The sequence below is a fragment of the Pseudomonas putida genome, assembly GCF_028682175.1.
In the GTDB taxonomy this organism is placed as follows: Bacteria; Pseudomonadota; Gammaproteobacteria; order Pseudomonadales; family Pseudomonadaceae; genus Aquipseudomonas; species Aquipseudomonas putida_AD.
On record NZ_JANHKS010000042.1, the window covers coordinates 1 to 45,759 of the forward strand.

At 61.1% G+C, this 45,759-nt stretch carries 40 protein-coding genes; 16 read left to right on the top strand and 24 right to left on the bottom strand.

The window, feature by feature from the left end; all coding sequences use genetic code 11:
- Positions 1–82 precede the first annotated feature (82 nt).
- Both NPS29_RS22600 and NPS29_RS22605 read right to left on the bottom strand, forming a co-directional pair.
- Positions 83–1,033: a homoserine kinase gene (locus NPS29_RS22600; protein ID WP_274135242.1), complete on the bottom strand. Its 951-nt coding sequence runs from the start codon at positions 1,031–1,033 to the stop codon at positions 83–85.
- 33 nt (positions 1,034–1,066) lie between these two features.
- Positions 1,067–1,357 carry a DUF2782 domain-containing protein gene (locus NPS29_RS22605; protein ID WP_274135243.1) on the bottom strand — a complete coding sequence of 97 codons (291 nt, stop codon included), beginning with the start codon at positions 1,355–1,357 and terminating at the stop codon, positions 1,067–1,069.
- 72 nt (positions 1,358–1,429) lie between these two features.
- Between NPS29_RS22605 and polA the strand changes: the two genes are divergently transcribed.
- Positions 1,430–4,195, top strand: a complete 2,766-nt coding sequence (gene polA / locus NPS29_RS22610) for a DNA polymerase I (protein ID WP_274135244.1) — start codon at positions 1,430–1,432, stop codon at positions 4,193–4,195.
- 369 nt (positions 4,196–4,564) lie between these two features.
- Here the strand turns inward: polA and yihA are convergent, their stop codons facing one another.
- The gene (gene yihA / locus NPS29_RS22615; protein WP_093466666.1) at positions 4,565–5,200 is read right to left on the bottom strand and encodes a ribosome biogenesis GTP-binding protein YihA/YsxC; all 636 of its coding nucleotides are present in this window, start codon (positions 5,198–5,200) and stop codon (positions 4,565–4,567) included.
- A gap of 176 nt (positions 5,201–5,376) precedes the next feature.
- Here yihA and NPS29_RS22620 point away from each other — a divergent pair, with 176 nt between their 5' ends.
- The 6 genes from NPS29_RS22620 (at position 5,377) to NPS29_RS22645 (ending at position 12,381) form a co-directional block, all read left to right on the top strand.
- Positions 5,377–5,994 carry a c-type cytochrome gene (locus NPS29_RS22620; RefSeq protein WP_274135245.1) on the top strand — a complete coding sequence of 206 codons (618 nt, stop codon included), beginning with the start codon at positions 5,377–5,379 and terminating at the stop codon, positions 5,992–5,994.
- Positions 5,995–6,196: 202 nt separating this feature from the next.
- Entirely contained in the window at positions 6,197–6,832 is a 636-nt protein-coding gene (locus tag NPS29_RS22625; RefSeq protein WP_274135246.1) for a thiol:disulfide interchange protein DsbA/DsbL, read from the top strand.
- Positions 6,833–6,841: 9 nt separating this feature from the next.
- Positions 6,842–7,720 carry an endonuclease/exonuclease/phosphatase family protein gene (locus NPS29_RS22630; protein ID WP_274135302.1) on the top strand — a complete coding sequence of 293 codons (879 nt, stop codon included), beginning with the start codon at positions 6,842–6,844 and terminating at the stop codon, positions 7,718–7,720.
- Positions 7,717–9,801: a GGDEF domain-containing protein gene (locus NPS29_RS22635; RefSeq protein WP_274135248.1), complete on the top strand. Its 2,085-nt coding sequence runs from the start codon at positions 7,717–7,719 to the stop codon at positions 9,799–9,801. Before NPS29_RS22630 ends, NPS29_RS22635 begins: the two co-directional genes overlap by 4 nt.
- 102 nt (positions 9,802–9,903) lie before the next feature.
- On the top strand, positions 9,904–10,680 hold the full coding sequence (locus NPS29_RS22640) for an N-acetylmuramoyl-L-alanine amidase (protein WP_274135250.1): 777 nt from the start codon (positions 9,904–9,906) through the stop codon (positions 10,678–10,680).
- 81 nt (positions 10,681–10,761) lie between these two features.
- The gene (locus NPS29_RS22645) at positions 10,762–12,381 is read left to right on the top strand and encodes an EAL domain-containing protein (RefSeq protein ID WP_274135252.1); all 1,620 of its coding nucleotides are present in this window, start codon (positions 10,762–10,764) and stop codon (positions 12,379–12,381) included.
- A gap of 103 nt (positions 12,382–12,484) precedes the next feature.
- Here NPS29_RS22645 and NPS29_RS22650 read toward each other — a convergent pair whose 3' ends face one another.
- Positions 12,485–14,272, bottom strand: a complete 1,788-nt coding sequence (locus NPS29_RS22650; RefSeq protein ID WP_274135254.1) for a KinB sensor domain-containing domain — start codon at positions 14,270–14,272, stop codon at positions 12,485–12,487.
- Positions 14,273–14,282: 10 nt separating this feature from the next.
- Positions 14,283–15,629 carry a sigma-54-dependent response regulator transcription factor AlgB gene (algB, locus tag NPS29_RS22655; protein WP_274135255.1) on the bottom strand — a complete coding sequence of 449 codons (1,347 nt, stop codon included), beginning with the start codon at positions 15,627–15,629 and terminating at the stop codon, positions 14,283–14,285.
- Positions 15,630–15,881: 252 nt separating this feature from the next.
- Here algB and NPS29_RS22660 point away from each other — a divergent pair, with 252 nt between their 5' ends.
- From NPS29_RS22660 to NPS29_RS22685, 6 genes are all read left to right on the top strand, one after another.
- Positions 15,882–16,736 (top strand): BON domain-containing protein, encoded by an 855-nt coding sequence (locus NPS29_RS22660; protein ID WP_274135256.1) that lies wholly within the window; start codon positions 15,882–15,884, stop codon positions 16,734–16,736.
- Between the two features lie 351 nt (positions 16,737–17,087).
- The gene (locus NPS29_RS22665) at positions 17,088–17,372 is read left to right on the top strand and encodes a hypothetical protein (protein WP_274135258.1); all 285 of its coding nucleotides are present in this window, start codon (positions 17,088–17,090) and stop codon (positions 17,370–17,372) included.
- A gap of 88 nt (positions 17,373–17,460) precedes the next feature.
- A complete protein-coding gene (locus NPS29_RS22670) occupies positions 17,461–17,625 on the top strand; it encodes a DUF1328 domain-containing protein (protein ID WP_025257796.1) in 165 nt (54 codons plus the stop codon).
- 2 nt (positions 17,626–17,627) lie between these two features.
- Positions 17,628–18,095, top strand: a complete 468-nt coding sequence (locus tag NPS29_RS22675; protein ID WP_274135261.1) for an inhibitor of vertebrate lysozyme family protein — start codon at positions 17,628–17,630, stop codon at positions 18,093–18,095.
- Positions 18,096–18,763: 668 nt separating this feature from the next.
- The gene (gene gltP / locus NPS29_RS22680; RefSeq protein WP_274135263.1) at positions 18,764–20,095 is read left to right on the top strand and encodes a glutamate/aspartate:proton symporter GltP; all 1,332 of its coding nucleotides are present in this window, start codon (positions 18,764–18,766) and stop codon (positions 20,093–20,095) included.
- Positions 20,096–20,332: 237 nt separating this feature from the next.
- Positions 20,333–21,571 carry a nucleoside recognition domain-containing protein gene (locus tag NPS29_RS22685; protein ID WP_274135264.1) on the top strand — a complete coding sequence of 413 codons (1,239 nt, stop codon included), beginning with the start codon at positions 20,333–20,335 and terminating at the stop codon, positions 21,569–21,571.
- On the opposite strand, the gene NPS29_RS22690 is transcribed toward NPS29_RS22685, so the two are convergent.
- The 9 genes from NPS29_RS22690 to NPS29_RS22730 form a co-directional block, all read right to left on the bottom strand.
- Entirely contained in the window at positions 21,544–22,182 is a 639-nt protein-coding gene (locus tag NPS29_RS22690) for an ABC-type transport auxiliary lipoprotein family protein (protein WP_274135265.1), read from the bottom strand. The two genes, NPS29_RS22685 and NPS29_RS22690, sit on opposite strands and share 28 nt — an antisense overlap.
- Positions 22,179–23,117, bottom strand: a complete 939-nt coding sequence (locus NPS29_RS22695; protein WP_274135304.1) for an MlaD family protein — start codon at positions 23,115–23,117, stop codon at positions 22,179–22,181. Before NPS29_RS22695 ends, NPS29_RS22690 begins: the two co-directional genes overlap by 4 nt.
- Positions 23,117–23,908 (bottom strand): ABC transporter ATP-binding protein, encoded by a 792-nt coding sequence (locus NPS29_RS22700; protein WP_400784121.1) that lies wholly within the window; start codon positions 23,906–23,908, stop codon positions 23,117–23,119. The genes NPS29_RS22695 and NPS29_RS22700 overlap by 1 nt, the downstream gene beginning before the upstream one ends.
- A gap of 11 nt (positions 23,909–23,919) precedes the next feature.
- Entirely contained in the window at positions 23,920–25,089 is a 1,170-nt protein-coding gene (locus tag NPS29_RS22705) for an ABC transporter permease (RefSeq protein ID WP_274135267.1), read from the bottom strand.
- Positions 25,090–25,099: 10 nt separating this feature from the next.
- Entirely contained in the window at positions 25,100–26,275 is a 1,176-nt protein-coding gene (locus NPS29_RS22710) for a DUF5924 family protein (protein ID WP_274135268.1), read from the bottom strand.
- Positions 26,276–26,638: 363 nt separating this feature from the next.
- A complete protein-coding gene (locus NPS29_RS22715; protein WP_274135269.1) occupies positions 26,639–28,021 on the bottom strand; it encodes a M16 family metallopeptidase in 1,383 nt (460 codons plus the stop codon).
- Between the two features lie 58 nt (positions 28,022–28,079).
- Complete coding sequence (locus tag NPS29_RS22720) at positions 28,080–29,732, bottom strand: Na/Pi cotransporter family protein (RefSeq protein ID WP_274135271.1); 1,653 nt, start codon at positions 29,730–29,732, stop codon at positions 28,080–28,082.
- 260 nt (positions 29,733–29,992) lie between these two features.
- Positions 29,993–30,760, bottom strand: coding sequence for a TerC family protein (locus NPS29_RS22725; protein WP_274135273.1), 768 nt, complete (start codon positions 30,758–30,760; stop codon positions 29,993–29,995).
- 67 nt (positions 30,761–30,827) lie between these two features.
- The gene (locus NPS29_RS22730) at positions 30,828–32,135 is read right to left on the bottom strand and encodes a CitMHS family transporter (protein ID WP_274135275.1); all 1,308 of its coding nucleotides are present in this window, start codon (positions 32,133–32,135) and stop codon (positions 30,828–30,830) included.
- 329 nt (positions 32,136–32,464) lie between these two features.
- Between NPS29_RS22730 and NPS29_RS22735 the strand changes: the two genes are divergently transcribed.
- Positions 32,465–32,866 carry a GFA family protein gene (locus tag NPS29_RS22735; protein WP_274135277.1) on the top strand — a complete coding sequence of 134 codons (402 nt, stop codon included), beginning with the start codon at positions 32,465–32,467 and terminating at the stop codon, positions 32,864–32,866.
- A gap of 151 nt (positions 32,867–33,017) precedes the next feature.
- On the opposite strand, the gene NPS29_RS22740 is transcribed toward NPS29_RS22735, so the two are convergent.
- From NPS29_RS22740 to NPS29_RS22785, 10 genes are all read right to left on the bottom strand, one after another.
- Positions 33,018–34,979, bottom strand: coding sequence for a DUF4105 domain-containing protein (locus NPS29_RS22740; protein WP_274135279.1), 1,962 nt, complete (start codon positions 34,977–34,979; stop codon positions 33,018–33,020).
- On the bottom strand, positions 34,976–35,296 hold the full coding sequence (locus NPS29_RS22745) for a DUF2388 domain-containing protein (RefSeq protein WP_274135281.1): 321 nt from the start codon (positions 35,294–35,296) through the stop codon (positions 34,976–34,978). The genes NPS29_RS22740 and NPS29_RS22745 overlap by 4 nt, the downstream gene beginning before the upstream one ends.
- A gap of 36 nt (positions 35,297–35,332) precedes the next feature.
- Positions 35,333–35,638 (bottom strand): DUF2388 domain-containing protein, encoded by a 306-nt coding sequence (locus tag NPS29_RS22750; protein WP_274135283.1) that lies wholly within the window; start codon positions 35,636–35,638, stop codon positions 35,333–35,335.
- A 105-nt stretch (positions 35,639–35,743) separates the two neighbouring features.
- Complete coding sequence (locus NPS29_RS22755; RefSeq protein WP_274135286.1) at positions 35,744–36,061, bottom strand: DUF2388 domain-containing protein; 318 nt, start codon at positions 36,059–36,061, stop codon at positions 35,744–35,746.
- Between the two features lie 465 nt (positions 36,062–36,526).
- Entirely contained in the window at positions 36,527–36,742 is a 216-nt protein-coding gene (locus NPS29_RS22760; protein WP_274135287.1) for a DUF1127 domain-containing protein, read from the bottom strand.
- A 320-nt stretch (positions 36,743–37,062) separates the two neighbouring features.
- On the bottom strand, positions 37,063–38,556 hold the full coding sequence (locus tag NPS29_RS22765) for an acetyl-CoA hydrolase/transferase family protein (RefSeq protein WP_274135288.1): 1,494 nt from the start codon (positions 38,554–38,556) through the stop codon (positions 37,063–37,065).
- A 190-nt stretch (positions 38,557–38,746) separates the two neighbouring features.
- Positions 38,747–40,192 (bottom strand): NAD(P)(+) transhydrogenase (Re/Si-specific) subunit beta, encoded by a 1,446-nt coding sequence (locus NPS29_RS22770; protein WP_274135290.1) that lies wholly within the window; start codon positions 40,190–40,192, stop codon positions 38,747–38,749.
- Positions 40,189–40,515 (bottom strand): NAD(P) transhydrogenase subunit alpha, encoded by a 327-nt coding sequence (locus NPS29_RS22775; RefSeq protein WP_062386518.1) that lies wholly within the window; start codon positions 40,513–40,515, stop codon positions 40,189–40,191. The genes NPS29_RS22770 and NPS29_RS22775 overlap by 4 nt, the downstream gene beginning before the upstream one ends.
- Positions 40,516–40,526: 11 nt before the next feature.
- Entirely contained in the window at positions 40,527–41,648 is a 1,122-nt protein-coding gene (locus NPS29_RS22780; RefSeq protein ID WP_274135294.1) for a Re/Si-specific NAD(P)(+) transhydrogenase subunit alpha, read from the bottom strand.
- A gap of 438 nt (positions 41,649–42,086) precedes the next feature.
- Positions 42,087–42,983 carry a LysR family transcriptional regulator gene (locus NPS29_RS22785; protein ID WP_274135296.1) on the bottom strand — a complete coding sequence of 299 codons (897 nt, stop codon included), beginning with the start codon at positions 42,981–42,983 and terminating at the stop codon, positions 42,087–42,089.
- Between the two features lie 175 nt (positions 42,984–43,158).
- Between NPS29_RS22785 and NPS29_RS22790 the strand changes: the two genes are divergently transcribed.
- A complete protein-coding gene (locus tag NPS29_RS22790) occupies positions 43,159–44,340 on the top strand; it encodes an acyl-CoA dehydrogenase (protein WP_274135298.1) in 1,182 nt (393 codons plus the stop codon).
- Positions 44,341–44,350: 10 nt separating this feature from the next.
- Positions 44,351–45,571 (top strand): CaiB/BaiF CoA transferase family protein, encoded by a 1,221-nt coding sequence (locus NPS29_RS22795; RefSeq protein ID WP_274135300.1) that lies wholly within the window; start codon positions 44,351–44,353, stop codon positions 45,569–45,571.
- Positions 45,572–45,759 lie beyond the last annotated feature (188 nt).

The following is a 45,759-nucleotide window of genomic DNA, read 5'->3' on the forward strand; positions in this document are numbered from 1 at the left end:
GGCTTGCCGGCGGGGGCGTCCTTGAGATCGCTCCCGCCGGCAAGCCGTGCTGCTACGTGATCGGTGTCATCTGGGGAATCCGTTACAACGCAAATGGCAAAGGAATGTGCACATCCTGGCGCTGTTCCAGGCGCTTGCCGAATTCTGCAGGGTCGTGGATCAGCACGTCCTGGCCGGCAAAGCTTTCTGCGGCGATCAGGCGCGACAGCCAGAACCTTACGCAACCCACGCGCAGCATCGTTGCCCACAACTGTGCTTCGGTTGCAGTGAACGGACGTAGGGCTGCATAGGCGCCCAGCAGTGCACGGGCCCGGGGCGCGTCGATGGCGCCGTCTTCGAACGAACACCAGTCATTCACCGCGATGGCCACGTCATACAGCATCGGCGCGGAGCAGGCGTTGTAGAAGTCGATCACGCCGGTCAGGTGCGTGCCTTCGAACAGCGTGTTGTCGCGGAACAGGTCGGCGTGCACGTTGGCCCGAGGCAAGGCCATGATCCTGGCCTGTTCACGCTCGATTTCGTCCACCGATTTCTTCAGCAGCGCACCTTCGGTTTCACCCAGGTGCGAAATGAAATTGCGGCCTTCTTCCAGCATCCAGTCCAGGCCCCGGTCGGTCTTGCGCTCGATGGGGTTGTCGCGGGTTGCCAGGTGCATGTGCGCCAGCAGCTCGCCGATCTGCATGCAGTGCTGGGTGTTGGGCTCGGTCGGGTGCTTGCCCGACAGCCGCGGTTGCAGCAGCGCAGGCTTGCCCTTGAGCTCGCGCAGCGCCTGGCCGTCGGTGGTGCGCAAGGCGTAGGGCACTGGCAGGTCGGCATCGTGCAGGACGTCCAGCAGTTCGATGAAGAACGGCATTTCCTGCACGGGGCCGCGCTCGACCAACGTCAGGACGTACTCGCCCTGCTCCATGCTGATGAAGAAGTTGGTGTTTTCACTTCCGGCGGCAATGCCCTGAAAATCACGCAGTTGGCCAAGCCCGTACGGGGCGAGAAAAACTTCCAGCTCGGGCCGAGCCAGGGGAGTAAAAACGGACATATGAACACTGCCAGCAAAAGGTGAATGTAAGGCCTACCAGCTGAATAATACCCATTGGGGGATCAGCATGTCCGGCTGATCAGCCCGAATGAATTGCCCGCTGGTGCCGTCAGCCCGCACCAGATAATACGGCTTTCCGTATTTTGGCGTGATTTTGACCGCATAAACGAAGCCGTTCGCCTTGTATTCCTGCACGAAATTGTCACCGTCCTTGCGGATCGTGACGTCAGGTTCGGCGGACGGCGCCTCGTCTTCGGCAGCCAGTGCCATCAGTGGGCAAGCAACCATCAAACTGACCAGCAACAGGCGATTTAGCGTGCGCATGATAACCTTGCTCCTTTGTCGTCAACGGTCCTCGCATTCTAGCGCCGACCCCGCCGAAAAGGTTGATCCTGCATGAGTCTTGCGCCCCTCGTCCTGGTGGACGGTTCTTCTTACCTGTATCGCGCTTTCCACGCGCTGCCGCCGCTCACCACGTCCAAAGGCCTGCCCACCGGTGCGGTCAAGGGCGTGCTGAACATGCTCAAGAGCCTGCGCAAACAGTATCCGGATAGCCCGTTTGCCGTCGTTTTCGACGCCAAAGGCGGCACGTTCCGTGATGAAATGTTTGCCGAGTACAAGGCCAATCGTCCCAGCATGCCCGATGACATGCGGGTGCAGATCGACTTCCTGCACAACTGCGTGAAAGGCCTGGGTTATCCGCTGCTGTGCGTCGAAGGCGTCGAGGCCGACGACGTGATCGGCACCCTGGCGCGCAGCAGTGCCGCAGCCGATCGCCCGGTGATCATCTCCACGGGCGACAAGGACATGGCCCAACTGGTCGACGGGCACATTACGCTGGTCAACACCATGACCGGTAGCGTGATGGACGTGGCCGGCGTGAAAGAGAAATTCGGTGTCGGTCCTGAGCACATCATCGACTATCTCGCGCTGATGGGCGACAAAGTCGACAATATCCCCGGCGTTCCAGGCGTGGGCGAAAAAACCGCCGCGGGCTTGCTGCTGGGTATCAATGGTGGCTTGAAGGAACTGTACGAGAACCTCGACAAGGTCCCGACCCTGGCCATTCGCGGGGCCAAGACCCTGCCTGCCAAGCTCGAAGAGCACAAGGAAATGGCGTTCCTGTCCTATAAGCTGGCGACCATCAAGGTCGATGTGCCGCTGGACATCGAGCTGGACGCCCTGCATTGCGGCGAGCCTGATCGGGAAGCCTTGCTGGCCCTGTACACCGAGCTTGAATTCAAGAGCTGGATCACCGACCTGCAACGCGAAGCCAAACAGGAAGGCGCCGAGATCGCGCCGGTGCAGGAGGCAGCGCCAGTCATCGAGGCCAAGTACGAGCTGATCCTGGAGCAGACCCAGTTCGACGCCTGGCTGAAGAAGCTTGAGGCCGCCAAGCTGTTCGCCTTTGTGGTGCAAAGCAATGGCACCGACGCCCAGCGCGCGCAGATCGTTGGCCTGTCATTCGCGATCAAGACCCACGAAGCCTGCTACATCCCGCTGACCCACTCCTACATGGGCGTGCCGCAGCAACTGGATCGCGACGCGGTGCTCAAGTCGGTCAAGCCGATGCTCGAAGACGCGAGCAAGATCAAGGTCGGTCAGCACGCCAAGTTCGCGATCAACCTGCTGGCCAACTGTGCCATCGATGGCGACCACGCCCAGGGCATCAGCGTGCAGGGCGTGAAGTTCGACACCATGCTCGAGTCCTATGTACTGGACTCCACGGCCACCCGCCACGACCGTGACAGCCTGGTCGCCAAGTATCTGGATCACACACCGGTAAACTTCCAGGACATCGCTGGCAAGGGCGCCAAGCAACTGACTTTCGATCAGATCGCCCTCGAACAGGCCGGCACCTACGCCGCCGAAGAGGTCGATCTGACCCTGCGCCTGCACGAAATCCTGCAGGAAAAACTCGGGAAAACCCCAAGACTGGCACCGGTGCTCAATGACATCGAAATGCCGCTGATGCCGGTACTGGCGCGTATCGAGCGCCAGGGCGCGCTGGTCGATGCCAAGCTGCTGGGCATCCAGAGCGTCGAGCTGGGCAACAAGATGACCGAGCTTGAGCGCGAGGCGTTTGCCATCGCCGGTGAGGAGTTCAATCTGGGCTCGCCCAAGCAGCTGGGGGTGATTCTCTACGAAAAACTCGGCATGCCGATCATCAGCAAGACCGCAACCGGCCAGCCTTCCACGGCTGAAGCGGTACTGGCGGAACTGGCCGAGCAGGAGTTTCCGCTGCCCAAGGTGCTGATGCAGTACCGCTCGATGAGCAAGCTGAAAAGCACCTACACCGACCGCCTGCCGGAGCAGATCAACCCGCGCACCGGGCGGATTCACACCTCCTACCATCAGGCCGTCGCCGTGACCGGGCGCCTGTCGTCCAGCGACCCGAACCTGCAGAACATCCCGATCCGCACCTCCGAGGGCCGCCGGATTCGCCAGGCGTTCGTCGCGCCTGCGGGCTACAAGCTGCTGGCGGCGGACTACTCGCAGATCGAGTTGCGGATCATGGCCCATCTGGCCAAGGACGAAGGCCTGCTGCACGCTTTCCGCAACGACCTGGATGTGCACCGTGCGACCGCCGCCGAAGTCTTCGGCGTTGAACTGGAAAACGTTACTGGCGACATGCGCCGCAGCGCCAAAGCCATCAACTTCGGCCTGATCTACGGCATGAGCGCGTTTGGCCTGGCCAAACAGATCGGCGTTGATCGCAAGCAGTCGCAGGCCTACGTCGACACCTACTTCGCCCGCTACCCCGGCGTGCTGCAATACATGGAACGCACCCGCGCCCAGGCCGCCGAGCAGGGTTTCGTTGAAACCATCTTCGGCCGTCGCCTGTACCTGCCGGACATCAATGCCAAGAACCAGGCCCTGCGCAAAGGCGCCGAACGCATGGCGATCAACGCGCCGATGCAAGGCACGGCGGCTGACATCATCAAGCGTGCGATGGTCGCGGTGAACAGCTGGCTGGATGCTTCAGGGCTCGACGCCCGCGTGATCCTGCAAGTGCACGACGAACTGGTGCTGGAAGTGCGTGAGGACCTGGTCGAGCAGATCAGCCAGGAAATCCGCGTGCACATGAGCGGCGCCGCCGAACTGGACGTGCCGCTGCTGGTGGAAGTGGGCGTGGGCAATAACTGGGATGAGGCGCACTAATCGTTTGTTGTTCGCACGGCTTTTGTGGGTGGACCACATGCTAGGAGTCTTGCGCATCATCTGTGGGAGTGGGCTTGCCCACGAAGAGGTCGGGTCAGGCGCGGAAGATTTTGGGGCAGTGCCTGAGTATTCGCGGGCAAGCCCGCTCCCACAGGTGATCAATTGCGACCTTGCCAACATTAAATTTCCGCGGATTTTGAACTTCCGCGAACATTACCCGGTCAGAGCTTGCGAGTGGCTGACGTAGCCGCTCATGCTCCTATGTTGTGTTAAGTGTTGGCAGATATCCGGACCACTCCCGAGCGGTCTGGACTTGGACCCCGAACTTCCCCTCCCCATATGAAGTCCGGGGTTTTTTTTGCCTGCGATTCAGGCCGCAGGCGCTTTGTCTTCCAGCTCCATCCAGTCGGCCAGCACGGTGTAGGCCTCTTCCAGGCCCATGCGCTTGGGTGCCGAGAACAGCTGGATGGTGACGGTGTCGCCCCAACCTTTGCGAATTTCGGACTGGACCTTGAGCAGCGTGTTCTTGGCCGCGCCGAAGGTCAGTTTGTCGGCTTTGGTCAGCAGGATGTGCATCGGCATGCCGCTGGCGATGGCCCAGTCGAGCATCAGCAGGTCGAAGTCGGTCATCGGATGGCGAATGTCCATCATCAGAATCAGCCCCTTCAGGCTCTCCCGGCTGCCCAGGTACGCCTCAAGGTGACGCTGCCAGTGCTGCTTGAGCGGGATTGGCACTTTCGCGTAGCCGTAGCCTGGCAAGTCGACCAGACGGCGATCGTCGTCCAGACTGAAGAAGTTCAGCAGCTGGGTGCGGCCCGGGGTTTTCGAGGTACGCGCCAGGCTTGCGTGGGTCAGGGTGTTCAGCGCGCTGGATTTACCGGCATTGGAACGCCCGGCGAAGGCGACTTCGAAGCCTTCGTCATCGGGGCACTGATCGACTTTGGCGGCGCTGAGCATGAACTTGGCTTGTTGGCACAAACCGAGGATCGGGTTCTTGAGTTGCATGGGATATCCGGTGAGGGCGTTGGCGCGGTTTGGCGCCAGCGGGGTGTCTTTTTCCGTTTGATGGGCGCAAGTATATAATGCCGCAGATTTTGTGTGTGCTTTGTGCGTCAGCAGGATAGAAGTTCGCGCAAGTCGGGCTAACCTTACACCAACAATAAAATCCATTGGATTAGCCGATGAACAAACTACTGGTGAGTCTGCTGTTGACCCTGGGTATTTCTGGCGCCGCGCAAGCTGCTGACATCCCGGTGGGCGATCCCGCCGCTGGCCAGCCGAAAACCGCTGTGTGCGGTGCCTGCCACGGGCCGGACGGCAACAGTATGGCGCCCAATTTTCCGAAACTGGCAGGGCAAGGCCAGCGTTACCTGCTCAAGCAGCTGCACGAGATCAAGGACGGCAAGCGTGTGGTGCTGGAGATGACCGGCCTGCTCAATAACCTGAGCGACCAGGACCTGGCCGACATCGCGGCCTATTTCGCCAGCCAGCGCGGCAGTGTCGGCGCCGCCGATGCAAACCTTGTCGCCAGGGGCGAGGCTTTATTCCGGGGCGGCAAGCTGGATCAGGGCATGCCGGCCTGCACGGGCTGCCATTCGCCCAATGGCGCCGGCAACGCTGCCGCAGGCTTTCCGCACCTGGGCGGGCAGCACGCCGACTATGTGAAGAAACAGCTCACGGCGTTCCGCGAAGGGGAGCGCACCAACGATGGCGACACCATGGTCATGCGCACCATTGCGTCCAAGCTCAGCAACAAGGATATCGACGCGCTGTCGGCCTATATACAGGGTCTGCATTAACGCCGGATTAACGCGAAGCCCCTGATCTAGAGGCTTTTGGCGCGGTTTCACACTTCTTCACGATTCCCGTGCAGGCGGGCTAAAAAGGGTAGCGAACGGCTGCCCTTTTTTGTGCGCGCAGGCGTTACACTTGCGAACTCGTATCACCTCCTCCGGTCCAACTGCCGGTATCGAGGTGGCCTTTCATGCCCAGGAGTTAAGCATGCGTAATCTGATTCTCAGCGCCGCTCTGGTGTTCACCAGCCTGTTCGGTCTGACCGCTCAAGCTGCAGAGCCTATCGAAGCGGGCAAGCAATATGTCCAGCTGAGCAGCGCCGTCCCTGTTTCCGAACCAGGCAAGATCGAAGTCGTCGAGATGTTCTGGTACGGCTGCCCGCACTGCTACGCCTTCGAGCCAACCATCAATCCATGGATTGAAAAACTGCCGGCCGACGTGCACTTCGTGCGCATCCCTGCCATGTTCGGCGGCCCATGGGATGCCCACGGCCAGCTGTTCATCACCCTGGACACCATGGGTGTAGAGAAGAAAGTCCACACCGCCGTATTCGACGCCATCCAGAAAGGCGGCAAGCGTCTGACCGACCCTAATGACATGGCCGAATTCGTCGCCACCCAGGGCGTCGACAAGACCAAGTTCCTGGAAACCTTCAACTCGTTCGCTGTGAAGGGCAAGATCGCCCAGTACAAGGAACTGGCCAAGAAGTACGAGATTTCCGGCGTTCCGACCATGATCGTCAACGGCAAGTACCGTTTCGACCTGGCCTCGGCCGGTGGTCCGGAGCAGACGCTGGACGTGGCCGATCAGCTGATCGCCAAAGAACGTGCAGCAGCCAAGTAAGCGCCCGTGATCACGCGCTGGGGTACTGAACGCGCCGTTGCCCGGCATTCGGCGAAGGTCAACGAGCGTCACCTGGAGCAGACCGGATTGCCGTCCGATGGCCGGCTGCGTCTGCTCAGCTTCAACATTCAGGTGGGCATCAGTACCGAGCGCTACCGGCACTACCTGACCCGTGGCTGGCAGCACCTGCTGCCCCACAATGGTCGTGCCGGAAATCTGCAGAAGATCGGCAACCTGCTTGCCGACTACGATCTGGTCGCCCTGCAGGAAGCCGATGGCGGCAGCCTGCGATCAGGCTACGTCAATCAGGTCGAGCACCTGGCCCAGCTCGGGTCATTCCCGTACTGGCATCAACAGCTCAATCGCAACCTGGGGCGCTTCGCCCAGCACAGCAATGGCGTGCTGAGCCGCTTGCGCCCCCATGACATCGAAGACCATCCCTTGCCAGGCCCTGCCGGGCGCGGCGCGATCCTGGTTCGCTTCGGCGAAGGCGAAGACGCGCTGGTGGTGGTGGTCATGCACCTGGCGCTGGGTGCACGCACCCGTACTCGTCAGTTGGCCTACATTCGCGAGCTTATCGGCGGTTATCGGCACCAGGTGCTGATGGGCGACATGAACACCCATGCCGCCGACCTGCTGGAAACCTCGCCCCTGCGCGACCTGGGCCTGTTGGCGCCACAGATCGAAGCCACCTTCCCCAGTTGGCGCCCGCAGCGCTGCCTGGACCACATCCTCTTGAGCCCGACCCTGACACTTGAGAAAGTGCAGGTACTGGCTCAGCCCATCTCCGATCATCTGCCCGTCGCGGTGGAGATTCGCTTGCCGGCCTCATTAATTGGGGACTCCCTGCCGATAACAAGCCCATCTCCTCGCGGATCCTCGGAATGAGCGACGAAGCTGAACGCTGGAAAGAAAAATACCTCAAGAGCATCGAGCAGCAAGACAAGCTCGAAAAGCGCTGGAATGCCCGCCTCGACCTGTTGCGTCGCGGCTTGGTGCGCAGCAGCCTTGCGGCGGAAGGTGCCGACAAGGCGGTAGACCAGTGCATGAAAGAAATGCGCGAAGTCGTGCGCAAGGACGACATGGACGCAGGCCTGGCCGCGCTGATTCCGCGCCTTGAAAAAGCCGTACTCGATTCCGAGCAGCGTCGCGAACAGCGTGTCGAGCAGATGGCCACGGCCCTGACCTCGCTGGTGACACAACTGCAAAGCCTGCCCCTGCCCCGGGAAGTCGCCAAACCCCTCAAGCGCTTCGCCAAGAACCTGGAAGATCGCGTCACCCAGGCCCGTGAGCTGCCGCTGCTGCTCAGCGAGCTGAGCGGCCTGCAGGGCCAGGCGTTTTCTCAGCTTGAGCATCCGGAGGAAGTGGCGCGGCCAGGATTCCTGCAGCGGCTGTTTGGTAGCCGGGATGCTTCGGACGGGGCAGAGCCGGCCCCCGCCGAAACCCCAGTTGCGGCACTCGTCGCCCCGGCTGTGGAGGCGCCTGCGGCTGCGCAACCTGCGCACGCGCCTGAATCACCCGCTCCAGTCGCCGAGCCCAGGTCGTCGGAGCCTGAGACAGTGCTGGCTGAATCGCCTCAGGTCGAGGCGCCTGAGCCCGCGCCCCCTCAAGAAGTTGAGGCCGCCACTGCCGAGCCTGCTGTGATTGACGACGCGGCGCCTCCGGATTCGGATGAGACACTTGCCGAGACTGCGCCCGTCGAAGCCACCGATGAGCCCGCGTCGATCAGCGAAGAGCAGGCCATCGAACAGGCCGAAGCTGCGATAGACGATCAGGACAATGAAGCCCCGCCAGCGAGCGAGGAGCCCGCAGAGGCCGAGAATGCAGACGTCGAAGACGTTGAAGACGTTGAAGAAGCTGTAGTCGACGAAGCCGAGATCGAAGAAGACGGCCCCTTCGCGCTGCCGTCATCCCCCGAGCCCAGCTACAGCTCGGTCGCGGTACACATCGAACAGACACTGCTGGGCCTGCTCAACGACCTGACCCTGCCCGAACACCACCGTCCGCAAGCGCAAGCCATGCGTGAACGATTGGAACATGGGCTGAACTGGTACGAACTGCTGCCGATTCTCGACGATCTTGCGGTGCTGATGCTGGCGATCACCAACAGCGAACAGCACGAGTTCGAGCGCTATCTCAAGCAGTTGAACGAGCGGCTGGCCTCCTTCCAGAGCAACTTGCAGGCGGCCACCGAGGATCACGCAGGCCAGCAATCCGCATCCCGGGACATGACCGACCAGCTGCGTGAACACGTAGGCGGGTTGCAGAGCAGCGTGCAGGAAGCGTCGGACCTCACCAGCCTCAAGAGTGTGCTGGAACGCCGGCTCGAAGGCTTGCTCGGCGCCATGGACGAGCACCAGAAGGAGCGCGACGAGCGCGAGCAGGAAGTGGCCTCGCGGCTTCAATCCCTGGCCGGGCGCGTGGCGACCATGGAACAGGAAGCCTTGGGTTTCCGGGCGAACCTCGAAGAACAGCGGCAAAAAGCCTTGATCGACACCCTGACCGGGCTGCCCAACCGGGCGGCGTGGAACGAGCGGCTGGATCACGAGATCGAGCAACTGGACAAGCACAAATCCAGCCTGCTGCTGGGCATTCTCGACCTGGATCACTTCAAGCGCATAAACGACGGCTACGGCCACCTGGCCGGGGACAAGGTGCTGAAGATCGTCGCCAGCCAGTGGGCAAAACGCCTTCGCACTGAAGACTTCATTGCCCGTTTCGGGGGTGAAGAATTCGTGGTCCTGTTGCCCCATACCCAGATGGCAGAAGGCCTGGCACTGCTTGAGCGCCTGCGCGAGGCCATCGAACAATGCCCGTTCCACTTCAAGGGGGAGCCGGTCACGATCACCGTGTCCATGGGCGTCACCCTCTTCCGGCCCGGCGAGCGCAGCGACGTGGTGCTCAAGCGCGCGGATCAGGCGTTGTACAAAGCCAAGAACGAAGGGCGAAATCGCATCGAAAAAGGCTGAGTTCCCACAACATCGGTTGGCAGATGCCGACGCGCAATCTTGGGCGGCGGGTCGGCATTACGTTACACTGTTGCATTATCTGCCCATGTGTTGTGCCTTTTTATGAAGTCTTTCGCCGCGTTCTGCCTGCTCCTGTTGCTCACCGCCTGTTCGAGCGGTCCCAGGCTGGACACCAGCCATCCTTCCGTCAACTTCGACAGCCGCGTGCAGTTCGTGGTGGTGCATTACACCTCGGCGTCGCTTGACCGTTCGCTGGAGCTGCTGACCCACGGCGAGGTCAGTGCGCATTACCTGATCGGCGACGGCCCGGCCACGACCTACAAGCTGGTGGATGAAACCCAGCGCGCCTGGCACGCCGGCGAAAGCGAGTGGGACGGCCGCACCTGGCTCAACTCCAGCAGCATTGGCATCGAGATCGTCAATCCGGGTTACCGCGACACGCCTGCCGGCCGGCTCTGGTATCCCTACAGCGAGGCGCAGATCCAGGCGCTGATCGTACTGCTCAAGGACATCGTCAAGCGCCACCACATCGAGCCTCGCCACGTGATTGGTCACAGCGACATCGCGCCACTGCGCAAGCTCGATCCGGGACCGCTGTTCCCGTGGAAGCGTCTGGCCGAAGAAGGGCTGGGGATCTGGCCGGATGAGGCACAGGTTGCGCAGCGTCAGGCGCAGATGATGGGCGTGGTCCCGAGCGCCGCCTGGTTCCAGCAACAACTGGCTTTGCTGGGTTACCCGACGCCACAGACGGGCGAATGGGACATCGCCAGCCGTCATGTGCTGGCAGCGTTCCAGATGCACTATCGGCCGCAGAAATTCGACGGCGAAGCTGATCTGCAAAGTGCAGCTATTCTTCAAGTGCTGAACCTGAAGCATTAAATTACCCGTAACGTCGGTTTCTGACGGGCTATTTGCGCGCTTGTTGCTATACCTCATTGGTATTCATCTGGATATCAGCCGATGTTCACGGCGTCAACGCAGCTGCGCTCAGCTCTTTATCGCCCTTCGCTCCTGGCATTGCTGGCCGCGTTGCTGAGTGCTGCTGTCTTGTTGGCGGGCAGTTTCGGGCTGGCGATGCATCAGGCGCGTCAGGAAGAAAGTGCCCAGATGAACGCCCAGGGCGAGCGCTTTCTGGTGCGTCTGGACCAGTTGTTCGGACAGTTGCGGGCCGGCCTCGATCAGCTTGAAGCGCAGCCCTTGCGCGGCTGCGGGCCGGCGATGATCGAGCAGTTGCGCCAGGTGAACTCGCGCTATCGCTTCATCTATGAAGTGGCCTACGTCGACGACACCCAGTTCTGCTCCAGCTGGACCCGCCAGAGCATGATCGGCAAGCCCCGGGCGCCGGACATCCGCGGGCCGACCTACGACTACTGGCTGAACACGTCCACCCAACCTGACGACAACCTCGCTTCCCTGATGCTGGGGCGCGGGGAATTTCGCGTATCGACCTCTCGCGGGCACCTGACCGATGTTGTGGACTTGCCCCCCGGCGGCAGCCTGGTGGTGGTGCTCGATCAAGGCACCAAGGCCGTTCCGGTGCTGGGCCCCGCGCAGACCTGGCCGCCGACGCCTGACTGGTCCCCGACGTCCACGGACACCCTGAGCACCACCCAGGACAAACTGGTGTACCGGATGCCGACGCAGAACCCGGACTACCAACTGGTGCTGATTACGCCGCGCAGTGGCCTGCAGGAGAAGGTTACCGGTGCCTGGTGGCTGCTGGTGCCGGCAAGCATGCTGGTGTCGCTCTGCATCGGGATCCTGGTATTGCAGTTGGTCAGGCAGCGGCTTTCGCTGGGTGGCGAGCTGCACGGGGCGCTGCGTCGTGGCGAGCTGAAGGTGCTGTATCAACCCATTTTCGACCTCAACACCCGGCTGTGCGTGGGGGCTGAGGCCCTGGTGCGCTGGCGACGACCCGATGGCACCCTGACCAGCCCGGACCTGTTCATACCGCTTGCGGAAAACACCGGGCAGATCCGTCAGATCACCGATTTCGTCCTGCAACAGTTGCTGGAGCAACTGGGCCAGTTACTGCGCGCCAACCCGCACCTGTACGTTTCGGTGAACCTGGCGGCGTGCGATGTGATGGCGCCGCGCATAGGCCGGGTGACGGCCAAGCTGCTGGCGCTGCACCGTGTGGCACCCCGGCAGATTGCCTTCGAGGTCACCGAGCGTGGCCTGGTTGACGTGGTGGTCGCCCGCAATCACTTGCAGGCCCTGCGCGATCGCGGGCATCAGGTGCTGATCGATGACTTTGGCACCGGGTATTGCAGCCTCGCCTATCTGCAGACCCTGCCGGTGGATTGCCTGAAGATCGACAAGGCCTTCATCGACGCCCTGGGCCACGATGCCGCCAGCAGCGGGGTGGCGCCGCACATCATTCGCATGGCTCACGCCCTGGAACTGCGGGTCATTGCAGAAGGCATCGAGTTCGAATCCCAGGCTTTGCTGCTCAAGAGCGAAGGGGTGATCTACGGCCAGGGCTGGCTGTTCGCAAGGCCACTGACCGCCGCCAAATTCACCGAGCTTGTCACCGGCGGACGGCGCAATGCCGGACGCCGGGCTGATGATGTGGCGTAGACGGATGCGCACGACAGCCCCGTAGCAGCACGGCTTGCCGGCGGGGACCTTCCCAAGATCGCCCCGCTGGCAAGCCATGCTGCTACGCCCTGCGGGCCGGCTTCTACAACGGCAACGCCATGTAGAACTGCGTACCCTGCCCCGGCCGTGAATACACACCCATGCGTCCGCCGTGCAACTGCACGATTTCCTTGCACAGCGCCAGGCCCAGCCCCGCCCCGCCTTTCTTGCGGCCCACCTGTACGAAGGGCTCGAAGATCCGCGCCTGCTGACCGTACGGGATACCTTCGCCGTTGTCGTCGACGCTGATAATCAGGCGCTCGCCATGACGCCGCGCTTGCAGGCGGATCAGGCCTGACTGCGGTGTGTGACGCAGGGCGTTATCCAGCAGGTTGTCCAGCACGCGATCCAGCTGGGCCTTGTCGGCTTGCAGGCGTGGCAGCGGCTCCTGCATTTCCAGCAGCACCATCACGTCCTGTTCATGGGCCGATTCGGCGAAGCGTTGACGGGCCGCGTTCAGCAGTTCGCTGACGTCACACGGCTCGAGCGCAAGCTTTTGCAGCCCGTTCTGGTAGCGGGAGAAATTCAGCAGATCGTTGATCAGCTGCATCAGCCGCTGCATTTCCTCGTTGACGGTCTTGAACAGGTCCGTCTCCCGGGAATCCGGCGCGAACTTCACGCGCTCCTGCAACAGCCCGAAGGCCATGTGCATGCCGGTGACCGGCGTGCGCAGTTCGTGGGAGGCACGCAAGACGAACTCACTGCGCACGCGCTCGAAAGCCCGTTGCTCGGTGACATCGTGCAGCACCATCACGGCCCCGAGGATATGGCCTTCAGTGTGGCTCACCGGGGTCATGCTGTAGGTCAGCAGCCGGGTTTCGCCGTCTATCTCGATGGAAAGGTCTTCCGGCGCACGTTCAAGGGAGCCGCCGCGCAGCACCAGCGACAGTTGCTGGTCCATCTCCGGTCGCGCAAGCGCCTCGCCCAGCCCCTGCCCCAGCTTGCTCTCCTCCCAGCCCAGTTGCCGTTGGGCTACGGGGTTCAAGTGCTCAAGGCGCCCCTGGCGGTCGATCATCAGCAAGCCGTCGTCGATGCTGTCCAGCACCGCTTGCAACCGTTGCTGGCCTGCCAGCAGTTCATCGACATTGGTGACCTGATGCTGGCGCAGCGCCTCGGCCATGATGCCAAAGCGTCGCGTCAGTTGGTTCATCTCCGAGGCCGAGGAGATTGGCAGGGTCACGTCAAAGTTGCCCTGCCCGATATGGTCCGCGGCCTTGGCCAGCGCTTCGATCGGCGCCCCGAAACGCCGGGCGATGCCGTGGGCGGTGATAAAGCCGATGGCCAGAACCGCCAGGCCGACCAGGCCCAGCAGGCCAGCGACCCACAGCGCCTTTATCCTCGATGCCTTTTCAGCTTCGCTGATGTTATCCAGCGCCTGGCGATGAGCCTCGACCAGATCGTTGCGCACCGCGTTGAAGGTGTTGGTCACCGCCGGGTCGTCGCTGATCGCGTTGGCCGGATCGCTGGTTTGCTTGAGCGCAGCCAGGAACAGCTCGAAATCCTGGCGAGCTTTCTCGAATCCGCTGTGGGTGGCGGTTTGCAGGTCGTGATCGATGCCTTGGCCGAGCAGTTCCTGAAAGTCTTGCTGATCCTTCTGCAAGGCCGTGCGGTCGGTGGTGTCCTTGAGCAGGATGACCAGTTGATCGCCCAGGTTCTGACGCAGCTTGAGGCCGATATCCAGGGTGATGAAGTTGTGATGGATGAGCGATTCCTGGGACTTGGCCATCTGCATGACGCTGACCAGTCCCAGAATCAACCCCAGCAAGGCGACGGTGATGAGCGCCGAGATGCTGAGGAACAGCCGCGTGCGCAGTGTCATCGCGAACTTCATGAGCGATCCGTCACAAGTTGTACTGCTTGCGTTTGCGGTACAGCGTCGAGGCGTCGATGCCCAGGGTGCGTGCCGCCTGATCGAGGGTGTCGCTGGTCGCCAGCACCGCGCCGATGTGGGCTTTCTCCAGTTCGTCCAGGCTCAACGCCGCGCCAACCCGTGGTGCGTTGTTGGTCGGCAGGTCGCCCATGCCCAGGTGGCTGATTTCGACTTTCTCCTGCGGACAGATAATGCTCGCCCGTTCGATGACGTTACGCAGCTCGCGGATGTTGCCTGGCCAGCGGTAATTGAGCAGTGCGCTGCGCGCCTCCTCGCTGAAGCCACGGGCCGGGCGTCCGTAATCCTTGACGAAGCGCGCCAGGAACCGGTCCGCCAGGGTCAGGATGTCTTCGCTGCGCTCGCGCAGGGGCGGCAGGTGCAGGGTAATCACGTTCAGGCGGTACAGCAGGTCCTCGCGGAAGCGCCCTTCGCGGACCATGTCTTCCAGGTTGAGGTTGGTCGCCGCCAGGATGCGCACATCGGCGCGGCGTGTCACCGGGTCACCAACGCGCTCGTATTCCTTGTCCTGAATGAAGCGCAGCAGTTTCGGCTGCAGGGTCAGTGGGAAATCGCCGATCTCATCGAGGAACAATGTACCGCCGTCTGCCTGATTGACCCGGCCGAGCGTGCTTTCGCTGGCACCGGTAAACGCGCCACGGCTGTGACCGAACAGCTCGCTCTCCATCAACTCCGCCGTCAGCGACGGGCAGTTGATGGTGACGCAGGCCTTTTTCGCGCGCTTGCTCCAGCCGTGGATCGCGCGGGCCAGTTCACCCTTACCGGTGCCGGACTCGCCGAGAATCAGAATGTTGGCGTCGGTGCCCGCCACCTGGCGCGCGGTTTCAAGGATCGCCATCATCGACGGGCTGTGGGAATCCAGGCCGTCCTTGGGTTTGCGCACTTCCCCTTCCAGCGCTTCCAGGCGTGCCGAAAGCTGGCGGACCTCCAGTTGCTTGGCGGTTGCCAGGCGCAACTGGTCAGGGCTGCAAGGCTTGACCAGGTAATCGGCCGCGCCAGCCTGAATGGCGTCCACGGCAGTGTCTACCGCCGAATGCGCGGTGACTATCACCACGCGCATCCACGGCGCCTGAATGCGCATCTGCGCCAAAACCACCAGACCGTCGTCTTCCCCAAGACGCAGATCCAGAAAACACACGTCGAACACCTGCCGCTGCAACAAGGCTTCAGCCTGGGCTGCGCTGTTGGCGGTGGCAACGCTGTAACCCTCATCTTCCAGGCAATAGCGGAAGGTGCGAAGGATGGCGGATTCATCATCCACTAGCAGAATACGGCCCTGATTCTCAGTGGCTTCTTCCATTTTTCCTACGCTCCTAAATGAATTGTCTTGGTTAGTCCCGGAAAGATCGGGCAAGTTGCATGGTTCATTCTGATTGATTCCGTGCGCGGCATGGTAGCGATCTGCCGAAAAAACCGAGAACACCATGATTTGTCGCACCTGACACCCGTCAGGCCTCGCAATACAGGGCGTGACAGGAAAGCCGGACAGAACATCTGGGCGAATGCAAAGTCTTTCCATGAGTACCTTTTTGGAAATGTCTGGAGATTTGCCATGCACCCGCTGAAGAAGATCGCCCTTGCCATCACCACCGCCAGCCTGTTGGGAATGACCCCTGTCGTTGCCCAGGCGGCCCAGGGCGATCTGCCTACACAGTTGCAGCAAGCGCGTCAGGAAGGGTCGATCTGGACTGCGTTTGCCCTGAACCGGCACCTGAGCCCCTTCAACATCAGCGTGCAGGTCGAGCAGGGCACCGCCACGCTCAAGGGCAAGGTGGAGAATCAGGTGGACAAGGATCTGGCCACGCAGATCGCCAGCGACGTCCAGGGCATCAATAAGGTCGAGAACTTGCTGGAGATCGACCCGCAGGTTGCCTCCGAACCCGGCACCAAGGCCAACATGGCCCAGCGTTTCGATGACGCGACGCTGACCGCGACCATCAAGTCCAAGCTGCTGTGGAACAGCGTGACCGAGGGGCTGAACATCGAGGTCAGCGCCAATCAGGGCGTGGTGACGCTCAAAGGCCAGGCCAAGGACGCCGACGCCAAGCAGCTTGCCGGTAGCCTTGCGAGCAACACCGACGGGGTGACCGAGGTGAACAACCTTATCAGCGTGAGCGCCCGTGACACCCAGGCCATCAAGGAGCAGAACGAGGCCGCTGCCAACAGCGTGAAGGAAGAGCTCAGTGATACATGGATCACCAGCAAGGTGAAATCCAGCCTTATCTATAGCCGCACACTCGACGGACTGAACATCAAGGTGCAGACCAAGGACGGGGTGGTCAGCCTCGATGGCGTGGTGGCCAATTATGCCGAGAAGGAACTGGCGGTGGAGATCGCCCGCAATATCAGAGGGGTCAAGGGCGTGGATGCCGACACGTTGCGGGTGGTGGCACGTAGCGCCGGCTGATCAACCCTTGTAGGAGCGCGCTTGGTCTGGGCCGCATTCGGACGACCAGCGGTGTGTCAGACCAATATGTTTTTCAGATACACCGCCGTCGTCCGAATGCGGCCCAGACCAAGCGCGCTCCTACAGGCGGCGTCACCTGCCGCCATGCAGTTCCGCTCGATCCCGGTCGTGCATTGCGCACGATGCCAAATGTTCAATCGTGCAGCCTGCTTGTAAGAGTCGTCCCTCAAAAATATTTAACTTGTTGATTTATAACGTTTTTATGGCGTTCAAAAAGCTGGCACAACCGCTGCAATACTTCAGGTAACAAGTCTGCACCGTCGGACAACAAGATCACCTGGAGCCAACCGAATGAACACTCAACGCCTCGCCCAACTGCGCATTTCTCCTCTGCACTTGCAGCAGGGTCTGTTTGCCAGCCTGGCGTTGATGGTCACGCTGATCGTCGTTCAGCAGTTCGCTCACTGGAACCAGCATCAAGACACCGCTCAGATCCAGCCTGTCTACATTCACAGCGCGCCCTTCGCCAAGGCCAGCGCCCTGACAGCACGGGATGTGGCCCTGAGCCTGCAATCGGTTGAAGACGCGGCGGCCGTCAACGATGAGTCGCCTCGTCAACAGAGTTGGGTCTTCTGAGCTTCGTGTTCAAAGACGTGACCTTCACCCAGGGTCGTATTTGACACCTCGGTGCAGCTAGAAATTAAAAACAGTAAGGAGAATCACCATGTTGAGCTGGGCAATCACATTTCTGATCATCGCCATCGTCGCAGCGGTTCTGGGCTTCGGTGGTATCGCAGGCACTGCAACGGGTATCGCCAAGATTCTCTTTATTGTGTTCCTGGTGATGTTCGTCGTGTCGTTCTTCTTCGGTCGTCGCGGACGAGGCTGACCATGGCTGGCAAGCATTTCCATGCATTGACTCTGGCGCTTCTCGCAAGCGCCAGCGCCATGGCCATGGCGGCCAATGACGGGCAGACCCGGGTCAACGAGCTGCTGAGCTCGGACCCTGCGTACCGCCAGACCTGGTCAGGTGTAGTGAAGAAGGAAGAACGCCTGCCGGACTGGGTGATCAACCTGTCCGGTACGTCGGATCAAATGAACGCCGTAACGGAAGATGGTGACAAGTATCTGGTAGGGCCGCTTTGCGAAACCCAGGACACTTGTATCAACAAGCGTCTGATCGTGGCTTTCAGCATGGATAAGTCCCATGCCTACGCCATGTTGGTCGAGGTCCCGGCAGGTTTGCCGGCAGACAAGTCGCCAACTCGCCACGCCGATTACCGTTTCCTTGGCAAGCCCGATGAAGGCATGCAGGGCCTTTTGAAGGAGCAGCTCAAGAGAGATCCAAACTGGTACTGATTCGAATGACGGAAGACACAACTGCATTTGGTCTTCCCGACAGCCGCGCAACCCGAGGAGGGTCTGCGCGTGACCAAGGGGTCGGGACGTTCTGACCAAGGGAGTGGTCGCAGCGTCTCAGGTGCACAGGGAGTGCTCCCATTCGTGGGCCGGGTCAGGAAGCCGCCAAGCAAGTCCATTGTCAGAGCCGCTCGCGAGGCGATCCGATCATGGACTTGCGACGCGCAATCGATCTTCCCCTCCGTTTTTTCCCTCCCTGCGACCGTATATCGAGAAATATCATCCCCTTTCTTGCGGATTGGCCACCCATGACCAATTTGTCACTTGCTTGCCTCTTCACGCATCTCATCGCGCTACAGGCGACGTTTTAGCCACTTCTCAGCAGATTCCTGTACAGGTCCTATGCTCCGTTTCAGGGCGTTTTTTGCTAAGTATTTGATTTTCCTCATGCCGATTCGGCATGAGGTAGTCATTTACGGCATTAGACGATGGCCTCTTGCGTGGGAATAGTTGCGCCTTTTTTCCGCTTGCCGAGAGCTTGGATGCTCAATTGCGGTGACCTTCTCTGAACAGTTTCAAGGGCATTCGCGCCACCCAGTCGCTTCACAAGAGCGGCTCCAAAGCGTCGATGGAAGCTGTTCTCGCCAACTACAACAAAGGTTATTGAAATGAAGAAGGCAAAACTGAGCCTCGCCTGGCAGATCCTCATCGGTCTGGTCCTGGGTATCTCGCTCGGAGCGCTGCTCAACCACTTCAGCGCTGAAAAGGCGTGGTGGATCAGCAACATCTTGCAGCCCGCCGGCGATATCTTCATCCGTCTGATCAAGATGATCGTGATCCCGATCGTGATTTCCTCCCTGGTGGTGGGTATCGCGGGCGTCGGTGATGCGAAGAAACTGGGCCGCATTGGCCTGAAGACGATCATCTACTTCGAAATTGTCACCACCATTGCCATTGTTGTCGGCCTGCTGCTGGCCAACGTGTTTCACCCGGGCACCGGCATCGACATGAGCACGCTGGGCACCGTGGACATCTCGCAATACGAGAAAACCACGGCTGAAGTGCAGCACGATCACGCCTTGATCGCGACCATCCTCAACCTGATCCCGTCGAACATCTTCGCCGCCGTTGCCCGTGGCGACATGCTGCCGATCATCTTCTTCTCGGTGTTCTTCGGCCTGGGTCTGTCCAGCCTCAACGCCGAAGTGCGCGAGCCGCTGGTGAAGGTGTTCCAGGGCGTTTCGGAAACCATGTTCAAGGTCACTCACATGATCATGAACTACGCGCCGATCGGGGTATTCGCGCTGATCGCCGTGACCGTCGCCAACTTCGGTTTCGCCTCCCTGCTGCCGCTGGCCAAACTGGTGATCCTGGTTTACGTGGCCATCGCGTTCTTCGCCTTCGTGGTGCTGGGCCTGATCGCCCGCCTGTTCGGCTTCTCGGTCATCAAGCTGATGCGCATCTTCAAGGATGAGCTGGTGCTGGCCTACTCCACCGCAAGCTCCGAAACCGTGCTGCCGCGCGTGATCGAAAAGATGGAAGCCTACGGCGCGCCGAAGGCTATCAGCAGCTTCGTGGTCCCGACCGGCTATTCGTTCAACCTCGACGGTTCGACCCTGTATCAGAGCATCGCGGCATTGTTCATTGCCCAGCTGTACGGCATCGACTTGTCCGTCGGCACCCAGATCATGCTGGTGCTGACCTTGATGGTCACCTCTAAAGGTATCGCCGGCGTACCGGGCGTGTCCTTCGTGGTACTGCTGGCGACCCTGGGCAGCGTTGGCATTCCGCTGGAAGGCCTGGCGTTCATCGCCGGTGTCGACCGCATCATGGACATGGCGCGCACCGCGCTGAACGTGATCGGCAACGCGCTGGCGGTGCTGGTCATCGCACGTTGGGAAGGCATGTACGACGACGCCAAGGGCGAGCGCTACTGGAACTCGCTGCCGAACCTGCGCAGCAAGCAATCGATGCCGGTTGGCCAGTCGACCACCGACTGACCGCTCCCGCGTTGAACACAAACCCCGGCCTGTCCGGGGTTTGTTGTTTTCTCGGGAAAGAACCTGTTCCCTGTAGGAGTGAGCTTGCTCGCGATTGCTGTGTGTCAGCCCCCAGATGAGTCACAGACACACCACAATCGCGAGCAAGCTCACTCCTACAGGACTGGATACAGCCTGAGGGTTTGTTGTTTGCGCCCCCGCCGCTATCATTCCCGCATCTAGCGAGGGGATTTACTGATGCTCAATGGCCTGTGGCTTGGCTTTTTCGTGGTGGCGGCGGTTTCCGCACTGGCTCAATGGCTGATTGGTGGCAACGCCGGCATCTTTGCCGCGATGGTCGAGAGCATCTTCGCCATGGCCAAGCTGTCGGTCGAGGTCATGGTCCTGCTGTTCGGCACCCTGACCCTGTGGCTGGGCTTTCTCAACATCGCCGAGAAGGCCGGGATCGTCGACTGGCTCGGCAAGATCCTTGCCCCGCTGTTCCATCGCCTGATGCCCGAAGTGCCTCGCGGACACCCTGCACTGGGCCTCATCACCCTGAACTTCGCCGCCAATGCCCTGGGCCTGGACAACGCCGCCACGCCCATTGGCCTGAAGGCCATGCGTTCGCTGCAAGAGCTCAACCCCAGCCAGACCGTGGCCAGCAACGCGCAGATTCTGTTTCTGGTGCTCAACGCCTCGTCGCTGACGCTGCTGCCGGTGACCATCTTCATGTACCGCGCCCAGCAAGGCGCCGTGGACCCGACCATGGTGTTCCTGCCGATCCTGCTGGCCACCAGCGCCTCGACCCTGGTGGGCCTGCTCTCGGTAGCGTTCATGCAGCGCCTGCGCCTGTGGGACCCGGTGGTGCTGGCCTATCTGATTCCCGGCGCGCTGCTGTTGGGCGGCTTCATGGCGATCCTGGCCGGGCTGTCGGCGACCGCACTGGCGAGCCTGTCGTCGGTACTGGGCAACGTGACGCTGTTCGGCATCATCATGATCTTTCTGGTGGTGGGCGCGCTGCGCAAGGTCAAGGTGTACGAAACCTTCGTCGAAGGCGCCAAGGAAGGCTTCGACGTGGCCAAGAACCTGCTGCCGTATCTGGTGGCGATGCTCTGCGCCGTCGGTGTGCTGCGGGCGTCGGGGGCGCTGGATCTACTGCTTGAAGGCATCCGCCACGGCATTCAGTGGATGGGTCTGGACACCCGTTTCGTCGATGCCCTGCCCACCGCGCTGGTCAAGCCGTTCTCGGGCAGTGCCGCCAGGGCCATGTTGATCGAAACCATGAAGACCCAAGGCGTGGACAGCTTTCCCGCGCTGGTGGCCGCGACGATTCAGGGCAGCACCGAAACCACCTTCTATGTGCTGGCGGTGTACTTCGGCGCGGTCGGCATCCAGCGCGCACGTCACGCCGTGGGCTGCGCGCTGCTGGCGGAGCTGGCGGGCGTGGTGGCGGCGATCTTCGTCTGCTACTGGTTCTTCGCGTCGGCCGTGTAACGCCGCTGGCCCTGCTCCAGCGTCCACTGCAACACCTGGGCGGTCAGCGTGTCGCTGGCCTGCCCGAAGCCTGCCACCACCGCTGATACCTGTTTGTCGGCTACCGGCTGACGCACTTCGAAACGGTGGCTGGCGACGATGCGCTGGTGATCGTCGGCCAGGCGCGCGTCCAGGCGAATCACCACCTCGATGGCCTGGCCGCGGTACTCGCTCTGGAACGCCTGCAATTCCCCACCCAGTTCGAAGTCGGCCTGCAGGTTGCTGTCATCGGTGCTGATCGACTGCACCCGGCCATCGCGGTAAAAGGCGTCAGTCAGGCGGTTACGCAACAGCACCGGCGCCGGATCGCCCCAGCGTGCGCCCTTGTAGCTGCTGATGACATCGCCCTGAGGGATCACCGCGATGCGTGGGCTGTCCAGGGTTTCGCTGGATTTCGGCTTGGCCACCCGCAGCGACCAGGGCGTCGGCGCTGCGGCTTTGCTGCTGGTCTGGGCCGTGGGCAGGCGATAGACGTCGGAGGGCTCCTGTTTAGGCAGGATCGAACAAGCCCCCAGTGACACCAGCGCGCTCACCAGCAACAGTCGAGTGAAGGGAATACCGGCAAGCCTCATGGCTCGAACTCCTTGTTCTTGTCGCTACCGAGCAGGTAGCCGCTGGGGTTGGCGTTGAGGCTGCGAGAGATGGTTTTGAGTGAATTGAGGGTTTCACGCAGTTCGCGAATCGCCGGGCCCAGTTCGCCAAGCCCCTGCAATCCGCCATCCACCGAACCCTTGTTGGCCTTGATCAGTTGGTTGATGGTGTCGGTGCTCTGTTGCAGCGACAGCATGGCGGCCTGACCGGTTGCAATCGCCTGCTTGCCATCGACCGTGAACAGCAGGTTCGCGTTGCGCATGGCGGTGGACGTCTGGTCCAGCGTGGTGCTCGCCTGCTTGCTCAATGCCAGCAGCTGCTTGAGGGTCTGGCGGATGTCGTCGCGCTCGTCGGCGATCACCGACGTGGTCTTTTCCAGATGCTCCAGGGTGTTGCTCAGTGCCTCGACATTTTTCGACGACAGCAACTCGTTGGCGTTATGCAGGAACACGTTGACCCCGGTTATCAGGTCGTTGCTGTCGTTGAGCAGGCGCGAGATCGGCGAGGGCGAAGCGATGATGACCGGCAGGTTGCCGTCCTCGCCCTTGAGCTGTTCGCTCTGTGGCGTGCCGCCGCTGAGCTGGATGATCGAGGTCCCGGTAATGCCGTTCAACGCCAGCTTGGCGAAGGTATCGCGCTTGATCGGGGTTTCGCCGGTCACGCGGATCTGTGCCAGCACGCGGCGCGGGTCCTGAGGGTCCAGGCGCAGTTGCACCACGTCACCGACCTTGATGCCGCTGTACTGCACGGGGCTGCCACGGGACAGGCCAGTCACGGCTTCGTTGAACACCACCTGGTAATCCTTGAATGCCGTGTCGACGCTGGACTTGGCCAGCCACAGCCCGAACAGCAGTGCGGCGACCACCACGATCACCGTGAACAGGCCTATCAGAATGTGATGGGCGCGGGTTTCCATCATGAGACCTCGTGTGGGTGGGTGGCCGCTGCATAGGCCGAACGGCCGCGCGGGCCATGGAAGTATTCGTGAATCCAGGCGTCGTTGGTCGCCGCAACCTTGTCGATGCTATCGGCCACCAGTACGCGCTTTTGAGCCAGCACCGCGACGCGGTCAGTGATGGTGTAGAGGGTGTCCAGGTCGTGGGTGACCATGAACACGCTCAGACCCAGGGCGTCGCGCAGGGTCAGGATCAACTGGTCGAAAGCGCCGGCGCCGATGGGGTCCAGACCCGCCGTGGGCTCGTCGAGAAACAGGATGTCCGGGTCCAGCGCCAGCGCCCGGGCCAGGGCAGCACGCTTGATCATGCCGCCAGAGAGCGAAGCCGGATATTTGTGGGCGGCTGACAGCGGCAGGCCCGAAAGCGCCATCTTGATCCCGGCCAGGTGCTCGGCTTCTTCGCGGCTCAATCCCGCGTGCTCGATCAGCGGCAGGGCGACGTTTTCGGTGATGGTCAGCGACGAGAACAGCGCGCCTTTCTGAAACAGCACGCCGAAACGTCGCTCGACCTGGGAGCGGGCCTTGTCCGGCAGGTTCAGCAGATCCTGTCCCAACACCCGCACGTTGCCTTCCGCCGGCCGCTGCAGGCCGACGATGCTGCGCAGCAACACGGATTTACCGCTGCCCGAGCCACCGACCACTGCGAGGATTTCCCCGCGATACAGGTCCAGATCAAGGTTTTCATGGACCACCTGCGGGCCGAAGCGATTGCACAGGCCGCGCACTTGAATCACCGCTTCACTGGGTTGCACACAACGTCGGGTCACCAGCCAAGCTCCATGAAAAACATCGCGGCCAGTGCGTCCAGCACGATGACCACGAAAATCGACTGCACCACGCTCGATGTCGTATGAGCGCCCACGGATTCGGCACTGCCTTCCACCTTGAAGCCTTCCAGACAACCAATGGCGGCGATGAAAAAGGCGAAGATCGGCGCTTTGACGATGCCCACCAGAAAATGCTGAACGCCTATGTCGGCCTGCATCAGCGAGAGAAACATGGCCGGGGAAATCCCCAGCGACAAGGCGCAGACCACGCCGCCACCGACGATGCCGCAGATCATCGCCAGAAACGTCAGCATCGGCAGTGAGATCAGCAGTGCCAGCACGCGAGGCAGCACCAGCATCTCTGTAGGACTGAGCCCCAGGGTTTGTAAGGCATCGAGTTCTTCGTTGGCCTTCATCGAGCCGATCTGCGCGGTGAAGGCGCTGGCGGTGCGGCCGGCCAGCAGGATCGCGGTCAGCAGCACGGCAAATTCGCGCAGGAACGAGAAGCCGATCAGGTCGACCGTGAAGATCGTCGCGCCAAATGCCTTGAGCACCGTGGCGCCGAGAAACGCCACCACGGCGCCGACCATGAACGTCAGCAGCGCAACGATAGGCGCGGCGTCCAGGCCGATCTGCTCGATGTGGGCGATGACCGAGGTGGTGCGCCAGCGTTTGGGGCGAAACAGGGTGGTGACGAAGGTTTGCAGGATCAGCCCGACGAAGCCGAGCAATTGCAGGGTGTCTTTCCAGATCACCTCCACCGCCGAGCCGATGCGCGCCAGCAGCTGGGTGCCGACCGCGACTTCCGGGTCTTTCTGCGGCTGGCAGTAGTCGCACAGGGCGCTCTGGATCGTCTGCATCAGGGCACGGCTGGATTCGGGCAGGTTGGGCGCCTGAACGGCCAGCAGCCGCAGCCGTTGGACCCCGAGCAATTCGACCAGCAACGACGCCCCGGCGGTGTCCAGCGCACCCAGGCCGCTCATGTCCACCTGGGTATCGGCGCTGAAGCCTGCATTCAGGGCGTCGGTCTGGCGCTTGAGCTGGTGGTAATGGGCAAGCGTCCAGTCTCCGGCGATCCAGAGCTGTGCAGGCTGGGCCGAAGTGTCCAGCGAGACGGTTCCCGTGACCTTCGGCGTGTTGACAGCAAGGTGGGTGATTGAGGTCATAGCGACGAGCTTAGTTGGTTTTGGCCGGGTCGGGCGTGTTGTCCGCAGGCGCTTTGTCATCAGGTTTTTCAGCGTCCGGGTCATCCGGGCTCAAGGTGTCTGCGCCGGGCTTCAGGCCCGCTGGCGTGATCTTTTTCCGGGTCACGGCGGGCTGGTCCCTGTCAGTGACTTCGAAACGCAAGACGCCGATCATCTGGCCGTCTTCAGTCAACACTCGCACCTGCCATTTGCCGAGCACATCCGGTGGAAAATTCTGTTTGTGCGTCCAGGCCCGATAGCCTTCCTTACGTCCACCTCGGATGTCTAGAGCAATTCGATCAACCTCTTCGCCATTGTGTCTCCAAACGTGATAAATCCGCTCATCCAGACCACGGGGCGCGTTGATCGAGGTGTAGGCGTACAGCCCGCCGCTGCGCAACTGCTTGACGCCGACTTCCTGGATGCTCTCGCCGGGGGTGCGGTTCTGGTTGTCGAATTGCGTGCTGACCGCCACTTCCGTCAGCCAGAGCGTGGCCGGCGGCACCCAGGAACGCAGCAGCCAGCCGGCGCCGCCGATGGCCAGCGTCATCGCGACCAGGCCCACGCCGCGTTTCCAGGTGTTGATCGGGAAACTAGACGCCAGGCTTGGGAATGACAGCAGCACGGCAGCGATCAGCGCCAGCTTGTAGCTCTCGGCGGTGGTCAGGTGCAGGATGATCGGCATCGCCGTGAGCAAGGCGGCGAACAGGGTCAGGGTGTGCAGGGCCAGAAACAGCCAGCGGCGCGGTGCCAGCCATTTGTAGTAGAGCGGGTCGATGATGGAGATCAACGCCGCGATGGCCAGCAGGCCGGTAAATGCCAGTTGGCCGCTGTTCCAGGTGGTGGTAATGGAGAAGAACGGCAGTACGAAGAACAGGCTTTCCTGATGGATCATCTGCGTGGCATAGCGCAGAAGCGGCTGCGGGATTTCGCGTTTGAAGATTTTTGCGATCAGCCTTACAGCACTGTTCTCAACCATCAGCCACACCCAACTGATGAGCAGGATGGCCGCAATCCAGCTGCCGGGGCGGGACTGGCGGTCCACCATGATGAAACTGGCAATCCCCGAGCCAAACCCGAACAACGCAATCAGCCCCGGATAGCGTTTCATGAACTCCAGAACGCGCTGTACCAGTGAGTTCTGTATGAGGGCGTTGAGGTCGGGCATTGCGGTCATCACTTTGGCGTTAGGAAAATCCTGAGCAGGATACCAACATCCCCATTACCGCCGATCAATATTCATGGCGGCCCCGAAATCGCCAACACCGTAGCAGTCCGGCTTGCCGGCGTGGCGTCCTCAAGATCGCTCCCGCGGGCAAGCCCGGCTGCTACGCAGATCGGGGTGTTCGCAGAGTCTGGGTCTAACACCGATCCCGTAGCAGTCCGGCTTGCCGGCGTGGCGTCCTCAAGATCGCTCCCGCGGGCAAGCCCGGCTGCTACGCAGATCGGGGTGTTCGCAGAGTCTGGGTCTAACACCGATCCCGTAGCAGCACGGCTTGCCGGCGGGAGCGGCCTCAAGGTCACCACAGGGTCAGATGTGCCGCTTTCTATACGCTCGCCAGCGCCAGACGATCAGCAGCACCACCAACGCCAGCAACCCCAGCCCGATCTCGTACGCCTCGTCATAACTGACCAGCGGCTTTTCAATCCGCAGATACCCCGGCTGCGCCAGCATCTGACGCATGGCGCGGTTGGCCAGGTCCAGGCTTACGGCGCGGGTTCGCTTGGCCGGGTCCTCAAAGCGTCCGTCTTCGTAATCATTGAGCGCACCCCAGTAATAGTCCGCCAGCGCGCTGTTGCCCTGCACCGCCCATGCCTGTCTGGCAATCGAGGCCTGTTGCAGGCGGGCGAAGGTCGCAGGATCCATGCCTTCCTTGCGCAACCGCTCCAGCATCCCGCGAACAGCACTCACTGCAGGATCCACATCGTCACGATCAAGGTCCGCGTTCAGGCTGAGAAAACCGGTGTCGCCATAGGCTTCGCGTTCCGCCGAGGGCCCGTAGGACAACCCCTTGTCCAGGCGCAGATCGCTGTACAGCGCCCAGTCCAGATAGGCTTTGACCAGATCCCAGGTTTCATCATGTTGCTCGCCCATGTCCGGTTCAGGGAACAACAAGTGCAGCTTGGCACCATCGCCTAGCGCCCCGCGAATCAGGGTGCGTTCCGGCTCGGCCTTGTCGGTGACGGTGGCCAGTGGCGGATGTTCGCTGGGGTCCACCGCGTTGAGCTGGCCGTAGGTGCGTTCCAGATAGGCCGGCAGCAGCTTGTCCAGTTCGCCAACGATGATCAGGGTCATGTTGTTGGCCGCGTACCAGTTGTCGTGGAAGTGCTCGATCTGTTCCAGCGTCAGATGATCGACCTGCGGACGTTCAGCGCACTTGAGGCCCAGTTCCACCGCCAATTGGCTGCCTGCGCTGTTGCCCAAGTCGCGCTTGTCCAGCCAGCGTTGCAGGTGCGAATAGTGGCCGCCGTCTTCACGCTCGACAATGCGCTTGGCGGTATCCAGGTTGGTCTGGTTGATCTGGGTGTGGGTCAGCACATCGAGCAGCAGGTCCAGCACCTTGCGCTGGTTCTGCGCGGGCGCCTCGATCACGAAAGTGGTATCGGTGTTGCTGGTGAACGCATTCCACTCCCCGCCCAACGCCTGCATCTGCTGCTCAAGGCCGCCCTCGCCGGAGTCGTCGATGCCGCTGAACAGCAGATGTTCGAGCAGGTGCGGCAGCTCTTTGTCCTGGCAGGGAAAATCGTCAAAGCCGACGCCCACCACCAGGCGAATGGAAACGTGCCCTTTTTCAGCCGGCTTGAGCAGCAACTGCAAACCGTTGGGCAATACATAGCCTTCCACCCGAAAGCGGTCGATGGCCATGGAGGAAAGGGATGTCACAAACAGGCAAACGAACAGCAGGCAACGCATAAAAACGGGCTTCCTTGCGGGCCGGTATGTGTAACAGACTTCAGACCGGCCCTGGCGTTCACCTCGATTGTTCAGGCTCGCTTTCGCTGGACAAGGCCCCGGTGTCGCTGGTTTCAAGTACGGCATAGGCGCTGCTGCAGAACATGGAATTCAGACGTTTCATGTCGGCGATCAGCTCGAGGTGAAGCGAACTGGTCTCGATACTCTGCACGATTTTACGTTGCAGTCTGCTGACATGGGCATGGGCCAGACGCCGTTCCTGTGCCCGGAAACGACGTTTTTCCCGAAGCAGCTGGCGCGCGCTTTCGGGGTCGCCGCTGAGAAACACCGACAGACCCAGGCGCAGGTTGGCGATCAGTTGTTCGTGCAGCCCGGAAAGCTCCTCAAGGCCCACTTCTGAGAAGGAGCGGCGCTGGGCGGTCTTCTGCTGCTGGACCTTACGCAGCATACGCTCGATCAGGCCGCTGGCCAGTTCCAGATTGATCGACAGCTCGAAGATTTCGGCCCAGCGGCGGTTGTCCTGATCGCTCAGGTCTTCGCGAGGCATTTGCGCCAGGTACAGCTTGATCGCGTTGTAGAGCACTTCGATGTCGTCGTTCAGCCGCCGCACTTCCTGGGTCACGGCTGTCTGGTTGCCACGCAGCACCTCCTGCATGGCGCTGAGCATGCTCTCGATCAGATCGCCGATACGCAGGGTCTCGCGCACCGCGTTGGCCAGCGCCAGGCTCGGCGTGGCCAGCGCCGAGAGGTCCAGATGACGAGGCTTGGTCTGGCCGTTGGCCTCGGCCGGCTGCGGCAGGATCGACGCACACAGGCGGCCCATCGGCGCAACGGTCGGGAGCATCAGCAGGCAGCGCAGCGAGTTGTAGATCACGTGGAAGCTGATGACCAGGCTGGCCGGGCTCAGCTCCAGCGAGTCCATCCAGTGCACCAGCGGTGTCAGCACCGGGATGATCAGCAACAGGCCGATGAGTTTGTACAGCAGGCTGCCCAGCGCCACCTGGCGCCCGGCGACGTTTTGCATGCTGGTGCTCATGAACGCCAGCAGGCCGCTGCCGATGTTGGCGCCGATGACCAGGCCGATGGCGACCGGCAGGCTGATGATTTCCGCACCGGCCAGGGTGGCCGTCAACAGCACCGCCGCCAGGCTCGAATAGGAGATCAGCGCGAACATGGCGCCGACCAGGGCGTCGAGCAGGATGTCGCCGGTCAGCGAGGCGAACAGCACCTTGACGCCTGCGGCCTGGGTGATGGGCGCCGCTGCGGTGACGATCAGCTGCAGCGCCAGAATGATCAGGCCCAGGCCGATCCCGACGCGGCCCAGTTGGCCGATGCGGGTCTGTTTGCGCGAAAGGAAGAAAATCACCCCGAGAAAGATCAGCAGCGGCGAGAGCCACGACAGGTCGAACGTGAGAATTCGGGACATGACCGCAGTACCGACGTCGGCACCGAGCATGATCGCCAGCGCGGGCGTGAGCCCCATCAGCCCCTGGCCGACGAACGAGGTCACCAGCATGGCAGTGGCGTTGCTGCTCTGCACCAGTGCGGTGACGAGAATGCCGGCGATGAACGCCAGCGGTCGCTTGGACATGTTCTGGCTGAGCACCAGGCGCAACTGCGTGCCATAGACGCGCAGAATGCCCGTGCGAACGATGTGCGTGCCCCAGATCAACAGCGCGACGGCGGAAAGCAAATCGAGCAGGGTCAGCATACAAAAAGCCCCCTGTAGTGTGCCCAATGGGCAAGGATTGAAAGTACAGCGTGTAGCGAGCGACAGCGCTTGAGTCTTATCGTGATAAGCATGCTCAACTAAAGCTTTAGTCGGCCCGAGGCCTTATTGCCAGCATGGCACAGACGATTATTCAGTGAAACAAAACTGTAACAAATCAGCCATTTGAAGCGCGATACCCGCGCATGAAAAACGGGGCATTTTTCAATGCCCCGTTCCATTCAGCTACAACGCATCGGTTGTTATTGACCCGGAACGTCCTTGCGAAGTTTCACAGGGTCCTTCAAAGCCCGCTTCTTGGCCATGGCTGTGCGCATCTTGATGTTGATCGCTTCCACCGCCAGCGAGAACGCCATGGCGAAGTACACGTAGCCTTTTGGCACATGCACATCGAAGGATTCGGCGATCAGTACCGTACCGACGACGATCAGGAACGAAAGCGCGAGCATCTTCAGGGATGGGTGCTTGTCGATGAAGTCACTGATGACGCCCGAGCACAGCATCATGACCAGCACGGCGACGATGATCGCCGCGACCATCACCGGTACGTGGGAAACCATGCCCACGGCGGTAATGACCGAGTCCAGCGAGAACACGATGTCGATGATCGCGATCTGCACGATGGTGTACAGGAACTGGCCGCCCTTGCCTTTGGGCTCCTCCAGTTGCTCTTCCTCGCCTTCCAGGCCGTGGTAGATCTCCTGGGAGCTTTTCCACAGCAGGAACAGGCCACCGAAGAACAGGATCAGGTCGCGCCCGGAGATGCCCTGCCCCAGTACCACGAACAGGTCGTCGGTCAGGCGCATGACCCAGGTGATCGACAGCAACAGCAGGATGCGCGTGACCATCGCCAGCGCCAGGCCGAAGATGCGCGTGCGCGGCTGCATGGCCTTGGGCATGCGGCTGACCAGGATCGAGATCATGATGATGTTATCGATACCCAGAACGATTTCCAGCGCGGTCAGGGTCAAGAAAGCAACCCAGATCTCAGGGTTGGTCAGCCATTCCATTACGTTTTCCTTTGAGCTTGTTGAGCCTAGGCCGTCGCGTGTGCGCAAGCCCGGCTGTCATTGTGATTTATAGACTGCTGAATGCAGGGAAGATGCCCATCATCAGCGCGGCGATCAGTATGCAGACGCAGACCAGCACCGCCCATTTCAGGGTGAAGCGCTGGTGATCGCCAAATTCGATGCCGGCCAGCGCGACCAGCAGATAGGTCGATGGCACCAGCGGGCTCAGCAGGTGGACGGGCTGGCCGACGATCGAGGCACGTGCCATTTCCACCGGGCTGATGCCGTAATGCGCAGCGGCCTCGGACAGCACCGGCAGCACACCATAGTAGAACGCATCATTGGACATGAAAAATGTGAACGGCATGCTGACCACCGCCGTGATGACCGCCAGATAAGGCCCCATCGCGTCAGGAATCACAGCCAGCAGGCTCTTGGACATGGCGTCGACCATGCCGGTACCGGACAGAATGCCGGTGAAGATACCGGCGGCGAAGATCAGGCCGACCACGGCCAGCACGCTACCGGCGTGGGCCGCGATGCGATCCTTCTGCGCCTGCAGGCAGGGGTAGTTGACGATCATGGCGATACTGAACGCGATCATGAACAGCACAGGCAGCGGCAGCACGCCCATGATCAGCGCGATCATCAACACCAGGGTCAGCGCGCCGTTGAACCAGATCAGCTTGGGGCGACGGGCTTCAGGAAACTGCGAGACGCTGATTTCGCTGTGATCGACTTCATCGCCCGGCAGGTGCAATTCACCGAGGCGAGCACGTTCGCGTTTGCCGTAGAAGTAGGCGATGACCAGGATGGCGATTACGCCGGCCAGCATTGCAGGAATCATCGGTACGAAGATGTCGGACGGATCCACATGCAGCGCGCTCGCCGCACGGGCGGTCGGGCCGCCCCATGGCGTCATGTTCATCACGCCGCCCGCCAGGATGATAAGGCCAGCCATGATTCGCGGGCTCATGCCCAGGCGGCTGTACAGCGGCAGCATGGCGGCCACGCAGATCATGTAGGTGGTGGCGCCGTCGCCGTCCAGCGAGACGACCAGTGCCAGCACGGCGGTGCCGACCGATACCTTGACCGGGTCGCCCTTGACCAGCTTGAGGATCTTGCGCACGGCCGGGTCGAACAGGCCGGAGTCGATCATCAGGGCAAAATACAGAATCGCGAACATCAGCATCACGCCGGTGGGCGCAAGTTTGCTGATGCCGGCGAGCATCATCGGGCCGATGTCGGTGGCGAACCCGCCGAACAGGGCAAATACGATAGGTACGATAATCAGGGCGATGAGCGCCGACAGGCGTTTGCTCATGATCAGGTACATGAAGGCGACGACCATGGCGAAGCCGAGGAAGGTCAACATAGAAATACTCCAGGCGTTACGCGACGAAAGAACGTTTGATACGAAGCAATCAGCTCAGGACGAGCGGCGCGAGGAGTGAGGGTGCGAACGGGAGGTGCAGCGCAGGGGTAGCAAGAGCAAGCATCAGAATCACCGAAATTGTTGTTGTTGATGGGCCGGAGAACGTCGAGCGTTCGTCCTGGCTGACCGGTCTGTCGCCGGAGGTGAGGCGATCCTAAAGGGCCAAGCTTTCAGCCAGCTTTCGCCGGGGTTTCGCTCGTCGCCGTCGGAAAAATGCAGCAAATCGGGCTTTTGGCAGTCAGAGGGAAGACACGTAAGGGAGAGCGGCCATGACAAACAGTCATACTGGCGGGTGCCATTGCGGCCGCCTGCGTTATCATTTCGATGCGCCATTGCGCGACATCGCCCACTGTCATTGCTCGATCTGCAGGCGTACTTCCGGGGGCATCGTGGTCACCTGGATCACCGTGCCGCTCGACGCCTTCAAGTGGCTGGGGGCAAGCCCTGCGGCCTACGATTCAGGTCCCACCTGCGTGCGGTTTTTCTGCAGCAACTGTGGGGCACAGATGGCGTTGTTCAGCCAGCACAGTCCCGACACCATGGACGTGACCATCGGCACCCTCGACCATCCAGAGAACGCCCCGGCCGAGCGGCATATCTGGACCGACAGCCGGTTGCCGTGGCTGCACCTTGATGAGCATTTGCCAGAAGAGCGCGAAGAAACGATCTAAGCGATTGTGCGTTCCTACGGGATTGGGGGTAACGCGGGGTTTGCGCCTCACCGCCGTACCTGTAGCAGCACGGCTTGCCGGCGGGGGCGGCCTCGAGATCGACCCGCGGGCAACCCGGCTGCTACGGGATTTGGGTGTGCATGGGATGTGTTTACGGCAATTCCAACCCGCCAGCGGCTTTGTGCAACGCCCGCAAGTGTTCGCCGATCTGCTTGAGGTTGTCTTCGGTGGCGGCGATTTCGGCGGCGCGATCCGGTTCCAGCAGCGCCCTCACCTCCTTGTCCAGGTCGCCGCTCAAGCGCTGGAGCTGCTTCTGCCGCTCGCTGCTTTCCGCCTCCAGCCGTTTCCACTCACCCTCTTGGGGCAAGCCATAACCGCCGCTGCCGAGCAGCTCAGCCGGACGGCTTAAGAAGCCGCTGTTGGCCAGAATGTCCTGCAAGGTGCCGGTGGCCTGGGAAACCCGGTTGTCTTTCTTCTCCACTGCGCTCAGATAACGCTGCTTCACCTCATCCTGCGCCAGCAACAACTGCCGACGCATGCTGGCCTGCTCCAGCAACAGCAAGGCCGCGCTACTGCGCAAATCGGCCTTGGCAAAGTACGGCTGTCGCTCCTTGGCGGACAGCGTCAGCCAGTCCTCCACCGTCGCCTCCTTCACCTTGGTGGTTTTGCGCAGCACATCGAACATCGCCTGATAGCGATCACGGTACGAGTCAAAGCGATAGCCCAGGCGCAGCGCCCGCTTCTGGTCGTCCAGCACGCTGGTGTCGGCCAACCCCCTGCCCTTGAGCACTTCGAGCAGGCCGTTGGGCAGGATGCTGTCCAGGCCGACAAGGCGCGGGTCGTTTGTGCCGCTGCGCAACAGCTTGAGGTTCTCAACCGCGCAGTTGTTGGACAGGAACCAGTAATCGCCGTCGTAGGCCCAGTGCATTTCGGCGGCATGCTGCACCAGGCCATCGATCTGCTGGCGCGACAGTTTCAGCGGAACCGACGCCAGGCTGCGCAGTTCGGTCTTGGTGTACTCGTCGATCACCTGGCCCAACGGCAGCACGAACAGCCGCGAAGGGTACTTGCCGGTCAGGCCGCTCCAACTGGACAGCTGCAGGTCGTTGACGAAGGCGCGGTAAGACAGCACCAGGTGCTGATCCAGATCCAGGCGGCAATCCGGCCCCCTTGGGCGACCGGGCTTGCAGATGACCAGCCGAAGCATGCTGTGCCCCCAGCGGCTCACCAGATTCTGGTTGGCTTCGGCCAGCAGGTAATCAACCTCATACACGCGCTCGGGGTCGAGCTTGCCCAGCGGCTCGCGGGCGAAATCGTTGCCGGCGTTCAGGTACGGATAGGAACTCGGGCAGTCTTCCTTGGCCGCAGGGGCCCAGCCGAACTGCTGCCGGTAATAGTCGTACAGCGCCGGGCGGCGGCAGGCATAGGCAGGATCGAGGAGGAAGTACTCCATGTTCACCGCCACGAATTCCAGCGGGCTGCTGATTTCGTAGATGTCCGGGCTGCGGGCCACTTGGCCGTTGCGCTCTTCGCGCTCTCCTCGCCGTCCGACGTATTGCGGCCAGCCTGCCAGATCCAGCAGGCGCGGATCGTCGCTCAAGGTAAAGCGCCGGTCCGTCTGGCCGCGGCAACTGTCGCGCAGGCCGATCTTGCCCAGGCTGTTGCCCTGGCGTGAACAGGCGATGATGAGTTTGCGCTCTTGCGCCGACCACAACTGGGCGTGGTCGTAGATATGAGTCAGTTCATGCAGCACCGTGGCGAGCATTTCTTCGCGAACGGTACCGTGGGGGCGATTGGTCTTGGTGGTGGCGGCACTGCCGTCGGTCAGGCCTGCCAGCAGCTTCTGATTCAGGTCCAGGCGGTAGGGGCCGTCAGCGCGTCCATAGGCATTGGCCGGCATGTCATCGGTCCAGCGCACCTCCACCTTGCGGTCCAGCTTGGTGATGAACATGGGCGGCAGGTGCGCCAGGGCTTCATCCAGTAGCGTCTGGCTGGCTTTCTGCTGTGCAGGATCGAGCCCGTCGGTGTACAGCGACAGGCTCAGGTCGGCAAAGGCGCTCGTGCAGATCAGCGAGAGCGCCGATGCCAGCAGCCAGGCGGCTACGCGCCTCACAATGCGAGGATGGCTTCGGCGAGATCCTGGTCACTGGCATTGCGGGCTTCGGGCAGACGATCGCGCAGGGTGGCGAAGGCCGCATCCAGGCGGGCACCGTGGATGTCACCGTTGCTGGCGACATAGCTGGCGGCGTCGTCCTGGGCTTCCACAACCATTTTCCAGTTGCGGACCGAAGAGGTGGTGTCGGACGTGAAATCAACGCTGCGGCCAAAAGCACGAACAACAATGTTGCTGGTCGCTTTCAAGGTTTGAGCCTGAGCCACGTCGGTAAGCACGAGCAAGCCCAGGGCCGCAACGATAAGCGGGGTACGCATGGAACGTCTCCAAAAGACAGAAGATACAAAAAGTAATTATTGGACGAGGATTGCCTGCGCCAGTTCAAGGTCGCTGGCATGAAGTTTTGGAGAGGTTTGACGCAGACACATCAACGCCGACTCCAGTTGTGCTCCTCGCAGTTGGCCATCAGTGGCAATGAACGCTGCAGCATCATCCTGGGCGGCAAGTATCAGTTTGTTATCGAAAGGCCCGGTCGTCACCTGACTGGTGCCGTACCCGCTTTTGATCAGGCTTTGTGTGGTTGTGTCGAACGCTTGAGCCTGGGTCACACAGATCAGGCTGGCAGTCGCTGCAATCAACAGGCGAGACAATAAGTGCATGAGTCTTCGGTAATGACGGAACGAGCCGCAAGGCTAGCGCAATGCCCCGGCCAGAGCCAGTGAAGGTAGCGGGGCAAGCGTTGCCAAAGCTGTCGCGAAGCTGAATCAGATGGCGAGAATCGCCTGAGCCAGCTGTGCGTCCGAAGCCTGGAGGCCAGGTGCTATTTCACGGATGTGGGCGAAGGCGCCTTCCAGGTGAACGCCGCGAATCTCGCCTTGGGAGGCGACAAAGCTTGCGGCGTCGTCACGGGCGGCCAGCACGATCTTGTCATCGTGGAAGGACGAGGAGATTTTCGACGTGGCGTTGGACGAAGCATCGAGCGCGCGAACCAGTGTGTCGGTGGTCACCACGAAGCTGGAAGCCTGGGCCCCGGTTGCCGCGATCAGAAGCGCAGCGGCGGTCATGAGACGAAGACGAGACATGTTGGAACTCCACAAGGGTCAATCGAAACCACACGCGCAAATTCGCAGAGGAGCCAGAGCTGTCTCGCAAGCGACGGGGCAGAAGATGGCGCAAGACTAGCGTAACAGGGGGCTAAAGGACTATCAGGGCGATGTGCCAGCTGCTTTGCCGAGGCACCGCTGCGGATCTGTACGCCTTATAACTCAAGCACTGTACCGGTATCAAAGCGATTATATAAAACTGTACCTGTTGGTCTTGGAATTTGTACTCGCACCCGTAGCAGCACGGCTTGCCGGCGGGGGCGTCGTATCAGACGAATCATTTTCGACTGACACACCGCTCCCGCCGGCAAGCCGTGCTGCTACGGAAGAAATCGCTGGAAGCCAGAAACAACAAAGCCCGTCAGCAGTGACCTGCGACGGGCTTTGTGTGAACAATTCAGGGTGCTGGCAGTAGGCTTAAGGCCTGGACCAGCGAGCGCTAAATTAGCGCCAGAACGGCTTGCTCAGCTCTTCGTAACGCTGGGATTCGCTGATACCGGCGTCAGCCAGCAGGCGAGCATCCAGACGGGCCAGCTGGTGGCGGCTGGACAGGCGACGCTGCCAGAGCATCAGGTTGGCGAACATGCGCAGAACCAGGGAGCCTTTGGCCGATTGAGCGGTTTCTTCGTAGAACAGTTCGGAACTTACGGTGCGTTCCATGGTGCTTCTTCCTTCCGCTTGTGGCGGGATTAGATAGTGACTTGATTGGTGCCCATCTTCCTCTCGTTGCCCTCCTCTCTCCAGACACAGTTCACTTGTATTGTGCTGCTTCAGTTAACTGTTCAAGGGCACTGTTTTGTTCGGAAATGGGGCAACTGTACCGGTTGGCACCTAAATGGTGCATTTTGTGCGCTGATTTAGTGAAAAGTGTCGTTTCAGGGGTAGAAACGACCGGTACAGCAGTACAATTTTCGCCAGAATAGCGTTCAGCTCAAACGCAGTGGCGACGAAAGGTCGTCGCCACGTCCAAACTGTATTTTCTACACCGCCAGCATGCGGCCGGTTTCTTCAAGGTTCAGGTGCCAACTCAGTGCATCACGCAGCACATGGGGCGTGTGACCGCCGATGGCGCAAGCCTTGCGGAAGTAGTCATTGAGCGCTTCGCGATAGGCCGGGTGCACGCAGTTGTCGATGATCACCTGGGCCCGCTCGCGAGGCGCCAGGCCGCGCAGATCGGCCAGCCCGATCTCGGTGACGAGGATGTCGACATCGTGCTCGGTGTGGTCCACATGGCTGACCATCGGTACCACGCTTGAAATCGCGCCGCCCTTGGCGATGGATTTGGTCACGAAGATCGCCAAGTGGGCGTTGCGGGCGAAGTCCCCGGAGCCGCCAATCCCGTTCATCATGCGGGTGCCGCCGACGTGGGTGGAGTTGACGTTACCGTAGAGGTCGAACTCCAGCGCCGTGTTGATTCCGATGATGCCCAGGCGGCGCACAATCTCAGGATGATTGGAAATCTCCTGAGGGCGCAGTAACAGTTTCGATCTGTACTGCTCCAGATTGTTGTACACCGCGTCGTGCTTGCGCTCGGACAGTGTCATCGAGCAGCCCGATGCGAAATCCAGCTTGCCGGCCTCGAACAGGTCGAACGTCGAGTCCTGCAGCACTTCCGAGTACATCGCCATGCCGTGGAACGGCGAGTCAAGCAGCCCGGTCATCACAGCGTTGGCGATGGTGCCGACCCCCGCCTGCAACGGCATCAACTGGTTGGTCAGGCGGTTCTGGCGCACTTCGTTCTTGAAGAACTCCACCAGATGCCCGGCAATGGCCTGGGTCTCGTGGTCGGCGGGCAATACAGATGAAGGTGAGTCCGCCTGGTCGCTGAACACGATACCGACGATCTTCGCCGGGTCGATCTTCACCGCCTGGCTGCCGATGCGGCTGTCAGCCTTCAATACCGGGATGGGCAGGCGCGTCGGTCGGTAGGTCGGTATATAGATGTCGTGCAGGCCTTCGAGCTCCAGAGGCTGTGCGGTGTTGATCTCGATAATCACCTTCTCGGCGAGAATCGCGAAGCTGGCCGAGTTGCCGACCGAGGTGCTGAGCACCAGATGGCCTTCCTCGGTGATTGCCACGCATTCGATGACGGCGATGTCCACCGGCTTGATCTGGCGGTTGCGCAGTTGCTCGACGGTGTCCGACAGGTGCTGGTCGATGAACATCACCGTGCCGTCGTTGATTGCGCGGCGCAGCGTGTTATCGACCTGGAACGGCATGCGGCGCGACAGCACGCCTGCCTCGGTCAGCTGCTTGTCCAGGTCATTGCCCAGGCTTGCGCCGGTCATCAGGCTGATCTTCAGCGGCGAGGCCTTGGCGCGCTCGGCGAGGGCCTTGGGTACGGCCTTGGCTTCACCGGCGCGGGTGAAGCCGCTCATGCCGACGGTCATGCCGTCCTGGATCAGGGAAGCGGCGTCGGCTGCGCTCATTACCTTGCTCATCAAAGAAGGCAGGCGGATACGTTCACGGTGCATGGTTTTCTTGTCTCAGGACGAGGATGCGAGGGCCCAAGTCTAGAGAACTGGATTTTTTTCGTCCCACGACCAAGGTCGCATTCGAGGGCTCTAATTAGCGGCTTTCAGGACAAAACACTTTTACGCCGGATGTAAAAAACCCTCGGCCGATGCACGTGCCGAGGGTTGGTTTTGCTGCGGGCCAGAGCGCTTATTCCACCGCTTTGACCATGTCTTCGATGACTTTCTTGGCGTCGCCGAAGACCATCATGGTCTTGTCGAGGTAGAACAGTTCGTTGTCCAGACCGGCATAGCCGCTGGCCATCGAGCGCTTGTTGACGATGATGGTCTTGGCCTTGAAGGCTTCCAGGATCGGCATGCCGGCGATTGGCGACTTCGGATCGTTCTTCGCGGCCGGGTTGACCACGTCGTTGGCACCGAGCACCAGCACCACGTCGGCCTGGCCGAACTCGGAGTTGATGTCTTCCATCTCGAACACCTGGTCGTAAGGCACTTCGGCCTCGGCGAGCAGGACGTTCATGTGGCCCGGCATACGACCGGCCACCGGGTGGATCGCGTACTTCACGGTCACACCGGCGTGGGTCAGCTTCTCGGTCAGCTCTTTCAGGGCGTGCTGGGCACGTGCCACCGCAAGGCCGTAGCCCGGAACGATGATCACGGTGTCGGCGTTGGTCAGCAGGAAAGTGGCGTCGTCCGCCGAGCCGGATTTCACCGGACGCGCCTCTTTCGCACCGCCTGCATCGCCCGCATCTGCCGCGCCGCCGAAGCCGCCGCCGATCACGTTGAAGAACGAGCGGTTCATGGCCTTGCACATGATGTAGGACAGAATCGCACCCGAGGAACCCACCAGGGAGCCGGCCACGATCAGCATCGAGTTGTTCAGCGAGAAACCGATACCGGCCGCTGCCCATCCGGAGTAGCTGTTAAGCATCGACACGACCACAGGCATGTCGGCGCCGCCAATCGGGATGATCAGCAGCACGCCGATCACGAACGCCAGAATCAGCATGACGCTGAAGGCGAACAGGCTGCCGGTGAACATGAACATCAGGCCGAAGAACAGCGTGGCCAGGCCCAGGATCAGGTTCAGCTTGTGCTGGCCGGCGAACTGTACCGGTGCGCCCTGGAACAGGCGGAACTTGTACTTGCCCGACAGCTTGCCGAAGGCGATGACCGAACCTGAGAAGGTGATCGCACCGATCGCCGCACCCAGGAACAGCTCAAGGCGGTTACCGGTCGGGATCGCGTCGCCAAGGTGTGCAACGATGCCCAGCGACTGAGGCTCGACCACGGCGGCGATGGCAATGAACACCGCTGCCAGGCCGATCATGCTATGCATGAAGGCGACCAGCTCCGGCATCTTGGTCATTTCGACGCGCTTGGCCATGATCGAACCGGCGGTGCCGCCGACCAGCAAGCCCACGATGATGTAGCCGATACCCGCGCTGGCGCCGTCGGTGGACAACGCCGCCAGCTTGAACACCAGGCCGATGGTGGTCAGCACTGCCAGACCCATGCCGCACATGCCGAACAGGTTGCCGCGGCGCGATGTGGTCGGGTGCGACAGGCCCTTGAGGGCCTGGATGAAGCAGATCGCCGAAACGAGGTACAACAGGGTGACGAGGTTCATGCTCATTGCTTGGCATCCTCAGCTTTGGCTTTCGGAGCCTTCTTCTTGAACATTTCCAGCATGCGGCGGGTGACCAGGAAGCCACCGAACACGTTGACGGCTGCCAGAGCGACCGCCAGGGTCCCCATGGTCTTGCCCAGCGGGGTCACGGTCAGTGCAGCCGCCAGCATGGCGCCGACGATCACGATGGCCGAGATGGCGTTGGTCACGGCCATCAGTGGGGTGTGCAGCGCAGGGGTGACGTTCCAGACCACGTGGTAGCCGACGTAGATCGCCAGCACGAAGATGATCAGGTTGTAGACGCCGTGAGAGATCAGCATGTCTTCCATTGTTTTTATCCTCAGCCGTTCTTGCGCACGATCTGGCCGTCGCGGCACATCAGGCACGCGGCGACGATGTCGTCTTCGAGGTTGATCTCGAACTGGCCTTCCTTGGTGAAGACCAGCTTCAGGAAATCCAGCAGGTTGCGTGCATAAAGCGCCGACGCGTCAGCAGCCACCAGCGCAGGCAGGTTGGTGTGGCCAACGATGGTCACGCCGTGCTCGATCACCACCTGATCAGCGACAGTGAGCGGGCAGTTGCCGCCCTGGGCCGCTGCGAGGTCGATGACCACCGAGCCTGGTTTCATCTGCGAGACGGTTTCGGCGCTCAGCAGCACTGGGGCCTTGCGGCCCGGAATCAGCGCGGTGGTGATCACGATGTCCGCCTGCTTGGCGCGCTCGTGAACGGCCACGGCCTGACGCTGCATCCAGCTGGCCGGCATCGGACGCGCATAACCGCCCACACCCACTGCTGCTTCGCGTTCTTCGTCGGTCTCGTAAGGCACGTCGACGAACTTGGCACCCAGCGACTCGATCTGCTCCTTCACCGCAGGGCGAACGTCGGAAGCCTCGATCACTGCACCAAGACGTTTGGCAGTGGCGATGGCCTGCAGACCGGCAACGCCTGCACCGAGGATCAGCACGCGAGCAGCCTTCACGGTACCGGCAGCAGTCATCAGCATTGGCATGAAGCGCGGATAGTGATGGGCCGCCAGCAGGACCGATTTGTAACCGGCAATGTTGGCTTGCGAGGACAGTACATCGAGACTTTGCGCCCGCGAGGTGCGCGGCGCCGCTTCCAGGGCGAAGGCGGTAATCCCGCGCTCGGCCATCTTGGCGATGATCTCGTTGTTGAACGGGTTGAGCATCCCGATGACCACGGTACCGCTCTTGATCAGGGCCAGTTCGCTGTCGCTTGGGGCGACGACCTTTAGAATGAGCTCGGCGCCAAAGGCATCAGAGGCGCCGCCGATCGAAGCACCTGCCGCCTCATAGGCACTGTCCGTCACGGAGGCGGTAATGCCTGCGCCTGACTGGACGGTGACCTTATGACCCTGGCCAATGAGCTTCTTGATGGTTTCCGGAGTAGCAGCAACCCGAGTTTCACCGGACTGGGTTTCTAGAGGGACACCAATGTGCACGTCAAATCTCCTGCGTGATCTTTTTTATCTTTTAAAAAGTAGGCCAGCGCACTGCGTATGGCGCGTCTGGTGCAGCGATCACCTCGCCCTCTCTATAACAAGAGGGGCGCGGCATTTTGCAGGTGTAACAGGGGTGCTTCAAGGAATTCTGTAACGGGACGTGACTTTAACTACAAGTCACCCTGTGACCGTTTGACGCAACAAACCGCTACAGGCCTTGTATTTAGAGGCGTGTAGCGAAATGTTCAGTGTTTGAAGTTTTTTTCGTCTGCGAGGTGAAAACAGTGCTCAATCTGGCTGTAAGCCCCGTCATATAACGTGTGCAGCCTGTTTTGGATAAAGAACAGAGGTGTTTCTTAAATGCGACATTACAAGATATCTGTAGTCCTTGAATTTAATTGACTACAGGGTCAGTAAATTTGACTCAATCGCCTGAAATCAAGGCAGGGCGTAGGTTTCAGCCTGTTGCACCAGCCAGTCGCGGAAGGCTTTCAATGACGCGGATTCGACTTTTCGCTCCGGGATCATCAGGTAATAGGCTTTCACGCTCGATAATGCGTGGGAATTGGCCACCACTAGACGCTTTTCCGCCAGTTCTCTTTGGATCAGAAACGGCGGGATCAGCGCGACGCCCATGTCATGCATCGCCGCCTGAGCGAGCATGGAGAATAGCTCGTATCGCGGGCCTGTCATGTCGCGAGCGATATTCATGTCCATTGAGTCGAACCACTGGCGCCAGGCGTAGGGTCGTGTGGTCTGTTGCAGCAACGGCATCTCGGATAATTCACGCGCGCTGAGTCGGGGTTTGTTGCCCAGCAAATGGGGACTACAAACCGGCATGGGGTTTTCGCTCATCAGCCGATGGGATTGCGTACCCGACCAGTCGGCATCTCCGAAGTAGATGGCTGCATCAAAGTCGGTGTCGGCGAACAGGAACGGCCGGGTGCGGTTGGTCAGGTTGATCGTCACGTCGGGATTCTGTTGCTGGAAGTCCTTCAAGCGAGGCAGTAACCACTGGGTGCCGAAGGTTGGCACCACTGCAAGCTCGATCACATTAGCGCCTTGGTGGCCCATCACCGAAAGCGTGTCGCGTTCCACGGCATCCAGTTGCGTTGCGACCCGTCGGCTGTAGGAAAGCCCTGCTTCTGTCAGCTTCACTCCCCTGCGCGAGCGTCGGAACAGTTCCACATTGAGGAACTCCTCCAGGCTGCCAATCTGTCGGCAGATGGCGCTTTGCGTGAGGGAAAGCTCTTCAGCAGCCTTGGTGAAGCTTTCGTGGCGAGCGGCGGCCTCGAAACTGACGAGTGCGGCAGTGCTGGGGATCTTGCGACGCATGTACGGGAACCTCACTCGTTGGATGCTGATAGGGCGGTTTTTGCCGTTACGGAGTGAGAAATTAGCACAAGACTATGCGAAATCCTCGTTTGCCCCGGCGCCGATCCGGGCCTAGTCTCACTCCACAGCTTTTTCTCGGCGTGGCCCGAGAGCACCATTCAACGAGGAGAACGTCATGGGCGGTAAGGCAAGCTTCAACTGGATCGACCCGCTGTTGCTGGATCAGCAGCTCACCGAAGAAGAGCGCATGGTTCGTGACAGCGCCGAACAGTTCGCCCAGGACAAACTCGCTCCTCGTGTGCTCGAAGCCTTCCGGCATGAGCAGACCGACCCTGCAATCTTCCGTGAGATGGGTGAAGTCGGCCTGCTGGGCGCAACCATCCCCGAGCAGTACGGTGGCAGCGGCCTGAACTATGTCTGCTATGGCCTGATCGCCCGGGAGGTCGAGCGCGTCGATTCGGGCTATCGCTCGATGATGAGCGTGCAGTCGTCGCTGGTCATGGTGCCGATCAACGAGTTCGGTACTAAGGCGCAAAAGCAGAAATACCTGCCCAAGCTGGCGTCCGGCGAATGGATCGGCTGCTTCGGTCTTACCGAGCCGAACCATGGCTCCGACCCGGGCGCGATGATTACTCGTGCGCGTTCCGTGGAAGGCGGCTACAGGCTGACCGGCAGCAAGATGTGGATCACCAACAGCCCGATTGCCGATGTGTTCGTGGTCTGGGCCAAGGATGATGCCGGTGACATTCGCGGTTTCATTCTGGAGAAAGGCTGGCAAGGTCTGAGCGCCCCGGCAATCCACGGCAAGGTGGGCCTGCGTGCTTCGATCACCGGTGAAGTGGTCATGGATAACGTCTTCGTGCCTGAAGAGAACATCTTCCCGGATGTTCGCGGGCTCAAGGGGCCGTTCACCTGCCTGAACTCCGCGCGGTATGGCATTTCCTGGGGTGCGCTGGGCGCAGCCGAATTCTGCTGGCACACCGCGCGTCAGTACACGCTGGATCGCCAGCAGTTTGGCCGCCCGTTGGCTGCAAACCAGTTGATCCAGAAGAAGCTGGCAGACATGCAGACTGAAATCACCCTCGCGTTGCAAGGTTGCCTGCGTCTTGGGCGGATGAAGGACGAAGGCACTGCGGCGGTGGAAATCACCTCGATCATGAAGCGCAACTCCTGTGGCAAGTCCCTGGACATCGCGCGCATGGCGCGGGACATGCTCGGCGGCAACGGGATCTCCGACGAGTTCGGCATTGCCCGTCATCTGGTCAACCTTGAAGTGGTCAACACCTATGAAGGCACCCATGACGTGCATGCACTGATTTTGGGGCGCGCGCAGACCGGCATTCAGGCCTTCTACTAAGGAGCCTGCCATGGGCGCGCTGTCGCATATTCGTGTGCTGGATTTGTCCAGGGTGCTGGCCGGGCCCTGGGCGGGCCAGATCCTGGCGGATCTGGGGGCGGACGTCATCAAGATCGAGCGCCCGGGAAACGGCGACGATACGCGTGCCTGGGGTCCTCCGTTTCTGAAAGATCCGCGGGGCGAGAATACGTCCGAGGCGGCTTATTACCTTTCTGCGAACAGGAACAAGCAGTCGGTCACCATCGACTTCACCCGGCCTGAAGGTCAGAAGCTGGTGCGGGAGCTGGCGGCGAAGTCCGACATCGTGATCGAGAACTTCAAGGTCGGTGGCCTCAAGGCCTATGGTCTGGACTACGAGTCACTGCAGGCCGAGAACCCGAGGCTCATTTACTGCTCGATTACAGGGTTCGGCCAGACCGGCCCCTATGCGAAGCGTGCCGGCTACGACTTCATGATCCAGGGTCTTGGCGGCCTGATGAGCCTGACCGGGCGCCCGGATGGTGAGGAAGGCGCAGGGCCGGTGAAGGTAGGCGTGGCATTGACCGACATCTTGACCGGGCTGTACTCGACTGCTGCGATTCTTGCAGCCTTGGCCCATCGCGATCAGGGCGGCGTGGGTCAGCACATCGACATGGCGCTGCTGGATGTACAGGTGGCCTGCCTGGCCAACCAGGCGATGAATTACCTGACCACGGGCACCCCGCCCAGGCGTCTTGGCAATGCGCACCCGAACATTGTGCCGTACCAGGATTTTCCCACGGCCGATGGCGACTTCATTCTTACCGTGGGTAATGACAGCCAGTTCCGCAAATTCGCGGAAGTGGCCGGGCAGCCCCAGTGGGCGGATGACCCGCGGTTCGCGACCAACAAGCAGCGAGTGGCGCATCGGGCCGAGCTGATCCCGTTGATTCGCCAGGCCACTGTATTCAAGACCACGACGCAGTGGGTGGAAGCGCTTGAACGTGCCGGCGTGCCCTGCGGGCCTATCAATGATGTGTCACAGGTCTTTGCTGATCCCCAGGTGCAGGCGCGCGGGTTGAAAGTCGAGCTGCCCCATGCGTTGGGCGGCACGGTGCCCCAGGTGGCGAGTCCTATTCGGCTTTCGGGTACGCCGGTGGAGTATCGCCGGGCGCCGCCCTTGCTGGGCGAGCACACGCTGGAGGTGCTGACGAGTGTTCTGGGCCTGTCGGATGAGGCCGTCATGGTGCTGCGCGAGGCGGGTGTTCTGTAGCGCTTCTATTATATAGGTGGGCGGCGATAGCCGCCCTCCCCTATATAAACTGAAGGAAGTTGCTGATTTTCCTGCTGTTTCGCTTATTTCATAGAAAGTTCACATTAAGTGTTGACGCCCCCTCGAATCTCTCTATAATTCGCCCCACTTCCGGCGCAGTCGGAACGGAAAACTCCTTGATAATCAAA

What these genes read in the sequence shown, in the direction of transcription:
- algB (WP_274135255.1), bottom strand. Translation starts at nt 15,629, where the DNA reads ATGGAAGAAGCCACTGAGAATCAGGGCCGTATTCTGCTAGTGGATGAT.
- NPS29_RS22665 (WP_274135258.1), top strand. Translation starts at nt 17,088, where the DNA reads ATGAACACTCAACGCCTCGCCCAACTGCGCATTTCTCCTCTGCACTTG.
- NPS29_RS22625 (WP_274135246.1), top strand. Translation starts at nt 6,197, where the DNA reads ATGCGTAATCTGATTCTCAGCGCCGCTCTGGTGTTCACCAGCCTGTTC.
- NPS29_RS22745 (WP_274135281.1), bottom strand. Translation starts at nt 35,296, where the DNA reads ATGCGTACCCCGCTTATCGTTGCGGCCCTGGGCTTGCTCGTGCTTACC.
- NPS29_RS22650 (WP_274135254.1), bottom strand. Translation starts at nt 14,272, where the DNA reads ATGAAGTTCGCGATGACACTGCGCACGCGGCTGTTCCTCAGCATCTCG.
- NPS29_RS22660 (WP_274135256.1), top strand. Translation starts at nt 15,882, where the DNA reads ATGCACCCGCTGAAGAAGATCGCCCTTGCCATCACCACCGCCAGCCTG.
- NPS29_RS22620 (WP_274135245.1), top strand. Translation starts at nt 5,377, where the DNA reads ATGAACAAACTACTGGTGAGTCTGCTGTTGACCCTGGGTATTTCTGGC.
- NPS29_RS22730 (WP_274135275.1), bottom strand. Translation starts at nt 32,135, where the DNA reads ATGTTGACCTTCCTCGGCTTCGCCATGGTCGTCGCCTTCATGTACCTG.
- NPS29_RS22735 (WP_274135277.1), top strand. Translation starts at nt 32,465, where the DNA reads ATGACAAACAGTCATACTGGCGGGTGCCATTGCGGCCGCCTGCGTTAT.
- NPS29_RS22645 (WP_274135252.1), top strand. Translation starts at nt 10,762, where the DNA reads ATGTTCACGGCGTCAACGCAGCTGCGCTCAGCTCTTTATCGCCCTTCG.
- NPS29_RS22710 (WP_274135268.1), bottom strand. Translation starts at nt 26,275, where the DNA reads ATGCCCGACCTCAACGCCCTCATACAGAACTCACTGGTACAGCGCGTT.
- NPS29_RS22790 (WP_274135298.1), top strand. Translation starts at nt 43,159, where the DNA reads ATGGGCGGTAAGGCAAGCTTCAACTGGATCGACCCGCTGTTGCTGGAT.
- NPS29_RS22635 (WP_274135248.1), top strand. Translation starts at nt 7,717, where the DNA reads ATGAGCGACGAAGCTGAACGCTGGAAAGAAAAATACCTCAAGAGCATC.
- NPS29_RS22770 (WP_274135290.1), bottom strand. Translation starts at nt 40,192, where the DNA reads ATGAGCATGAACCTCGTCACCCTGTTGTACCTCGTTTCGGCGATCTGC.
- NPS29_RS22775 (WP_062386518.1), bottom strand. Translation starts at nt 40,515, where the DNA reads ATGGAAGACATGCTGATCTCTCACGGCGTCTACAACCTGATCATCTTC.
- NPS29_RS22695 (WP_274135304.1), bottom strand. Translation starts at nt 23,117, where the DNA reads ATGGAAACCCGCGCCCATCACATTCTGATAGGCCTGTTCACGGTGATC.
- gltP (WP_274135263.1), top strand. Translation starts at nt 18,764, where the DNA reads ATGAAGAAGGCAAAACTGAGCCTCGCCTGGCAGATCCTCATCGGTCTG.
- NPS29_RS22690 (WP_274135265.1), bottom strand. Translation starts at nt 22,182, where the DNA reads ATGAGGCTTGCCGGTATTCCCTTCACTCGACTGTTGCTGGTGAGCGCG.
- NPS29_RS22755 (WP_274135286.1), bottom strand. Translation starts at nt 36,061, where the DNA reads ATGTCTCGTCTTCGTCTCATGACCGCCGCTGCGCTTCTGATCGCGGCA.
- NPS29_RS22640 (WP_274135250.1), top strand. Translation starts at nt 9,904, where the DNA reads ATGAAGTCTTTCGCCGCGTTCTGCCTGCTCCTGTTGCTCACCGCCTGT.
- NPS29_RS22600 (WP_274135242.1), bottom strand. Translation starts at nt 1,033, where the DNA reads ATGTCCGTTTTTACTCCCCTGGCTCGGCCCGAGCTGGAAGTTTTTCTC.
- NPS29_RS22765 (WP_274135288.1), bottom strand. Translation starts at nt 38,556, where the DNA reads ATGCACCGTGAACGTATCCGCCTGCCTTCTTTGATGAGCAAGGTAATG.
- NPS29_RS22705 (WP_274135267.1), bottom strand. Translation starts at nt 25,089, where the DNA reads ATGACCTCAATCACCCACCTTGCTGTCAACACGCCGAAGGTCACGGGA.
- NPS29_RS22675 (WP_274135261.1), top strand. Translation starts at nt 17,628, where the DNA reads ATGGCTGGCAAGCATTTCCATGCATTGACTCTGGCGCTTCTCGCAAGC.
- NPS29_RS22715 (WP_274135269.1), bottom strand. Translation starts at nt 28,021, where the DNA reads ATGCGTTGCCTGCTGTTCGTTTGCCTGTTTGTGACATCCCTTTCCTCC.
- NPS29_RS22750 (WP_274135283.1), bottom strand. Translation starts at nt 35,638, where the DNA reads ATGCACTTATTGTCTCGCCTGTTGATTGCAGCGACTGCCAGCCTGATC.
- NPS29_RS22725 (WP_274135273.1), bottom strand. Translation starts at nt 30,760, where the DNA reads ATGGAATGGCTGACCAACCCTGAGATCTGGGTTGCTTTCTTGACCCTG.
- polA (WP_274135244.1), top strand. Translation starts at nt 1,430, where the DNA reads ATGAGTCTTGCGCCCCTCGTCCTGGTGGACGGTTCTTCTTACCTGTAT.
- NPS29_RS22685 (WP_274135264.1), top strand. Translation starts at nt 20,333, where the DNA reads ATGCTCAATGGCCTGTGGCTTGGCTTTTTCGTGGTGGCGGCGGTTTCC.
- NPS29_RS22670 (WP_025257796.1), top strand. Translation starts at nt 17,461, where the DNA reads ATGTTGAGCTGGGCAATCACATTTCTGATCATCGCCATCGTCGCAGCG.
- NPS29_RS22720 (WP_274135271.1), bottom strand. Translation starts at nt 29,732, where the DNA reads ATGCTGACCCTGCTCGATTTGCTTTCCGCCGTCGCGCTGTTGATCTGG.
- NPS29_RS22760 (WP_274135287.1), bottom strand. Translation starts at nt 36,742, where the DNA reads ATGGAACGCACCGTAAGTTCCGAACTGTTCTACGAAGAAACCGCTCAA.
- NPS29_RS22785 (WP_274135296.1), bottom strand. Translation starts at nt 42,983, where the DNA reads ATGCGTCGCAAGATCCCCAGCACTGCCGCACTCGTCAGTTTCGAGGCC.
- NPS29_RS22605 (WP_274135243.1), bottom strand. Translation starts at nt 1,357, where the DNA reads ATGCGCACGCTAAATCGCCTGTTGCTGGTCAGTTTGATGGTTGCTTGC.
- yihA (WP_093466666.1), bottom strand. Translation starts at nt 5,200, where the DNA reads ATGCAACTCAAGAACCCGATCCTCGGTTTGTGCCAACAAGCCAAGTTC.
- NPS29_RS22795 (WP_274135300.1), top strand. Translation starts at nt 44,351, where the DNA reads ATGGGCGCGCTGTCGCATATTCGTGTGCTGGATTTGTCCAGGGTGCTG.